Annotated in this window: 66 protein-coding genes and 1 pseudogene (2 of these 67 only partly in view); 21 read left to right on the top strand and 46 right to left on the bottom strand. The window is 52.9% G+C overall.

Annotation, left to right across the window (positions count from 1 at the left end; translation table 11 throughout):
• The 4 genes from WC7_RS01055 to fpr form a co-directional block, all read left to right on the top strand.
• Window positions 1–622, top strand: the 3' portion of a protein-coding gene (locus WC7_RS01055) for an MIP/aquaporin family protein (protein ID WP_016155255.1). 224 nt of this gene lie to the left of the window's left edge; the window shows 622 of its 846 coding nt (coding positions 225–846); its start codon lies beyond the left edge, outside the window; its stop codon occupies window positions 620–622.
• A gap of 22 nt (window positions 623–644) precedes the next feature.
• The gene (gene glpK, locus WC7_RS01060) at window positions 645–2153 is read left to right on the top strand and encodes a glycerol kinase GlpK (protein ID WP_016155254.1); all 1509 of its coding nucleotides are present in this window, start codon (window positions 645–647) and stop codon (window positions 2151–2153) included.
• 135 nt (window positions 2154–2288) lie between these two features.
• Window positions 2289–3299 carry a class II fructose-bisphosphatase gene (gene glpX / locus WC7_RS01065; RefSeq protein ID WP_016155253.1) on the top strand — a complete coding sequence of 337 codons (1011 nt, stop codon included), beginning with the start codon at window positions 2289–2291 and terminating at the stop codon, window positions 3297–3299.
• Between the two features lie 95 nt (window positions 3300–3394).
• Entirely contained in the window at window positions 3395–4141 is a 747-nt protein-coding gene (gene fpr / locus WC7_RS01070) for a ferredoxin--NADP(+) reductase (RefSeq protein WP_016155252.1), read from the top strand.
• Between the two features lie 38 nt (window positions 4142–4179).
• Here the strand turns inward: fpr and WC7_RS01075 are convergent, their stop codons facing one another.
• Window positions 4180–4611, bottom strand: coding sequence for a DUF805 domain-containing protein (locus WC7_RS01075; protein ID WP_016155251.1), 432 nt, complete (start codon window positions 4609–4611; stop codon window positions 4180–4182).
• A 100-nt stretch (window positions 4612–4711) separates the two neighbouring features.
• Between WC7_RS01075 and WC7_RS01080 the strand changes: the two genes are divergently transcribed.
• Together WC7_RS01080 and tpiA are read left to right on the top strand one after the other, a co-directional pair.
• Window positions 4712–5308, top strand: coding sequence for a YiiQ family protein (locus WC7_RS01080; protein WP_016155250.1), 597 nt, complete (start codon window positions 4712–4714; stop codon window positions 5306–5308).
• A 111-nt stretch (window positions 5309–5419) separates the two neighbouring features.
• Complete coding sequence (gene tpiA / locus WC7_RS01085) at window positions 5420–6187, top strand: triose-phosphate isomerase (protein WP_003028783.1); 768 nt, start codon at window positions 5420–5422, stop codon at window positions 6185–6187.
• 82 nt (window positions 6188–6269) lie between these two features.
• Here tpiA and WC7_RS01090 read toward each other — a convergent pair whose 3' ends face one another.
• The 9 genes from WC7_RS01090 to WC7_RS01125 form a co-directional block, all read right to left on the bottom strand.
• Window positions 6270–7574 (bottom strand): SLC13 family permease, encoded by a 1305-nt coding sequence (locus tag WC7_RS01090; protein WP_016155249.1) that lies wholly within the window; start codon window positions 7572–7574, stop codon window positions 6270–6272.
• 73 nt (window positions 7575–7647) lie between these two features.
• The gene (locus WC7_RS01095; protein ID WP_016155248.1) at window positions 7648–8397 is read right to left on the bottom strand and encodes a CDP-diacylglycerol diphosphatase; all 750 of its coding nucleotides are present in this window, start codon (window positions 8395–8397) and stop codon (window positions 7648–7650) included.
• 104 nt (window positions 8398–8501) lie between these two features.
• Complete coding sequence (sbp, locus tag WC7_RS01100; RefSeq protein WP_016155247.1) at window positions 8502–9491, bottom strand: sulfate/thiosulfate ABC transporter substrate-binding protein Sbp; 990 nt, start codon at window positions 9489–9491, stop codon at window positions 8502–8504.
• Window positions 9492–9697: 206 nt separating this feature from the next.
• Complete coding sequence (gene pfkA / locus WC7_RS01105; RefSeq protein ID WP_003028778.1) at window positions 9698–10660, bottom strand: 6-phosphofructokinase; 963 nt, start codon at window positions 10658–10660, stop codon at window positions 9698–9700.
• Window positions 10661–10845: 185 nt separating this feature from the next.
• Window positions 10846–11748 (bottom strand): CDF family cation-efflux transporter FieF, encoded by a 903-nt coding sequence (gene fieF / locus WC7_RS01110; RefSeq protein ID WP_016155246.1) that lies wholly within the window; start codon window positions 11746–11748, stop codon window positions 10846–10848.
• A 236-nt stretch (window positions 11749–11984) separates the two neighbouring features.
• On the bottom strand, window positions 11985–12617 hold the full coding sequence (locus WC7_RS01115) for a type VI secretion system-associated protein TagO (RefSeq protein WP_016155245.1): 633 nt from the start codon (window positions 12615–12617) through the stop codon (window positions 11985–11987).
• An 8-nt stretch (window positions 12618–12625) separates the two neighbouring features.
• Window positions 12626–12958, bottom strand: a complete 333-nt coding sequence (locus WC7_RS01120) for a TFIIB-type zinc ribbon-containing protein (RefSeq protein ID WP_016155244.1) — start codon at window positions 12956–12958, stop codon at window positions 12626–12628.
• Window positions 12959–13059: 101 nt separating this feature from the next.
• The gene (locus WC7_RS26210) at window positions 13060–13296 is read right to left on the bottom strand and encodes an Ogr/Delta-like zinc finger protein (protein ID WP_369708037.1); all 237 of its coding nucleotides are present in this window, start codon (window positions 13294–13296) and stop codon (window positions 13060–13062) included.
• A 52-nt stretch (window positions 13297–13348) separates the two neighbouring features.
• Window positions 13349–14476 (bottom strand): phage late control D family protein, encoded by a 1128-nt coding sequence (locus WC7_RS01125; RefSeq protein WP_032947286.1) that lies wholly within the window; start codon window positions 14474–14476, stop codon window positions 13349–13351.
• Between the two features lie 161 nt (window positions 14477–14637).
• Here WC7_RS01125 and WC7_RS01130 point away from each other — a divergent pair, with 161 nt between their 5' ends.
• From WC7_RS01130 to WC7_RS01155, 7 genes are all read left to right on the top strand, one after another.
• On the top strand, window positions 14638–15834 hold the full coding sequence (locus WC7_RS01130) for a phage tail sheath subtilisin-like domain-containing protein (RefSeq protein ID WP_016155241.1): 1197 nt from the start codon (window positions 14638–14640) through the stop codon (window positions 15832–15834).
• Window positions 15835–15846: 12 nt separating this feature from the next.
• Window positions 15847–16362 (top strand): phage major tail tube protein, encoded by a 516-nt coding sequence (locus WC7_RS01135; RefSeq protein WP_001514744.1) that lies wholly within the window; start codon window positions 15847–15849, stop codon window positions 16360–16362.
• A 14-nt stretch (window positions 16363–16376) separates the two neighbouring features.
• Window positions 16377–16715, top strand: a complete 339-nt coding sequence (locus tag WC7_RS01140) for a phage tail assembly protein (protein ID WP_001514743.1) — start codon at window positions 16377–16379, stop codon at window positions 16713–16715.
• A gap of 8 nt (window positions 16716–16723) precedes the next feature.
• Window positions 16724–16840: a GpE family phage tail protein gene (locus tag WC7_RS27390; protein WP_015698216.1), complete on the top strand. Its 117-nt coding sequence runs from the start codon at window positions 16724–16726 to the stop codon at window positions 16838–16840.
• Window positions 16841–19996: a phage tail tape measure protein gene (locus tag WC7_RS01145; protein ID WP_016155240.1), complete on the top strand. Its 3156-nt coding sequence runs from the start codon at window positions 16841–16843 to the stop codon at window positions 19994–19996.
• Window positions 19997–20007: 11 nt separating this feature from the next.
• On the top strand, window positions 20008–20457 hold the full coding sequence (locus WC7_RS01150) for a phage tail protein (protein WP_001514741.1): 450 nt from the start codon (window positions 20008–20010) through the stop codon (window positions 20455–20457).
• Window positions 20458–20882: 425 nt separating this feature from the next.
• Complete coding sequence (locus WC7_RS01155; protein WP_016155239.1) at window positions 20883–21296, top strand: tail fiber assembly protein; 414 nt, start codon at window positions 20883–20885, stop codon at window positions 21294–21296.
• Between the two features lie 11 nt (window positions 21297–21307).
• Here WC7_RS01155 and WC7_RS26890 read toward each other — a convergent pair whose 3' ends face one another.
• From WC7_RS26890 to WC7_RS01225, 16 genes and pseudogenes are all read right to left on the bottom strand, one after another.
• On the bottom strand, window positions 21308–21472 hold the full coding sequence (locus WC7_RS26890; RefSeq protein WP_016155238.1) for a hypothetical protein: 165 nt from the start codon (window positions 21470–21472) through the stop codon (window positions 21308–21310).
• A gap of 757 nt (window positions 21473–22229) precedes the next feature.
• A pseudogene (locus tag WC7_RS27385) lies at window positions 22230–23292 on the bottom strand (phage tail protein); the annotation flags it as partial.
• Entirely contained in the window at window positions 23282–23899 is a 618-nt protein-coding gene (locus tag WC7_RS01160; protein WP_016155236.1) for a phage tail protein I, read from the bottom strand. The gene WC7_RS01160 and the pseudogene WC7_RS27385, both read right to left, overlap by 11 nt.
• Entirely contained in the window at window positions 23892–24803 is a 912-nt protein-coding gene (locus WC7_RS01165) for a baseplate assembly protein (RefSeq protein ID WP_016155235.1), read from the bottom strand. The genes WC7_RS01160 and WC7_RS01165 overlap by 8 nt, the downstream gene beginning before the upstream one ends.
• Window positions 24800–25165: a GPW/gp25 family protein gene (locus WC7_RS01170; protein ID WP_016155234.1), complete on the bottom strand. Its 366-nt coding sequence runs from the start codon at window positions 25163–25165 to the stop codon at window positions 24800–24802. Before WC7_RS01170 ends, WC7_RS01165 begins: the two co-directional genes overlap by 4 nt.
• The gene (locus tag WC7_RS01175) at window positions 25162–25797 is read right to left on the bottom strand and encodes a phage baseplate assembly protein V (RefSeq protein WP_016155233.1); all 636 of its coding nucleotides are present in this window, start codon (window positions 25795–25797) and stop codon (window positions 25162–25164) included. The genes WC7_RS01170 and WC7_RS01175 overlap by 4 nt, the downstream gene beginning before the upstream one ends.
• 181 nt (window positions 25798–25978) lie before the next feature.
• On the bottom strand, window positions 25979–26611 hold the full coding sequence (locus WC7_RS01180) for a phage virion morphogenesis protein (protein ID WP_016155232.1): 633 nt from the start codon (window positions 26609–26611) through the stop codon (window positions 25979–25981).
• A complete protein-coding gene (locus tag WC7_RS01185; protein ID WP_016155231.1) occupies window positions 26612–27079 on the bottom strand; it encodes a phage tail protein in 468 nt (155 codons plus the stop codon).
• Between the two features lie 2 nt (window positions 27080–27081).
• Window positions 27082–27618, bottom strand: a complete 537-nt coding sequence (locus tag WC7_RS01190) for a DUF2514 family protein (RefSeq protein WP_016155230.1) — start codon at window positions 27616–27618, stop codon at window positions 27082–27084.
• The gene (locus WC7_RS01195; RefSeq protein WP_016155229.1) at window positions 27615–28004 is read right to left on the bottom strand and encodes a M15 family metallopeptidase; all 390 of its coding nucleotides are present in this window, start codon (window positions 28002–28004) and stop codon (window positions 27615–27617) included. The genes WC7_RS01190 and WC7_RS01195 overlap by 4 nt, the downstream gene beginning before the upstream one ends.
• Window positions 27997–28326, bottom strand: a complete 330-nt coding sequence (locus tag WC7_RS01200) for a phage holin, lambda family (RefSeq protein WP_001514729.1) — start codon at window positions 28324–28326, stop codon at window positions 27997–27999. The genes WC7_RS01195 and WC7_RS01200 overlap by 8 nt, the downstream gene beginning before the upstream one ends.
• A gap of 9 nt (window positions 28327–28335) precedes the next feature.
• Window positions 28336–28539 carry a tail protein X gene (locus WC7_RS01205; RefSeq protein ID WP_001514728.1) on the bottom strand — a complete coding sequence of 68 codons (204 nt, stop codon included), beginning with the start codon at window positions 28537–28539 and terminating at the stop codon, window positions 28336–28338.
• Window positions 28539–29027 (bottom strand): head completion/stabilization protein, encoded by a 489-nt coding sequence (locus tag WC7_RS01210; RefSeq protein ID WP_001514727.1) that lies wholly within the window; start codon window positions 29025–29027, stop codon window positions 28539–28541. The genes WC7_RS01205 and WC7_RS01210 overlap by 1 nt, the downstream gene beginning before the upstream one ends.
• Window positions 29028–29126: 99 nt before the next feature.
• Window positions 29127–29972 (bottom strand): phage terminase small subunit, encoded by an 846-nt coding sequence (gpM, locus tag WC7_RS01215; protein ID WP_016155228.1) that lies wholly within the window; start codon window positions 29970–29972, stop codon window positions 29127–29129.
• A 44-nt stretch (window positions 29973–30016) separates the two neighbouring features.
• Complete coding sequence (locus tag WC7_RS01220) at window positions 30017–31063, bottom strand: phage major capsid protein, P2 family (RefSeq protein WP_001514725.1); 1047 nt, start codon at window positions 31061–31063, stop codon at window positions 30017–30019.
• A 38-nt stretch (window positions 31064–31101) separates the two neighbouring features.
• On the bottom strand, window positions 31102–31941 hold the full coding sequence (locus WC7_RS01225; RefSeq protein ID WP_016155227.1) for a GPO family capsid scaffolding protein: 840 nt from the start codon (window positions 31939–31941) through the stop codon (window positions 31102–31104).
• A 146-nt stretch (window positions 31942–32087) separates the two neighbouring features.
• Here WC7_RS01225 and WC7_RS01230 point away from each other — a divergent pair, with 146 nt between their 5' ends.
• Both WC7_RS01230 and WC7_RS01235 read left to right on the top strand, forming a co-directional pair.
• Window positions 32088–33803, top strand: coding sequence for a terminase large subunit domain-containing protein (locus tag WC7_RS01230; RefSeq protein WP_032947278.1), 1716 nt, complete (start codon window positions 32088–32090; stop codon window positions 33801–33803).
• A 2-nt stretch (window positions 33804–33805) separates the two neighbouring features.
• Window positions 33806–34852, top strand: a complete 1047-nt coding sequence (locus WC7_RS01235; RefSeq protein WP_016155225.1) for a phage portal protein — start codon at window positions 33806–33808, stop codon at window positions 34850–34852.
• Window positions 34853–35234: 382 nt separating this feature from the next.
• On the opposite strand, the gene WC7_RS01240 is transcribed toward WC7_RS01235, so the two are convergent.
• The 13 genes from WC7_RS01240 to WC7_RS01295 form a co-directional block, all read right to left on the bottom strand.
• Window positions 35235–35915 carry a DNA adenine methylase gene (locus WC7_RS01240; RefSeq protein ID WP_016155224.1) on the bottom strand — a complete coding sequence of 227 codons (681 nt, stop codon included), beginning with the start codon at window positions 35913–35915 and terminating at the stop codon, window positions 35235–35237.
• A gap of 104 nt (window positions 35916–36019) precedes the next feature.
• Window positions 36020–36235 (bottom strand): hypothetical protein, encoded by a 216-nt coding sequence (locus tag WC7_RS01245; RefSeq protein WP_016155223.1) that lies wholly within the window; start codon window positions 36233–36235, stop codon window positions 36020–36022.
• A 15-nt stretch (window positions 36236–36250) separates the two neighbouring features.
• Complete coding sequence (locus tag WC7_RS01250; RefSeq protein WP_016155222.1) at window positions 36251–38890, bottom strand: replication endonuclease; 2640 nt, start codon at window positions 38888–38890, stop codon at window positions 36251–36253.
• Between the two features lie 74 nt (window positions 38891–38964).
• Entirely contained in the window at window positions 38965–39138 is a 174-nt protein-coding gene (locus WC7_RS27035; RefSeq protein WP_016155221.1) for a hypothetical protein, read from the bottom strand.
• Window positions 39135–39341: a hypothetical protein gene (locus WC7_RS01255; RefSeq protein WP_003835835.1), complete on the bottom strand. Its 207-nt coding sequence runs from the start codon at window positions 39339–39341 to the stop codon at window positions 39135–39137. The genes WC7_RS27035 and WC7_RS01255 overlap by 4 nt, the downstream gene beginning before the upstream one ends.
• A complete protein-coding gene (locus WC7_RS01260) occupies window positions 39341–40306 on the bottom strand; it encodes a DNA adenine methylase (RefSeq protein ID WP_016155220.1) in 966 nt (321 codons plus the stop codon). Before WC7_RS01260 ends, WC7_RS01255 begins: the two co-directional genes overlap by 1 nt.
• A gap of 10 nt (window positions 40307–40316) precedes the next feature.
• Complete coding sequence (locus tag WC7_RS01265; RefSeq protein ID WP_003835831.1) at window positions 40317–40868, bottom strand: 3'-5' exonuclease; 552 nt, start codon at window positions 40866–40868, stop codon at window positions 40317–40319.
• Entirely contained in the window at window positions 40865–41089 is a 225-nt protein-coding gene (locus tag WC7_RS01270) for a hypothetical protein (RefSeq protein WP_003835830.1), read from the bottom strand. Before WC7_RS01270 ends, WC7_RS01265 begins: the two co-directional genes overlap by 4 nt.
• A gap of 67 nt (window positions 41090–41156) precedes the next feature.
• Window positions 41157–41429, bottom strand: a complete 273-nt coding sequence (locus WC7_RS01275) for a hypothetical protein (protein WP_016155219.1) — start codon at window positions 41427–41429, stop codon at window positions 41157–41159.
• A 213-nt stretch (window positions 41430–41642) separates the two neighbouring features.
• Window positions 41643–41876: a phage filamentation protein Fil family protein gene (locus WC7_RS01285; protein ID WP_016155217.1), complete on the bottom strand. Its 234-nt coding sequence runs from the start codon at window positions 41874–41876 to the stop codon at window positions 41643–41645.
• Between the two features lie 12 nt (window positions 41877–41888).
• On the bottom strand, window positions 41889–42062 hold the full coding sequence (locus WC7_RS27030; RefSeq protein ID WP_016155216.1) for a hypothetical protein: 174 nt from the start codon (window positions 42060–42062) through the stop codon (window positions 41889–41891).
• Window positions 42052–42255, bottom strand: coding sequence for a DUF4761 family protein (locus tag WC7_RS01290; RefSeq protein WP_016155215.1), 204 nt, complete (start codon window positions 42253–42255; stop codon window positions 42052–42054). The genes WC7_RS27030 and WC7_RS01290 overlap by 11 nt, the downstream gene beginning before the upstream one ends.
• A 12-nt stretch (window positions 42256–42267) precedes the next feature.
• Entirely contained in the window at window positions 42268–42549 is a 282-nt protein-coding gene (locus WC7_RS01295) for a Cox family DNA-binding protein (protein ID WP_016155214.1), read from the bottom strand.
• A 110-nt stretch (window positions 42550–42659) separates the two neighbouring features.
• On the opposite strand from WC7_RS01295, the gene WC7_RS01300 reads away from it, so the two are divergent.
• Together WC7_RS01300 and WC7_RS01305 are read left to right on the top strand one after the other, a co-directional pair.
• Window positions 42660–42965 (top strand): helix-turn-helix domain-containing protein, encoded by a 306-nt coding sequence (locus WC7_RS01300; protein WP_016155213.1) that lies wholly within the window; start codon window positions 42660–42662, stop codon window positions 42963–42965.
• A 69-nt stretch (window positions 42966–43034) separates the two neighbouring features.
• The gene (locus WC7_RS01305; protein ID WP_016155212.1) at window positions 43035–44015 is read left to right on the top strand and encodes a phage integrase; all 981 of its coding nucleotides are present in this window, start codon (window positions 43035–43037) and stop codon (window positions 44013–44015) included.
• Between the two features lie 167 nt (window positions 44016–44182).
• Here WC7_RS01305 and cpxP read toward each other — a convergent pair whose 3' ends face one another.
• A complete protein-coding gene (gene cpxP, locus WC7_RS01310; protein WP_016155211.1) occupies window positions 44183–44683 on the bottom strand; it encodes a cell-envelope stress modulator CpxP in 501 nt (166 codons plus the stop codon).
• A gap of 150 nt (window positions 44684–44833) precedes the next feature.
• On the opposite strand from cpxP, the gene cpxR reads away from it, so the two are divergent.
• Complete coding sequence (gene cpxR / locus WC7_RS01315) at window positions 44834–45532, top strand: envelope stress response regulator transcription factor CpxR (RefSeq protein WP_006686193.1); 699 nt, start codon at window positions 44834–44836, stop codon at window positions 45530–45532.
• Entirely contained in the window at window positions 45529–46902 is a 1374-nt protein-coding gene (gene cpxA / locus WC7_RS01320) for an envelope stress sensor histidine kinase CpxA (protein ID WP_016155210.1), read from the top strand. The genes cpxR and cpxA overlap by 4 nt, the downstream gene beginning before the upstream one ends.
• Before the next feature lie 40 nt (window positions 46903–46942).
• On the opposite strand, the gene WC7_RS01325 is transcribed toward cpxA, so the two are convergent.
• The 4 genes from WC7_RS01325 to yiiM form a co-directional block, all read right to left on the bottom strand.
• On the bottom strand, window positions 46943–48193 hold the full coding sequence (locus tag WC7_RS01325) for an MFS transporter (RefSeq protein ID WP_029139693.1): 1251 nt from the start codon (window positions 48191–48193) through the stop codon (window positions 46943–46945).
• Window positions 48194–48311: 118 nt separating this feature from the next.
• Window positions 48312–49268: a sugar phosphate isomerase/epimerase family protein gene (locus WC7_RS01330; RefSeq protein ID WP_016155208.1), complete on the bottom strand. Its 957-nt coding sequence runs from the start codon at window positions 49266–49268 to the stop codon at window positions 48312–48314.
• 8 nt (window positions 49269–49276) lie between these two features.
• On the bottom strand, window positions 49277–49981 hold the full coding sequence (locus WC7_RS01335) for a GntR family transcriptional regulator (RefSeq protein ID WP_019077919.1): 705 nt from the start codon (window positions 49979–49981) through the stop codon (window positions 49277–49279).
• A 227-nt stretch (window positions 49982–50208) separates the two neighbouring features.
• The gene (gene yiiM / locus WC7_RS01340; RefSeq protein WP_016155206.1) at window positions 50209–50883 is read right to left on the bottom strand and encodes a 6-hydroxyaminopurine reductase; all 675 of its coding nucleotides are present in this window, start codon (window positions 50881–50883) and stop codon (window positions 50209–50211) included.
• A 152-nt stretch (window positions 50884–51035) separates the two neighbouring features.
• On the opposite strand from yiiM, the gene WC7_RS01345 reads away from it, so the two are divergent.
• A complete protein-coding gene (locus WC7_RS01345) occupies window positions 51036–51932 on the top strand; it encodes a dihydrodipicolinate synthase family protein (protein ID WP_016155205.1) in 897 nt (298 codons plus the stop codon).
• Window positions 51933–51973: 41 nt separating this feature from the next.
• On the opposite strand, the gene kdgT is transcribed toward WC7_RS01345, so the two are convergent.
• Together kdgT and sodA are read right to left on the bottom strand one after the other, a co-directional pair.
• On the bottom strand, window positions 51974–52957 hold the full coding sequence (kdgT, locus tag WC7_RS01350; protein WP_016155204.1) for a 2-keto-3-deoxygluconate transporter: 984 nt from the start codon (window positions 52955–52957) through the stop codon (window positions 51974–51976).
• 235 nt (window positions 52958–53192) lie between these two features.
• Window positions 53193–53813 (bottom strand): superoxide dismutase [Mn], encoded by a 621-nt coding sequence (gene sodA, locus WC7_RS01355; RefSeq protein ID WP_016155203.1) that lies wholly within the window; start codon window positions 53811–53813, stop codon window positions 53193–53195.
• Window positions 53814–54102: 289 nt separating this feature from the next.
• Here sodA and rhaT point away from each other — a divergent pair, with 289 nt between their 5' ends.
• Window positions 54103–55126, top strand: the 5' portion of a protein-coding gene (rhaT, locus tag WC7_RS01360; RefSeq protein ID WP_016155202.1) for an L-rhamnose/proton symporter RhaT. It continues 11 nt past the right edge of the window; the window shows 1024 of its 1035 coding nt (coding positions 1–1024); the start codon lies at window positions 54103–54105; its stop codon lies off the right edge, out of view.

The following is a 55126-nucleotide window of genomic DNA, read 5'->3' as shown; positions in this document are numbered from 1 at the left end:
CTGGCTGTTCGCCTGTTTTGATAAACGCAAAGTTGCTCCTTTTATTATTTCGCAAATTGCCGGCGCCTTTTGCGCAGCGGCACTGGTTTACGGGCTTTATTACAATCTTTTCATCGATTTCGAACAAACTAACCATATCGTGCGCGGCAGTACCGAGAGTCTGGGTCTGGCAGGTACTTTCTCGACCTATCCGAACCCGCATATCAATTTTGTGCAGGCCTTCGCGGTTGAAATGGTCATTACCGCTATTCTAATGGGGCTGATTCTGGCTCTGACCGACGATGGTAACGGTGTACCTCGTGGTCCGCTGGCACCACTGCTGATCGGCTTGTTGATCGCCGTTATTGGTGCTTCCATGGGTCCGCTAACAGGTTTTGCGATGAACCCGGCACGTGACTTCGGACCGAAACTCTTCGCCTGGATGGCCGGATGGGGTGAGATTGCCTTCACGGGTGGTCGTGATATCCCTTACTTCCTGGTCCCGGTGTTTGGCCCGATTACTGGCGCGATTTTAGGCGCATGGGCATATCGCAAACTGATTGGTCGCCATTTACCGTGCGATGTCTGCGCGATTGAAGAGAAAGACGTTGCGACCAACACTCAACAAAAAGCTTCGCAGTAATGTGACTACGGGACAAATAATCATGACTGAAAAAAAATATATCGTTGCGCTCGACCAGGGCACCACCAGCTCCCGCGCGGTCGTAATGGACCACGATGCGAATATCGTTAGCGTTTCACAGCGCGAATTCGAGCAAATCTACCCGAAAGCAGGTTGGGTAGAACATGACCCAATGGAAATTTGGGCGACCCAAAGCTCCACGCTGGTAGAAGTTCTGGCGAAAGCCGATATCAGTTCCGATGAAATTGCAGCGATCGGTATTACCAACCAGCGTGAAACCACCATCGTCTGGGAGCGTGAGACCGGTAAGCCTATCTATAACGCAATTGTGTGGCAGTGTCGTCGTACCGCGGATATCTGCGAAAAGCTCAAGCGCGACGGAATGGAAGAGTACATCCGTAATAACACGGGTCTGGTAATTGACCCGTACTTTTCCGGTACTAAAGTGAAGTGGATCCTCGACCACGTGGAAGGCTCACGTGAGCGCGCTCGTCGCGGCGAACTGCTGTTCGGTACGGTAGACACCTGGCTTATCTGGAAAATGACGCAGGGACGCGTACACGTAACGGATTACACCAACGCCTCTCGTACCATGCTGTTCAACATCCACTCCCTGGACTGGGATGACACGATGCTGGATGCGCTGGATATTCCGCGTGCAATGCTGCCAGAAGTGCGTCGTTCTTCTGAAGTGTACGGCCAGACCAACATCGGTGGTAAAGGCGGCATTCGTATTCCTATCTCCGGTATTGCCGGTGACCAGCAGGCCGCTCTGTTTGGCCAGCTGTGCGTGAAGGAAGGGATGGCGAAAAACACCTACGGTACCGGCTGCTTCATGCTGATGAACACTGGCGAGAAAGCCGTTAAGTCCGAAAATGGACTACTGACCACCATCGCCTGCGGACCGACCGGGGAAGTGAACTACGCGCTGGAAGGTGCGGTATTTATGGCTGGCGCATCCATCCAGTGGCTGCGCGATGAAATGAAACTCATCAGCGATGCATTCGACTCTGAATATTTCGCCACCAAAGTGAAAGATACCAACGGCGTATACGTCGTTCCGGCATTCACAGGCCTTGGCGCACCGTACTGGGACCCGTATGCACGCGGAGCCATCTTCGGCCTGACCCGTGGCGTAAACTCCAACCACATCATCCGCGCAACGCTTGAGTCTATCGCTTACCAGACCCGCGACGTACTGGAAGCGATGCAGGCTGACTCCGGTATTCGCCTGCACGCCCTGCGCGTCGATGGCGGTGCGGTCGCCAACAACTTCCTGATGCAGTTCCAGTCCGATATTCTCGGCACGCGCGTTGAGCGCCCGGAAGTCCGCGAAGTCACCGCATTGGGTGCTGCGTACCTTGCCGGTCTGGCAGTAGGTTTCTGGCAGAATCTGGATGAACTGCAGGAGAAAGCGGTCATCGAGCGTGAATTCCGCCCTGGCATCGAAACCACCGAGCGTAATTTCCGTTACAGCGGCTGGAAAAAAGCGGTCAAACGCGCCATGGCGTGGGAAGATCACGACGAGTAATTCGTCATTGCCGGATGGCGACGTTACCTTGTCCGGCAATATCTTCGTGCGGGGGCAACCCCGCACACACATCAATAATCTAGTCCCCTCCCCTGTGCTACACTTCGCGCCATTCCTTTCAGCTACGAGTTTGCAATGAGACGAGAACTTGCCATTGAATTTTCACGCGTGACCGAAGCGGCCGCGCTGGCTGGCTATAAATGGCTGGGCCGCGGCGATAAAAATACCGCTGATGGCGCGGCGGTGAACGCCATGCGTATTATGCTCAACCAGGTCAACATCGACGGCACCATCGTGATTGGCGAGGGTGAGATTGATGAAGCGCCGATGCTGTTTATCGGCGAGAAAGTCGGAACCGGCCACGGTGATGCGGTCGACATCGCCGTCGATCCTATCGAAGGCACGCGTATGACAGCAATGGGCCAGGCGAATGCGCTGGCGGTGCTGGCTGTAGGCGATAAAGGCTGTTTCCTGAACGCGCCAGACATGTACATGGAAAAGCTGATTGTCGGCCCTGGCGCAAAAGGGTCCATCGACCTGAACCTGTCACTGGAAACCAACCTACGAAACATTGCAGCCGCGCTGAACAAACCACTGAGTGACCTGACCGTCACCATCCTGGCAAAACCACGCCATGACGAGGTTATTGCAGAGATGGCGAAACTGGGCGTGCGCGTCTTCGCCATTCCTGACGGCGACGTTGCGGCCTCGATTCTGACCTGTATGCCTGACAGCGAAGTGGACGTGCTGTACGGTATTGGCGGCGCTCCGGAAGGCGTGGTTTCCGCGGCCGTCATCCGCGCGCTGGACGGCGACATGCAGGGCCGCCTGCTGGCGCGCCATGACGTCAAAGGCGACAGCGAAGAGAACCGTCGTATTGGCGAACAGGAACTGGCCCGCTGCACCGCGATGGGCATTGAAGCGGGCAAAGCGCTGCGTCTGGATGAAATGGCGCGCAGCGACAACGTCATTTTCTCCGCTACCGGCATCACCAAAGGCGATCTGCTGGAAGGGATTAGCCGTAAAGGCAATATCGCAACCACCGAAACGTTGTTGATCCGCGGCAAATCACGCACGATCCGCCGCATTCAGTCGATTCACTACCTCGATCGCAAAGATCCCGATGTGCAGGCGCACATCCTGTAATTGATTTGATCAATAGAGCCTTCCAGCCCATCCGGGCTGGAAATCTTTCGTCCAACGAACGAAGATAAGGCAATCAAAGCAGACAGGAGAAAACCATGGCAGATTGGGTAACAGGCAAAGTCACAAAGGTGCAGAACTGGACCGATGCCCTGTTTAGTTTGACCGTGCGAGCTCCGGTTCTTCCCTTCACTGCAGGTCAGTTCACCAAGCTTGGCCTTGAGATCGACGGTGAGCGCGTCCAGCGCGCCTATTCCTACGTGAATGCGCCCGATAACCCCGACTTAGAATTTTATCTGGTGACGGTTCCCGACGGCAAACTCAGCCCTCAACTGGCGGCGCTAAAGCCTGGCGATGAAGTTCAGGTGGTGAGTGAGGCCGCTGGATTCTTCGTGCTGGATGAAGTCCCTGATTGCGAAACGCTATGGATGCTGGCAACCGGCACGGCTATCGGCCCGTATTTGTCGATTCTGCAACTAGGCAAAGATCTGGGTCGCTTTAAACATCTGGTGCTGGTCCACGCCGCACGCTATGCCGCCGATTTGAGCTACCTGCCATTGATGCAGGCGCTGGAAAAGCGCTACGAAGGTAAATTACGCATCCAGACGGTTGTTAGCCGTGAGACAGCCGTAGATTCGCTGACCGGGCGTGTACCGGCGCTGATTGAAAGCGGTGAACTGGAAAAGGCGGTAGGGCTGTCAATGGATAAAGAAACCAGCCATGTGATGTTGTGCGGAAATCCACAAATGGTACGCGACACGCAGCAACTGCTGAAAGAGACCCGGCAGATGACCAAACACCTGCGCCGTCGACCGGGCCATATGACTGCTGAGCACTACTGGTGAGGGTTGCCGGGCGGCGCTTGCGCTTCTCCGGTCGACAACTACTGGCGCTCGGCTTTGTACTTTACGTCCTGCGTATCCTTACCATATTTATTTTCGTCCTGGGTGCCAACGAACGCGCCCAGATCGATAAGCATACCGACCAGAATGAGCGTCGGAACAAAGCGACCAACCGCCCATTGCCAGACGCCGGGTAACATCGTCCAATTTCCGGCCAGCAGCATCCACGCCAAAATCATCAGCAGCGCCCACGCTCCAGAACGTCCCCGATCGTGCAGGCGTTTTACCGTCACTGCCGCCGTCGGCCATAGCAGACAAACCAGACAAAATGCAGCAGTCTGAATATCGAGTAATTGCTTGCTCGCCAGCGAGAACAGAACCAGCATTCCGACGATCCACAGACCTATCCAAATCCAGAAATCACGGCGCCCGATGCGCCCTTTAAATGAGAATAACCACTGCTGTATGGTCATGTAAGTTCCTTTATTATTACCTTCCAGAACAGTTTACCCTTTTGACAAGCCCGACAGTTACCGTTTTAATCGTGAGCAGTCATAACGAAAGGTACGATTGATGAAGCAAGGATTTACACTGTTTTTATTATTGTTTTCAGCCTTCACCGCGAGCGTTGCGGCACGGGCGGAAGAGCCATCGACGGCAACCACGGCCCCCTATTTACTGGCGGGTGCGCCGACCTTTGACCTGTCGATTAGCCAGTTTCGCGAAAACTTTAATACGCAGAATCCGAAGCTTATCCTGAATGAGTTCCGCGCCATCGACAGCAGCCGCGATCGGGCAAACCTCACCCGCGCGGCCAGTAAAATCAATGAAAACCTGTATGCGTCCTCCGCCCTTGAGCGCGGCACGCTAAAAATCAAAAGTATGCAGATAACCTGGTTGCCGATTCAGGGACCAGAACAAAAGGCGGCCAAAGCGAAAGCGCTGGAATACATGACCGCCGTCATTCGTACCGTCGCCCCGCTACTGACGAAAGAGCAGAGCCAGAAAAAGCTGCAAAAACTGCTCGCTGCCGGCAAAGGTAAACACTATTACGCCGAAACAGAAGGCGCAATTCGCTATGTTGTGGCAGATAACGGTGAAAAAGGGCTGACCTTCGCTGTTGAACCGATTAAGCTGGCACTATCAGAAAGTCTTGAGAAGGCGAATTGATGACAAAAAGCAAAGCCTTTCCGCAGACGAATCTCTATACTGTTTCACAGACCATGCTGCCCTGACGGGCGGCCATATTCCTTAATTCGCTGACAAGCGTGGAGAAATGAAATGCGACATCCTTTAGTGATGGGTAACTGGAAACTGAACGGCAGCCGCCACATGGTAAACGAACTGGTTGCTAATCTGCGTAAAGAACTGGCTGGCGTTGCTGGCTGTGCAGTAGCAATCGCTCCGCCGGAAATGTATATCGACCTGGCGAAACACGCCGCTGCCGGTAGCCACATTATCCTGGGCGCGCAGAACGTTGACCTGAACCTGTCTGGCGCATTTACCGGTGAAACAAGTGCTGAAATGCTGAAAGATATCGGCGCGCAGTACATCATTATCGGTCACTCTGAGCGTCGTACTTACCACAAAGAGTCTGACGAGCTGATCGCTAAAAAATTCGCCGTGCTGAAAGAACAAGGTCTGACTCCGGTTCTGTGCATCGGTGAAACCGAAGCAGAAAACGAAGCGGGCAAAACTGAAGAAGTCTGTGCACGTCAGATCGACGCCGTTTTGAAAACTCAGGGCGCGGCAGCATTCGAAGGCGTCGTTATCGCTTACGAACCAGTATGGGCTATCGGTACCGGTAAATCTGCAACTCCTGCTCAGGCTCAGGCTGTTCACAAATTCATTCGTGACCACATTGCTAAAGCTGACGCGAAAATCGCTGAACAAGTTATCATCCAGTACGGCGGTTCCGTAAACGCAGCGAACGCAGCAGAACTGTTCGCTCAGCCGGACATCGATGGCGCGCTGGTTGGCGGTGCTTCTCTGAAAGCAGATGCCTTCGCGGTCATCGTTAAAGCAGCAGAAGCGGCTAAACAGGCGTAATGCTGTTGAGGCGGGTAGCGCTTCGCTGACCCGTCCTCCAAGACTGTAGGCCCGGTAAGCGTTAGCGCTACCGGGCTTTTTTTTACAACTTACCCAACACGCTAAACCACAGATAATCCAGCGGCAGAAGAAGCAGATATGTTGCCGTCGCCAGCGCGATACACAGCAGCATCCCCGCCCTCGCAGGCACTTTCCCAAGCGCCATCGCCACCACAATCGGCGAAGCCTGATACGGCAGTAGCGGTGTGGAATACCCCAATACCTGAATCATAATTACCGACAGCAGCGGGAACCCAGTCGCATCGGCAAAACTTTGCGCCAGAGTGGTATACAGCGCCGGAACGCCGTTCGCCGTCATAATAAAATTGAGTGCGGTGGTAATGCCGGTCAGCGCGAGAAAGCTGGTAAATGGTTTTTCCGCATCCAGCGGCATCACCTGTAACAGCGCCTCGCCCACTGCACTGCCAATGCCGGTCTGGGTAACGGTGATTGCCAACCCCAGAATCCCCGCCACGTAAATGCAGGTCCTGATATTTACCCCGGAGGAAAACTCGTCGCCATTGATAAAACCAACCCGTGGTAGCAGCGTGATAACCGCCGCCGCCAACCCGGTCCACGCAGGCCCTATACCGTGCCAGCTTTCACTTACCCACAGCAGCAGCACCACTGCTAACATCCAGGCCAGACGTTTTTCATCCCGGCTCATTGGTTCCGCTGGCGTGAGATCGCGCGGTGCGTGGGGCTTGCCAGGGAACAGCCAGCAGATAAGCATGATGAGCACCGCGCCTTTCAGCCAACCCAGAACCGGCGTATGCAGCAGCAAATAGGGAAGATAATTGAGGTGGATGCCGTAAGAGCCTTCCGCCGCGCCGCTCATTACCAGATTTGGCACGTTCGCGGGTAAAATGGTCGCGGAAAGCTGGAACGTCCCAAACCCGACGGCCAGCGCCAGACCATACCAGGCGCGCGTACCCTCGTTAATTCCGGCACGCTTCGCCATTGCGGCAACAATCGGCATCAGCAGCGCAATACGCCCCATATTCGACGGCATCACAAACGCCAGCGCGTAACTGAGCAGCACCACGCTCGCTACCATTAAAGGCCAGGAATCGGTCAATCGCGATGACAGCGCTCTCGCCGCCCTGTCCGCCAGCCCCGTTTTGCGAATCGCGATACCCAGCACAAAACCACTAAAGACCAGCCAGAATGCCGAAGACGCAAATCCGCCAAAGATCACATCCGCAGGTGCGATTTTGGCAACCATTGCCACGGCAAAGAACAGCAGCGCCGTTATAAACTCCGGCAGTAGCGACGTCGCCCAGAGCAGGATAGTAATGCCAACCACCAGAGAGGGGATAAACAGAGGGTGTGTAAGCCAGAGCGACATGCCTGTCTCCTGTTGTTTTTTTCAACAAGAATACGGGGACAGACATGCGGAGTAAATGCCAGATTAGGTGGGGTTAACGCAGAATATCACATTGATGATCCTGAATTTCCTCAGCGGAGGCGAGATTGAGCGACAACAGATTGCGCTGGGTCGCCAGCAGGACAAAGGACTCATCGCTCTGACGCACCATCGCCAGCGCATAGCTGCCCATGTGCTCACGCGCATCCGGCACCTCTTCTGCCAGCATCATAAACGGGCTGCGTTGCGCCAGTTCATTTTCCGTGACGCGACGCGCCAGATATTCATGACCGCGCAGCCCACCCGGTAATGGCAGCCAGCGGGTGCTGATTTTCGCCAGATTGTCATCCAGTTGTTTTCTGACATCGGTTCGCAGGCAGGAGATATGAATATGCAGATGATTTTGCGTACGCCCGCTACGCGAGTTAATGGTCAGCGATACCGCTTTGTCAGGGATTTCCTGACCGTATTTTTGGCTCATAAAGCTGCGCGCCTGCCAGGCCAGCCAGAAAAAGTTCGGCGTCCCTGATTTCAGCAGCAACGGGCTTTCCGTTCCGTTGATACGCCAGGTCGGCATCAACAGGTATTGCAGTGGGCCGTTACGATCTTTGAACACCACATATCCGGCATCCGGTTTCACTTCGGCGCACGGCGCGGGATCCTGCTGCTGCAACTGGTGCGGCAGGCATTGCTGAAGAACAATCTGGCGTAATGCGTCCGGGTTACCGGTGAATTTCCAGTACCCGATACCTGCAGCAGCGGCGACTACAATCACCGCCAGTAAAAGATAGCCTGCTTTTTTCATTACGCGTTCCCTGTATCTCATTGAGGGGCAAGAGTAACGCAAAACCATGACAAATAAAAAACCCGGTCGCGTTATGCCACCGGGTCGGTAAATCACAGACTTATTTAGCGCTTGCTGATCTGGTCAAACGTACCACCGTTAGAGAAGTGCTCTTTCTGCGCTTTCGTCCAGCCGCCAAACTCTTCGTCGATGGTGAACAGTTTCAGCTTCGGAAATGCATTTTCGTATTTCTTCGCAACGTCTGCATCACGCGGACGATAGTAGTTTTTCGCTGCAATTTCCTGACCTTCCGGTGAGTAGAGATATTTCAGGTAGGCTTCCGCCACCGTTTTGGTGTCTTTCTTTTCCACGACTTTATCGACCACAGAAACGGTCGGTTCCGCGAGGATAGATTCACTCGGCGTCACTATCTCGAATTTGTCTTTGCCCAGCTCGTTTGTCGCCAGCAGGGCTTCGTTTTCCCAGGCGATCAGCACATCACCGATACCGCGTTCAACGAAGGTATTGGTTGAGCCACGCGCACCGGAGTCCAGCACTTCAACATTCTTATACAGGGCCTTCACGAAGTCTTGTGCCTTGGCCTGATCGTTGTTGTTGTGGTGCAAGGCGTAGCCCCATGCCGCCAGATAGTTCCAGCGTGCGCCGCCTGAGCTTTTCGGGTTTGGTGTAATGACCGACACGCCTGGTTTGATCAGATCGTTCCAGTCATGAATTTGCTTGGGGTTGCCTTTGCGGACCAGGAAAACGATGGTGGAGGTGTATGGCGCGGAGTTATCCGGCAGACGCTTAATCCAGTTTTTATCGATACGACCACGTTCAGCAATGGCATCCACATCGTAAGCCAGCGCCAGCGTCACGACATCGGCTTCAATGCCGTTAATGACGGAGGTCGCTTGTTTACCCGAACCGCCGTGCGACTGGCGGATCACGACGTTGTCGCCCGTTTCCTGCTTCCAGTGCGCGCTAAAGGCCTTATTGTACTGCTCGTACAATTCACGCGTTGGATCGTACGATACGTTAAGTAACTGAATATCCTTTGCCAGAACGCTGGTCGATGCCAGCAATAATGTTAACCCTACGCCCCATTTGTTCATCGCCCAGCTCTCTTATGTGGTGTTGTGATGAGCAAAGCGTGCCAGAAAGGTATCCAAACATTAAAGAATAAAAAAAGATTTGCTATAACTTGGGGGAATAAATACGGGGAATTGTGCCGAATGGTGGTTAGCGGCTCATCAGGCCTACAAGTCTTTACAACCTGTAGGCCTGATGCGCTTAGCGCCATCAGGCGCGGAAAAAACAATCAGTACAGTTTTTTCGCGCAGTCCAGCCAGTCACCTTTGAACGGACGCTTCATGTTTTCAATCGCGTCGATGATGTCGTGGTGAACCAGTTGCTCGTTCTGAATACCTACACAGCGACCGCCGTGACCTGCCAACAGCAGTTCAATGGCATATGCGCCCATACGGGACGCCAGGATACGGTCGTAAGGCACCGGAGAACCACCACGCTGGATGTGACCCAGTACGGTTGAGCGCGTTTCACGACCCGTTTCTTTCTCGATGTAATGCGCCAGTTCGTCAACGTCACACATGTGCTCAGTGATCGCCACAATCGCGTGTTTTTTACCTTTCGCGATGCCGGCTTTGATTTCAGCAACCAGATCGTCACGGCTGAATTCCACTTCCGGAACCACCACAAACTCACAGCCGCCAGCAATGGCAGCCGCCAGGGTCAGATCGCCACAGTAGCGGCCCATCACTTCAACGATGGAAATACGCTGGTGAGAAGAAGAGGTATCACGCAGACGGTCAATCGCTTCGACTACGGTACCCAGAGCGGTGAAATAACCGATGGTGTAGTCGGTGCCTTTGATATCGTTGTCGATAGTGCCCGGCAGACCGATGCATGGGAAGCCCATTTCAGTCAGGCGTTTTGCCCCCATGTATGAACCGTCACCACCGATAACAACCAGCGCGTCAATGCCACGCTTTTTCAGGTTTTCGATAGCCACGGCACGCACGTTTTCGTCGCGGAATTCCGGAAAGCGGGCAGAACCGAGGAATGTACCGCCACGGTTGATCATGTCGGACACGCTGTAGCGGTCAAGTTGAACCATACGGTCTTCATACAAACCCAGGTAGCCATCATGGATCCCCATGACTTCCAGCCCTTCCGTCAACGCTGCACGTACAACACCACGGATTGCTGCGTTCATGCCCGGCGCATCACCGCCGCTTGTCAACACACCGATTTTCTTAATCATGACTACCTCTGAACTTTGGAATGCAAAATGAAATCTGCTGCCGGAAGTCGATTCCGCATATCGAAACGATCCAACGAATATGCAGATAGTATAACAATCACTTCCTGCTGAATTGATTCAGGTCAGGCCAAATGGTGGTAATTTATACACAAAATGCTGGCCCGGTTCACTTTTTTTACAACGAATTATAAAAGCTCAAACATCTTGCCTTCCTTGGGTACGACCGAACAGGGATCCTGATGAATGATGACATCCGATCCCGGGAAACGCCGTAAAATTGCCTGCTCTACCTGTTCAGCCACTAAATGCGCCTGAACGAGCGGCAGATTATCTTCCATTTCCAAATGAATCTGAATAAAGCGGGTCGGCCCTGACTGCCGCGTGCGAAGATCGTGAGCGCCGCTGACTCCAGGCCATGACGTCACAATATCAATAATTTCCTGACGTTCTTCATCGGGTAACGCGCGATCCAGCAAAGACTGTACCGCCTCATAACCCATGCGTAATGCACTATATAAAATATAGATGCCAATCCCGAGCGCAAACAAGGCATCTGCGCGATGCCAGCCGTACCATGCCAGCCCAAGCGCCACGAGAATTGCACCGTTCATCATAACATCAGACTGATAATGAAGCATATCCGCCCTAACGGCCTGACTTTGCGTGCGCTTCACCACCCAGCGCTGAAACGAGACCAGAATGATTGTACACACTAACGCAATGATGGTGACAACCACCCCGACGCCAGGATCTTTCATTGGCGTGGGTTGGATGAGATGCTGAATCCCGGTCAGGAATAAAAACAGCGCCGAACCGGAAATAAACATGCTTTGCGCCAGCGCCGCCAGCGATTCCGCTTTTCCGTGTCCGAACGTATGTTCATCATCGGCCGGTTGCAAAGAATAGCGCACCACCAACAGGTTGGTTAACGACGCGGCGATGTCCACCAAAGAATCCACCAGCGCTGCCAGAATACTGACCGATCCGGTGTACCACCACGCAAAAATTTTGATCAAAAGTAACAGCGATGCCATCACGGTCGCCGCGATTGCCGCCCGGCTAACCAGCCGCCCATAGGTTTGATTCATAAACACTCCTGCCAGGATATGCCGCTAGTATAACGGATGAAGTAAAACAGTCAGGCAATAACCGAGTGACAAATTTTGGGCAAAAAAAACCCCCACATCATGTGGGGGAAGACAGGGATGGTGAAGAAATCCGGCCAGTAACAAAATGGAATAAAAGGATTTATTCTAATCTTCGTCTACATTTTGACTACACTTCGACAAAAAAAGCCCCGAGCATTTCGGGGCTGCACACCGCTTTACTTCCATCCGCACGCTTTTTGAAGTGGCTTCAATGCCTCTGACAGACCCGCCAGATCAAACGTCGCACTTACAGGGCTTTCGTTGTATGGCGTGATCTGAGTGAACATTACGTTAGCCTGGCTTAAAGACTTAACGAACTCGATCACATTCCCACGATAAAAGACCGCTTTGGTATCGCTAGATATATTCCAAGTTTTCGTTTTTGCCTTTTGCTTGTCCAGGCGGTATAGCATTTGCGTTTCATTAAGGCCCAGATATGTATCCCAATTGATATACAGCTCTGTTTTCTTCTCTCTGCAAGTGATGTACAGATCAGGAGTTATTGACTCACCGAATTGAGAGCGAAAAGACTCATTAGCAGAAAGGCTAACGAAAACATTCTCCGAATCATCTACCGGAGAGGATTTTGTTGATACCTGCCACTTTCCAACACCAACAGCAGGCTTAGCTTCTTCGGATGCCTTCGGCGGTAAAACTTTATCGTAACAGGCTAAACGGGAATCATTTTTCGCCTCAGACTGACATTTCAGCAAAGCATCTTTATCGAAATCACCCTTAGCCTCTTCCGCTGCATATGCCGTTGAAACAGCCGTAAAGCAGAGCGCCATAGAAATTATTATTTTTTTCATAAACACCTCTATGCTTTTGGGCGGGTCAAAAAAACAAACATCCCGATAATGATATCGCCAATAACCCAGATAGTTCCCAGCATCATCACTCCCAGCCCCGTACCGATTGCAGCCCCGGCCCGTTCAGCGTCTGAGGCTGCGTTATTGATCACATCACTACTGCCGCCAACCCCAGCAAAAATGCAATAAATCATGAAGATGTTGAACAGGATAAATACCCACTTCACTATCTTGCCAAAAAAAGAGCGCTTCGGTTTTCTTACTTGGTGCCCACATGACGGACACTTAAACGCTGAATCACTAATTTCTTTACTGCATTCCGGGCAGCTTACTAATGCCATTTTTCTATTCTCCATAGACATGGTTACATAACCGTCATAAAGCCTATCAGTTGATTTTGTTTGAATAAATAAAAATTAACCCGCCACATAGGCGGGTTATTTCATAGTGTGAGAGATAACTGATCTTCGCCGTGATGACTTCGCGGGAAAACATCTTGAGGAACCACCGCGCCGGGGACTGGTTGAGTCTGGTTTAATGATTCGTCTATTTGCGTCATGCTGGTAAAGCAGTAGCCGCACAACATGTTTTGACACTGGTGATAACTGCGTCGCACTAAATCACTCAACTCTACACTGGTACGAGTTTTCGCAACTGCACGGCAGCGAGGACAGCGCATTGCCATACGCGGGCCTCCTCTGGGCTGGTTAATATCACGTCAAGTATAACGCTTAACCCGTTGATTCGTCACCCGCCTCAGCCGTCCATTCATCGATCTTAACTTCCAGCTCCAGCGAAGTGGTGAAGCCGCCGCTGCCGATATCATGCACACATCGGGTAATAGTCCAGTAACCGTTATCAATTGTGGACTTAAAGCCCGATACGCTTGCCGGTTGCTCCGGGTACAAATCTGCCCTGCCCCGCGCCAGCGTGATGGAGAATGACGCCGCGCCACGCTGCAACTGGCTCCACTTCGCCGCTGCTGCCCGCTTCGCTGCCTTCTCAGTTTTAAACGTCTTGCGGATCACGAATACGTTACCTTCCGCGCCTGCCATGTAATCCCCTTCCTTGCTGCTTGAGGCGGGTTCTTTCGGCTTCTTCGGTTGGGTTGTTCTGCGGCGTCTGCTGGTGTTGGTTTGTACTGTGGTGGCAGGCTTTTTCCCGAAATTCAGATCCAGCCAGTAGGCCGTAACGCCGGTATAAGCGTCACGATCGGCAATACTAAAGCTATGCTTGTCGCCGCTGGCCCGCACAATGCTGATCGCCGGTAAAGGTTTACCGCTCTGGGTTACGCCCTGCCCCGGCGTGATGAACAGCAACATGCCGTTTTTGACGGTGGCAACGGCACCCAGCATATCCGCCATTCTGGTGAGAAAACTGATATCTGACTCACTGGTTTGGTCAGCGTGATCGATCTCAATCTTCGCCAGTTCCTCACTCACCCCGGCGCGCAGGTCGTACCGGCTGGCAATACTGGCAACCACATCGCCAACGGTAATATCGTGCCAGGAGTATTCACGCTTCACGTTGAACGTGTCGCGAAAGTCTGCGCTGCGGGCGCTGATGGTGAGCTGATCAGGCGGGCCACGGTGCGCAACCTCATCAACGGTGTACAGCCCTTTAAATATCAGCGGGTCATTATCCCAGCCCAGCGAAACGGAAATCTTCGCTCCACGCGATGGCATAACGATCTGTCCGTCTGAATCATCCAGCGTGAGATCAAGCGTATCCGCTTCAAATCCCCGGTTGTCCGTCAGCGACAACGAGATCAAACGATCATCCAGCGCGGTGAGCTGCTTGCCCTCAATCTTAATACTGAACGCCGGGCGGGGCGAATAACGCGCATCATCATCCAACATCTTATTGGTTCCCTCATTGGTGAGGGTACCATCGTCGCCACGCGCGCGCGTACAGACAACGCGGGGCTGTTGTTGCGGTCTGCTGACAACGCCCACCTCTCGCACCGGCTGGCAATTGTCGCAATGATAAGTGGCAATCATTGACCTGGCGAGGCAACTACATGGCCACAAATTACCATCACGGTGTAACCGTCACGGAAACCACCGATCTGAGCACGATGATCACCGATATTGATTCGGCGGTTATCGGCGTCGTTTGTATCGCTGACGATGCAGACGAAGAAGCGTTCCCGCTGGATACCCCTGTACTCATTACCCGCGTGGCTAACATGCTGGGCAAAGCAGGCAAAACCGGCACCCTGTTCACCACCCTGAAAGCCATTTCAGACCAGACCAGCCCACAGACCATTGTGATCCGCGTGGCTGATGCGTCAAAAATTCCACCACCGGAAACCGGCACCGCTCCGACTCAGGATCAACTGGTCATTGGTGGCACCGACCCGGTAACAGGACTTTTCACCGGCATGTATGCGCTGTTATCGGCGGAGATGCGTGTTGGCGTCCGTCCGCGTGTGCTTGCCGTTCCCGGCCTTGATACTCAGCCAGTAGCGGCGCAACTCGGCGTGATGGCGGAGAAGCTGCGCGCCTTTGCTTATGTTTCAGCGAACGGCTGCAACACCATTGCAGAGGCAAAGGAATACCGCGAGCAGTTTGCCCAGCGTGAAATGATGGTCATCTGGCCTAACTTCATTTGCTACGACACCAACGCGGGAGCAAACGCCACCGTGCCGGTGGGTGCTCATGCGGTAGGGATGCGCGCCAAAATCGACGCAACGCAGGGCTGGCACAAAACCATTTCCAACGTTCCGGTTAACAACGTGCTGGGGATGGATCGCGATATCTATTTCACCCTACAGGGCACCGATACCGATGCGGACGAGCTGAACGCAGCAGGCGTCACCACCCTGATCAAACAGGACGGCTATCGCATCTGGGGATCACGTACCTGCGACGAAGAAACCTACATCTTTGAGAGCTACACCCGTACCGCTCAGATTGTGGCTGATACCGTGGCAGAGGCTCACTTCTCCTATGTTGATAAGCCGCTCACCCCGTCGCTGGTAAAAGATATCGTTGACGGTATCAACCGCAAGCTGACGTCCTATGTGACGGCGGGCAAGCTGCTGGGTGCGCGCTGCTGGTATGACCCTGAACCGAATACCAGCGAAACGCTGCGCAACGGGCAGCTCACCATCAAATACAACTACACGCCTGTCCCGCCGCTGGAAAATCTCAGCCTGGTGCAGGAGTTCACTGATGAATACTTCGCTACGTTTTCCAGCGCAGTGAATAACTAACCGGGGGCGCGTATGGCTCTGCCTAAAAAACTTAAATACTTCAACATGTTCTTTGACGGGGATAACTATTTCGGCATGGTGCCGGAAATCACCCCGGCGAAGTTAACCCGCAAAACAGAGGATTATCAGGCCGGTGGTATGCCGGGTTCTGTCGCGGTCGATCTCGGCTTTGATGCCGGGGCGCTGGATATGGATATCACCCTTGGCGGCATGGATGCGGGGCTGCTGAAAAAATGGGGCATCGCCACCGCCGATGGTATGCAAACGCGCTATGCCGGGTCTTACCAGGATGATTCAACCGGCGAAGCGGTACCCGTTGAAATCCAGACGCGCGGACGCTTTACGGAGATGGATCCGGGCACGTCCAAAACCGGGGATGATACTTCCCATAAGTACACCCTGAAAAATACCTATTACAAGCTGACCATCAACGGCGAAGAAATCATTGAAGTTGATGTGCTCAATATGATCTACAAAGTTGGCGGCGTTGACATGATGGAAAAACACCGCGCCAACATTGGCTTATAAGGAATTAACACACCATGACCAAAGTAACCGGTAAAGAAGTTGTAACGCTCAATGCGCCTATCGTTCGCGGTAAGACGGCAATCAGCGAAATCACGATCACGCCAGTCTTAAAGCAGGCCGGATCGCTGCGTGGCTTAAAAGTCTATGACGTTCTGACGTCGAATTATGATGCGCTGGTTGTTCTGCTGCCGCGCGTTACAGCCCCGGCGCTGACCGCTGACGAAATCGCCCGCATGGATACGTGGGACTTCTGCCAGCTCGCCAATGCGGTGGTTGATTTTTTGCAGCCACCTTCGGATCAGAGCGGGACGGATACGGGCAGCGCGTCATCCGATGCCCCTGCGAACGCATAGAAAACTTAATGGCGGATATCGCCGTCATTTTCCACTGGCGACCAGCGGAGATGGACGCCATGACGGTAGAGGAACTTCTGTTATGGCGTGATCAAGCCGCTGCGCGCAGTGGCGGAGATCAATAAATGGCAGACCGCAAATTAAATATTCAGGTTGCTTTCAGTGCCCTGAATAATATGTCCCGCCCTGTCAGTGCGGCGCGCCAGAGTGCCGCCGCGCTGGCCTCTCAAATCAAGCAGACGCAAAGCAGCATCAAAGGGCTTGAGCGTCATGCTTCCAGCTTTGACCGACTGACCGCAGCCAATAAGAAGACCACCGATCAACTGGCTCAGGCAAAGACGCAGGCGCGTGAAATGGCGGCGGCATTCGGCCCGCTACGCCAGCGCAGCGCTGAGCAAGTTACCGCCCTCAATCAGCAGCGGGCAGCGATCCGCAACCTGACAGCCCAGCAGAAAACGGAACAGGCCCAGCTCAACCAATTGCGCGCCAGCTTCTACAGTGAAGGGATTGCGATCAGCAGTACCAGCCGGGCAACGGAACAAATCAGCCAGCGCACCGCGCAGTACAATCGCCAGCTTACTGAGCAGCAGCGTCGGCTTGAGTCTGTCACTCAGGCGCAGGCCCGCTATGCCCGCGCCAAAGAAACCGGCGAGAAGCTGCAAAGTTCAGGCATGAAGACCGCAGCGACCGGCGCGGCGGTACTTGCCCCCGTAGCAGCCGCCATCAAGAGTTACAGCAGCCTGGAAGATGCCATGAAGGGCGTATCCAAACAGGTGAATGGCCTGCGCGATGATGACGGCAACCGCACCGCTCAGTTTGCTGAGATGCAAAACGCTATCAAAGACGCCGCCGAAAACCTGCCAATGCCCAACGGGGCCGTTGACTATGCCGCACTGGTAGAGGGCGGCGCGCGTATGGGTGTGGCTAACAGCGATGATCCATGGCAGAAGCAGAAGAAGGATCTACTGGATTTTGCCAACACCGCCGCCATGGCCTCAAAGGCGTTTGAGCTGCCTGCCGATCAGCTGTCGGAAAGCCTGGGCAAAATCGCCGGTCTGTATAAAATCCCCATTCAGGATATTGGCAAGCTTGGCGACGTCATCAACTATCTGGACGATAACGCCAAATCAAAAGGCTCTGACATTATCGACGTGTTGCAGCGCGTGGGTGGTGCTGCCGATCAGCTCGGCTATCAGAATGCGGCGGCACTTGGCTCCACGTTCCTGAGCCTTGGTGAACAATCCGAAACAGCGGGCACCGCAGTTAAAGCGATGGTGCGCGAGCTGGGCAACGCAATGGTGCAACCGGATCGGTTTATGGAAGGTCTGGACGCGCTGGGGCTAAGCGCTGAGAAGGTGCAGAAGAACATGGCAAAAGACGCCATGGGCACCATTATGGCGGTGATGGAAGCCACCAAAAAGCTGGAACCAGATAAGCAAATGAACGTGCTTACTCAGCTCTTTGGAGACGAATACGCAATGGCGGTTTCCAAAGTCGCTAACAACCTGCCAGAGCTGCGCAGGCAGCTCGAATTAACCCACGGCACCGCGTCTAAAGGCTCCATGAAGCGGGAATCCGATATTGATAAAGATTCACTCTCATCACAGTGGCAGATAACCAAAGCGGAGTTTGGCAACAATTTCAGTGCGCTGGGTGAGTCCATGCGCGGGCCAATGATGGCGATCATGAAATCAGTCGGCGGCGTCCTGCAATCAATCCGGGGCTGGATTGAAGCCAACCCGGCGCTGGTTGCCGCCATCATGAAGACCGTAGCCGCGATCGGTGCCATTCTCACGGTACTGGGTTCGCTTATGCTGGCGCTGGGCGCAATACTCGGCCCGATGGCGCTTGTGCGCCTGAGCTTCACCACACTGGCTGGCCCTGGTGGAGCAGGGGCACTGACAGGCTCAATAACTAAGCTGACCGGCTCACTGCGTGGGCTTATCCCGTCACTATCTGGGGTTGGGCGCAGCATTAAAGACTGGCCCTCTATCTTCCGCGCAGCTGCATCCGGTTTAGGGCAATTGGGTAAACAAGCATTCAGCGGTGTAAGCTCGGCATTAACAACCCTCTCCCGTGCAGCGGTTGTCACCGGACAGCGTTTATTTACTTTATTCACGCAACCTATGACCGCGCTTACCTGGCTTGGTAATGGGTTAAGAACTCTCGCCACATCTGGATTTGGGACGCTTCTCAATGTGGGGCGCACCGTATTCATGGCGCTAGGTGGTGGCTTATCACTTTTGCTAAGCCCGATCGGTGTACTGGTTATGGCTTTGGCTGCTGCTGCCATCGCCGTTATTAAATTCTGGGAGCCAATAAAAGCATTTTTCACTGGCTTTTACACTGGCCTGATGAGTGGATTGCAACCATTAACCACGGCATTTAGTACCGCTTTTGCTCCATTAGCTCCAATCTTCGACTCAATCGGCACCGCTATCAGCGGGGTTTGGGATTGGTTCACCAAACTTTTAGAGCCAATTCAGTTTTCCACAGAAGCACTGGAATCATGCACCAGCATGGGCGAAACGTTCGGCAAGGTTGTTGGTAGCGCTTTATCTGCGTTAACCCCGATAATTCAAGGTATCGCCGACGGGATAAGTAACATACTCGAAACGCTGGGTTTAATTCCCGATGCCGCTGAGCGAGCAAGAGCCGCCACTGAGAAAGCCAACACGCAGAAGAAGCTCACCGGGCTGGCGGATACGCTTGCCGGAGATCTGAAAGCCGTCACCGCGCAATCGAAGAAGGAAGAGGAGAAGAAGGAGCAGAAGCGGAAAACGGAACAGAGCCAGCAACAGCAGGCGTTTGCCAATAACCTGAAAGGCCCGGCGAACCTCGCACCGAAGATCAGCGGTAGCCTGGATAAAATCGCCAGCAACACGGCAGAGAAGAAAGACGGCCCCGGTGAAATCGTCTTCAAAAATAAACAGCCGTACATTCCTATCCGTGGCGGGTACGCCGAACCGGTGCAACAGGTTCAGCGGCAGGTGCCATCACTCACCGCATGGATGCAACAGCAGGCTGGCGCGCTCGTTTCTTCGGTGCTGCCGTACAGCGTTCAGCAGCCTGCCGCTCGTTCGCCAGTGTCGGCGGTTCCGTCTGCGGCTTCCGTCGCGGCGCTGATGCCTGGCGGCGACGTGTTTAACTTTGAAATCAACATCAACGACGCGGGCCAGATGGATGAACAAAAACTTGTCCAGCGCATCCGCGAAGAGTTCACCGTTGCCCAGCAGCAGGCCGCACGGCGCAAACGCTCGCAACTGACCGACCACGAATAAGGGGCAAAGCCATGATGATGATATTGGGCATGTTTCCGTTTGCGCTGCAAACGACGCCCTACCAGACGTCGAACCAGTCGAATACATGGCGGCACGTCAAAAACGATCGCGTGGGGAAATCCCCGCGCTACCAGTACATAGGCCCGGATGAAGAGCCGATCACGCTCTCCGGTACGCTGTACCCCGAAATCAGCGGCGGCGATGTGTCGCTCACCACGCTGGAGACAATGGCATACACCGGCAGAGCCTGGCCCCTGATTGAGGGCACCGGCAAGATTTACGGGATGTACGTGATCGACGGGTTAACCCAGAATCGCACTGAGTTCTTTCAGGACGGGAAAGCGCGGAAGATTGATTTTACTCTCACCCTGAAAAAGGTCAGCGAGGATATCAGGGAGAAGCTGGCGGAAATTACCAACGATGATGTGCTGTCTATGGTGAAAGCGGGGGTGAATTTCTAACTTTATTTTTTATGGCCAACACGTTCATTGTTGGCAGTGTGGTACCGAAATCATCGGGCACCGTCACTTTTAACCGTGCTGCAGCACGGTCATTTATGGCGGTGCTGTAGCTTCTATCAAAGGTTGGTTTTGTAAGTTTTCCTCAATACCAGGACATGGGGGAGGGACAGCACCTCTTTCAGCATGGTTCAGGGGCAACTAACAGCTCAGGAATTGTCGATATCGTTTTCCCGAAAGCGTACACAACTACAAGTAATCTTAATGTTATTGCAACCGCGACGTCTGACACTCCAGCAAACTATATCGTTACAATCGGGGTCATAACGTTAACCGGTGTGCGTATTTTTATAACTGGTGAGAGCGCAGGAAACATACCGGTACCAACGGAAATCGGATTTAACTGGTTCGCAACCGGGAGATAATTGATGAAAGTTTTTTACAGTGCCAGTCAGAACGGTTTTTATGATGATAACCAGACCCGTCCCGCAGATGCGGTAGAAATTGCTGAATCGCTCAGAGCAGAGTTAATTACCGCCCAGAACGCGGGCGGCGTAATCAGACCGGGAAGTGATGGAATGCCGGTGATCATCCCATCCGCAGATTACGTCCCGGAATTAACTGAAGAAGAGCAGCGGTGGTTTGCTGAATCCAAAAAACAGTCAATGTTGTCAGAGGCAACCAATCGAATTGGACCTCTACAGTACGCGGTCGATGCAGGAAAAGCGACGGAAGAAGAAGCCGCCGCTTTGATTGTATGGCAGGATTACAGGCTAGATTTGATGCGCGTTGATACAGTCAACCCTGTCTGGCCTACCCCGCCGGGAGAACAGGCCAGTTAGTAGCATGTTTCTTATCCCGCTGGGGCTGGCAGTATTTGCTGCATAACCTCAGGTTGCGCGTTATAAAACTCAATATAACGCGCATCATTCTTATCAATCTGTGTGGAATTTTCTTGCTCGCATGAGAACAATGCCACAACAGACTTTCCATCTGGTGTTAATTCAGCGTAAATCATATCGTATATCCACTGATGAATAATGATGCAGAAAAACCCGTGATTGATGTGCCGTTTGGGTTCACGTCATAAAAAATTGATTGTGGGGTAGATAGCAATAATTCCGCAAACTGACCATAAACCCCTATACCATAATTCCCAACATAACCCCCGATTGATACGTACCCGACACCGCTATTTGTGGATGCAACATCAATAATTAAACCGCCTGATTGCGCACCACCACCTGCTGTTGCATAGATGGAACCATAGCCACTCACTTTCCTTGCATTTTTGGGAACAATAGCAGCAATAGATAACTCAGTTAGCGTATTAACTGTTGCGGTTGTTGTTATTGCTGTCTGACGGTCAATATTAATAACTCGCCCGTTCTGCGTTCCTGCTTTAAATTTTGATTCTGAAATACCCCAAACACTCACCAGTGCACTGGCGGTATAGTCAGGAGGTAACGATGAACCACCATAAATCTCTGGTGCTTCAGCGGAGGTTGCATTTACCGCAAGCAATGACGACATATCAGTAGTCGGATTATAAATCGCATACAAAGCAACAAATCCTGTTGTCGGAACTGTGCCCGTATCCATCCCGCCAGCCCCTGTTTTCATCAGGTCTACAGATTTATTGAAATTACTCAATCGATACTGGCGTCCATCGCCATCTTCCACAATCAATTCATCTGCTGAGAATGTTGCCGATGCTGACGTAGAGGCGACACTTACTCTTCCATTTCGTACCGCCCCAACCACCCCAGAAAACGATTCTCTCAATTGAAGGTATTGGAGAATGCCGTTAACTGTCTTTCCCGATAAATCAGTTAAAGTGCTATCAAGCGGCTGCTTACCCGCCAGCGCATTCGTTACAGTGGTGGCAAAGTTTGGATCATTTCCCAGCGCTGCCGCCAATTCATTCAGCGTGTCCAGTGCAGCCGGGGATGATGCTACCAGTGCAGCAATTGCTGATTTCACAAATTCCGTTGTGGCAATCTGCGTATTATTCACTGTCTGCGCCGCAGTAGGTGCGGTGGGTGTTCCGGTCATAGCTGGGCTTGCCAGCGGAGCTTTCAACGCAAGAGCGTTGTTAATGGTTGCACTGAAATTAGGATCATTGTTGATTGCAGTAGCAATTTCTTTCAGTGTATCCAACGTGGTGGGCGCACCTCCAATCACAGCAACCAACGCCGCCTGAACAAATGCGGTATTCGCCAGCTGTGTGGAGTTATTACCAGCCGTAGCAGTCGGCGCTGTAGGCGTTCCCGTCAGGGCCGGGCTTGCCTTGGGTGCATATTGTTTATGAGGGTCTGCCGCTGCGATGTGCGCCGCCAGTTGCTGATCTACGAAGGCTTTAACCTGGATTATCTGGTCATCAACATACTGCCGGGTTGCCAGCACCACAGACGGATCAATTTTGAGCGTTACCGCCTGGGTACTGCTGACGATCAGAATGACGCGAATAACCTGCATACGTCCGCTACCTTCCTGCAATAACGGCTTATAGGTTTCAGCGCAGTTCGCCACGGCTATCATGTCGCCGTCGCTGTCATACAGGCCAATCTCACGGATCCACCACCCGCCCACGTCTTCCGGGATCACCTGCTCAGCAATAATCTGGTTGGTGTTTACCGGGTCAATGGTCAGCGTATTGAGCGGCGCGCGGCGCAGCTCATGCACAAGCGCAGTCTGCGCAGGGTTTGGCGTCGGCAGTGCGCCGTTGCCATCCCCTACCGCCATCTGAGTAATTTCAACCTGTTCACCCAATGCCGTAGCGTTCGCCAGCTTCGCGGCCCCGACATTGGTTAGCAGGGCATAATATTTAGTTGCCACTTGGTGAGATCTCCACGGTATCGATCAAATGAATTGCGCTCCCCACATACTCCGCACCGCCAACTGAAATGGTTTCGGGGAAATAGGGATATACGGTCAGCGTGTCGCCCAGATAGGCAGACGCACCAACATAAAGGGGGCCGGTAGTCTGTAAGTGCAGGCTCATGCCCAGCATGTGACGGCTACACGGTTTAACGTCAGCGATCAGCCGCTCAAGCTCCTGATAGGTTTCTTCGCTGATGCCTTCCTCTTCAACGCCAATATCCAGCGTAAACGTGCCTGGGTCGGTGTCGATGTTCCACCACTCGTTAACCCGGATGAAATAGCCGAACGGCTCCACAACGCGGCGCATTGCTCCGGTGGTGCCTTTGTAACGGTGCAGGTAAAACGCATCAGCTATCGCCTTACGCTTCGTTGTCTGGGGCCAGTTCTCATCCCATCTGTCAACGGAGAAAGCCCACGCCAGATAGGGCAGCAGGTCAACCGGGCAGGTATACGGATCCCAGAGCTGGCGCAACGGTACCCGCACTTCCCCCAGAGAGGCGCATGCACGGGCGGCAACACGCTCAAGGCGCGTTGAGCTTGGCGGCGTGAGGGTTTTACTCATCGTAACCCCCAACGGTTATGGTGTAGCCGGTACAATGGGAAGCCTGAGTATCATCAAGCACCATATCCGCAACCGGCTGCGCCAGCTCCACCCGCTGGACACCTTCAACGTGCAGCGCGGCATAAATGGCAGACAGCCGGATATCACGCCCCAGACGACGCTGATCGGCAATGTACGCCTGTAATTTCTGCTCAGATGCCTGACGGATGGGTTCCGACTCCGGCCCCGGATAGATATACAACGTGGCATCAATCTCATAAGGCACGATCTCCGCCGCCTGCACGGTCACGCGATCGGCAACCGGGCGCACCTCTTCGCCATTCAGCGCGCTGGCAACGATATCGATCAGCTCCTTGCTGGCGGTACCGTCACCCTCGCGGGATAGCACAGAGATGGTAACGCAGGCGGGCGTTGGGCTTACGGCAGACACATCAGCAACGCGCCCATCAGCAGACAGGCCGAAAAATTCATATGCCGCCGTTGGCCCGGCGACGCTCAGCCCTTCAAATGCCTGCGGGGTACGGACGCGCAGATCGGCATCCGATTCCATCACCGCAGGCACAGGCGGTACAACGCTGTCATCTTCCGGCGTGATGGTCAGGCGCTCCACGTTGAAATTTGCCGCCAGCTGATCCAGATCGCTGCCCACGGAGTACGCCACCATTACCGCGCGCGCCGCTTCGTTCACGCGCTGGCGTAGCAACAATTCGCGATAACAGTTTTCTTCCAGCAGCATGGTGATCGGCTCAGATTCCAGTGAGAGAGTGCGCCTGATAACGTCCTGCTCATCTTCCGGGTAAAGCGCGATAAACGCCTCTTTACGCTCATTGAACAGCGTTTCAAAGTCCAACGGCTCCACCACTACCGGAGGCGGTAATTGTGAAAGGTCAATTGTTCCGCTCATGCCTGCACCTGCCTGCCGATCGTTATGTCCGTGGTAAAGGGTGATTGGGTATCCGTTCGGCTGGCCTTGATGGTGGCAACCATCTGCCCCGCCCCTGTTTCCGTCAGCACAATATTGGTCAGCGAGATACGCGGCTCCCAGAGGAAAAGCGCGCTGTAAATCGCGGACATAATGCGAAGGCGCGTTACGGCGTTGCCTGGCTGATCAATCAGGTTATTGAGCTGCGAGCCGTAGGCGCGGCGCATAACGCGAGAGCCAACCGGCGTTAGCAAAATGTCATTGATGGACTGAGAAATATGCTCGTTATCGGTGAGCGCTTCGCCGGTTTCGGCGTTCATCCCGCGATATCTTGCGCTGGTCATTGCGGGCCGTCCGTCTGGCTTCCGCCACGTTCTACGCCGCCATGTTTGTGGGTATGCACCACAACGCCATTTGATGTAATGCTGCCGCCGCTATGCTCAACATTGCCGGTCATCTTGCCGCCCTGTTTCATCTCAAACGTGGAGCATGAGAGCTTTTTAGTGCAGATCACTTCCGGCGTATCAAGGGTGATTGAGGTTGTTGCGGTACAGGTCATTTTGGGGGCAGTCGCGGCGATAGAGTCAGAAGCCTCTACGGTTGCACTCTTAATACCAGTAGCAGCCAGTGCGCCGGTTGCCGGGTCATACAGAACCTTCGCCCCGTCAGGGTGCAAAGTAACATTTGACGTTTCACCGTTATCCGGTGGCTTCACACTATCGCTGTACAAGCTGCCCATGATGACGGCATTTTCCAGATCACCGCATGGGGCAAAAAGTAACACCTGCTCGCCCGGTGATGGTGCCCACCATGTAACAGCCGTTCCGGCGCGCAAAGCCGCCCAGCGAATCCAGTCCGTTGTATTCTCTCCCGTTGAGACTCGCGCAACTGGCGGCTCAGCAGCAAGATCAACATCCGTCACCGTACCAATACGGACAAGGTTACAGATCAGGCGATAGAGTTCATTCAGGTTCATAAGCTGGCTTGCGTTATTAAATTTACAGCCAGTTTCATGATCCACGCGCGCGCAAGCAACGCGCTGGCGTTGTCAGGAGTTGGTAACAATGGATGGCGGTACCGGCAGACAATGCCAGCTATGACAGTGGCGGGAAAACGCATCGAGCACCGTCACTTTTAACAGTGCTGCAGGAATGGGGTCAGGGTTGCAGAAAACTGACGATGGTATCCGCCAGCCAGTCAAGATCGCTTTCCGTAAAGCCCAACAATTCACGCGCGGGGTAACGGGTGCGGGCACCGGGAGCCACGGTATCAACCTCACCATACTGGTGAACGCTGGCGATCTCGGCGGTATGCCCGGAGTAACCGACCACGGCGGCGCTGGCGGTACCGTATGCCTTGAGAAAGCGAGCGGTGCGCAGGCGGCGGAACATCTTTTCTTTGCGGGTGGTGGTGCGCTTGGTCTGGTTAAGATGGATCTCAATATAGCGCTGAATATCGCGCTTATAGAACGTGCGCAACGCCCCTTTATCAACATCATAACCGGTGATAGCGCGCTGCTCGCCGCGCCCGGTGGTGCGCCAGTTGCTCAGCTCACGCGTTTCATCTTTCCACAGGAATTTAACCCCGCCCTGAGTACGCAAAATCTTACGGCGGCGCGGCGTATAGCTTTCTCCGCTGGGGTTTTTCTGGCTGTTGATGCGCTGCTGCTGGCGCTTGCGCAGGCCAATAGCCACCTCGCGCGTGAGCTTACGGCGCTGGCCCGGTGCGAGCTGCGCCGCCACGGTTGCCAGATAATCATCAAGGGCATGGAACAGCGGATCAGCGTTCATTTAGTCCGTCCACGTCTCGCCGCTTACCGTATCTTCAAAGACCAGTGACCAGGCACCCAGCTCCGGCCCCGGCATAGGATCAGCGCGATGATGAATAACCGGCTTGCCATCTTCAACTTTGACAACAACCGCCTCACTGGCCTGGATTTTGATGAGCACGTCCATGGTGGAATTGCTCAGGATATCCGCTTCAAAGGTGATACCATCGCGGGCGCGGTCAGGGTTGAATAGCAACTCAGGCTGATACAGGCGCGCCCATGCCAGAATGGGCAGGCTGAGGGAATCCAGCGACTCAGGGTAATCCATCGCCAGCACCTCAATAGTGTACTCGTATTCAAACGAGGCAGAGCGCTGCCCGGTGCTCACCATGCGCCCCTTCTGGACATACACCGCCAGATTATCAGGGTTGTCACGCAACCACGGCACCGCGTGGCTGATGTGTTTACGCAGTAGATCGGGTTTTAACATCGCTATTTCTCCACCGCCTTGCCCCCTGTCAGCGCATCATAAGCCGCTTCACAGGTCAGCCCTCGGATCCTTGCCTGATCAGCAATTGCCGCCAGTTCTCCCGCTCGTTGGTCAGCGCGGCGGAACAGCTCGGCAAGCAGCTCGCTGCCGGTGGTGCCTGTCGCGCTTTCGCTGGCAGTTGCGGCACAGCGGGCGCGTTCACTTGCTGCCAGTCTGGCGGCGAGTTTTGCGGCTTCGTCATGCAGCCCGTCAGAAACAGCGCGGGCATGGTCAGCATCAGCAGCGGCCTGAGCAATCTGCCCCTCAGCCCTTTTCTCAATCGCATCTATTTCACCCTGTCGGCGCTGTTCTTCGGCTCTGGCTTCTGCCTGCCGCTTTGCCAGCGCGGTAGCATCGTCAGCATCCCGCTGTTTCCATTTCAGTGTCCAGGCTGTATTAGCCTTGCTGGCACCAAACCACGAACCAGAAATGAAGGCAGCACCCAGAACTAACGCGACCAGAAGGCCGCGCCAGTGTTGCCTGAGCCAGTTAAGAATCATGCAGGATAAGCCGCATAAGGTAGCTGGAAGTGCGGGCCATCTTTCAGGGTTTTCCAGTCGCCACCCCATTCAACGGGGATATTTAGCTCTTTTCCCGCCTGTTTGAAGGCTTCGGAAATCTGCTGATAATATTTCCAGTCCCATGAACCTGCCGGAGTCGGATACGCAAACACATCAACCGCATGGCCTGAAATATGCCTGCTGTTCATCGTCTGGCTTTTCCCCTCAGCAACAAGCTTTTTTTGCCGCTCTACAGTGCGAAGCCCTTCGGTGATACCAAAATCAACGGCAGAAAGTTGAAGGGCGCGGCGGACGACTTTCACAAGGTCAGCGTTAACACCTTTCAGGTTATTTTCACTTCTCTGACTGAATTTAAATTCACTCATTTCCTTTCGCTCCCCCGATACGGGTTTCAATAAAGCCGGTCACTTTGTTGCGTACCTTGTCAGCCCCCATAAAACCTATGGATGCACCCACGAAGGTAACGGCATTAGACGGCAAGCCCAGATATTCCAGCGAACCGGCAACCGCCAGCGTAACGATCCCGCAGACCAGTGAACCGGTGGCGGTTTTCAGCATTGACTGACCGTCATACAGACTCATAAGCGCCGAAATGCTCAGCGCAGCGCCTGCCGCGTAAAGCGTCGGCAGATAAGTAGCAATCCATTTCATTGTTTGTTCCAGCATCCCCGTAGGTACGTCGCTCATGGCAACCTCTCAATCCCATAGCTGCACGGTTTCCCGCTGGGTGGGTGGTGGTAATTCTGGAAGATAAACAACCTGCCCGGCACTCAGCAGCGGGCCGCTGTCGCACAGCCCCGGATTGGCTTCATGCACGGCTTCGGTTACTCCCGCCGTCCTGCCGTAATACCTCCAGCAGAGTTCATCAACGGTGTCATCCTGCTGCGCCTGCACGTTCATTAGCACAGCTCCGCAAGGCCGCGATCTTCATTCTGGATATCGCGAATAGACCAGCGAACATCACGCCAAAGCGTATCTATCTGGGTGCTGAGCGCCTGCGCGTGGTCATCCCCTTTACTGGTGGTATCAATATCGCGATACCCCTCAATCAGCAGGGCTTTGGTCAGTGACCAGACGGCATTTTTATAGCGCCAGACCTTCACCGATTCACCATTCACCGGATCGGCGGGGATCTCCGCCAGAGTCAGATAACCGGCATCAACCTGAACCTGACGCCACAGAAGAAGCTGATCGTTGACGTGGGCCACTGCCTCAATGGTGCGTGACATAAGGCGATCGGTCGTTACCTGCCCATCAAGGCGCATCGCCCGGCGCAAATCAGCCAGCACAATGACAGGCCAGAAAGGCAGGCTCTCAACCTTTGCGCCGCCATCATCCGGCGCTGGATCTGATGGCGGTCTTACCGGTTCAGTGGCGACCAGGCTCATACAGGACTCTCCATAAGGCAGGCGGTGGACGGTGTGACGCAGTAGAGGCCGGGCCTTACTACGTCACACCGTGCCGCCTGGTGCGCGGGGGCACATTCGTTATGACTTCGCGGTTTTGCGCGTCGTCTTGTTCTTTGCTGCCGTTTTTGCCTGGCTGTTTTTCTGGTTCCTGGCTGCGGTAGTGCGCGGCGCTTTCTCCGGCGCTGCTTTCGCGGCCTCTGGCTTCGCTTCCGGCTGTACCGGTGGCGCATCGCCCTCACCTTCTCCGCCGTTGGCGGCGGTCAGCTTTTTGATATTGCGATCAAGCAGTTCGATATCACGCGCCACGCCAATTTTTGCGTTGAGCCTGATAGCTTCCTGCAAATGCGAGCGGGCAAGCTGCTGGGATTCAACATCCTGATTAAGGCGCACGGTGTACCCCATGGCCTTAAACAACTTGGCCCTTACCTGATCGGGCATATCTTCATGGGTGGTGATGCCGTTCAGTGCGTTGAGGTTGTCAATGCTCACGCTTGCCTTTGCCGGGTTCGCTTTGAAGGCGGCAAGGATGGGATCGCAAATTTCTTCAACCAGTACCGTGGCGGTGGTGCGCTTGTACTGGTCAGGCATCGGGATTTTATGGCGCAGCACGTACTGACCTATCCGCAGCGCCTGCGCAATATCACCGGCATCCGCTGCCCAGATCATCACAGTGGTGATCACTTCATCCGCCTGGCCCGTATCCGCTGCCAGTACGCCATCAATCCACGGCTGGTAATCCGGCAGGCGCTCGCTTTTCAGCTTCGCCTTACCGGCATTCGACTGGATGCGGCTGAGGTCGGCTTTATCCATGCGCAGGCGAAAAAGTATCTGCTCGTATGCAGTTCTTTCGGCGGTGGTTGTCCCGCGATTACTGCGGCGCTCAGCCATCACCCGATCAAAATGTTTTTGTGCTGGTGTTAACATTTATGCCCCCTGAGCAGGCCAGCGCACTGCTGGCCTGCGGCGTCTTATGGTGCTGGTGCTGGCTCGGCGGCGGTGATGCCTTCAATCAGACAGCCATAGCCGTAGTCTTCAATGACGTAGGCATCATTCGAAGAGCTGTACGTTGAGACGCGGTTATACTCCGGCTCTTCAACGATGCGGCGACGGTGCCCGCCTTCCTGCCAGTAGATGGACAGGTTTTCCCAGGAGGTAATGAACATGCTGCCATCAGGGAAGAATGGCGCGATAAATGACGGCAGGTTGCCGATCGTTTTGCGCGATGCAATCAACTGCCCGGCAAGTGCTTCGGAGTTAGGGTTATTGGTGCTTACAGCGTTGATGATCGGGAAGGAACGGTTAACCGTCAGATTACGCCCGGTAATCACCACCAGATCAGGCGAATCCTTGTACCACTCATCCATAAGCGAGTTGACCGCATCAAATACGATGGAGTCATAGTTACCGTAATCACCTTTCGCGATCACCTGGTTGGTGTCGTCACGGCTGGTCACGGTGACATCTTTCATCACGCGCTGGGCCGCGTTAGTGCGGTACTGCTGGAGCCAGCCGATACCACAATCCTGTAACAGCGGGTTGGCGGCGCGGTCTGATTTCTCCGCGTAGCTGGTACCGTTGAAGCCGATCATGATGCGATCGAGAGCAATACGCTTGATGATCTGATTGCTGAGGCGCTGCTGAAAGTCCGGGAATTTTGCCCAGGCATCAAGCTGCGTGTACGGCGTAAAGGTATCGGCGTTCACCTTGTTACAGGTGTATTTATTCGAATCCAGCGCCGCCACAGAGGTAGGCTGACGGCGATCCGTGGTGGAATTGTTGGTACTGGATACCGGGCCACTCACGCCCAGGCCGATTTTTTCACCAGTCTGATCGTTGACGCCGTAAATGTTAATTTTTTTCAGCATCTCAGACGACTGCTGGATCTTATCCTCAAGCGTCTGCTCAACGCTTGGATCAATGCTGTACGCCTTGGTGACGTGGGCAGCGCTGATATGGTTGAGTTCAGCCTGTCGCTGAATGTACTTATCAAACAAATCGCGGGTTGTATTACGCATCTTATTTTCCTTTCCTGAGCCTGACGCACTGAGCCTTATCAGCAATCAGCCAGATGTTGAGTTGATTGACCATCGCCGCCAGTGGCAGGCGGGCGCTGGTTGTACTGCTCGGCGTCCTGGCCTTTCAGTTTCTCTTCCAGCGCTTTGAAGTCCTTACGCAGGCTTTCCAGCTCGGTGGCGTCAGCCTTACCTTTCACCGCAGCAGAAAGCTGGGTTGTACTGTCCAGCAGCTTGCCCTGGCTCTCGGCAATCGCCTCGATAGCCTCACGGTTTTCACCGTTTTGCTGGCTAAACTGCTGCTGCGTACCGCCCAACAGCGCCTTAATACGGGCAAAGAAGTTTTTGCCTTCATCCTGCGGCGGCTGTTCATCTTCAAATTCCATCGTGGATTCAACGGCAGCGGTGAAGAAACAAGCCTGATCGTGCTTACGGGAGGCCAGCGGGTTAACGGTGTTTTTGGCACAAAACTCCATCATTTCCGTGCCCAGGCTGGCAGGGCTATCGGTGCAGGCCAGCCCCATCAAATAGGCTTCGCCGGTATCAGCAAAAGAGGGATGCACTTCAATGCTGTGATAAATCTTCTGGCGGCTCTTTTTCAGGGCAACCAGATCATCAGTGGCATCAACCTGCACATACAGGCCCATTTTGCCTTTCAGCGGCTCCTCGGTGATCTCCTCTGCCTTGACGGCAATAACATCGCCATAAGCACGGAAATCACTGTTTGGTGAGTAGCCCCGGAGGTGCTCCAGATTGACGCGAGCACCGTATACGGTTGGGTTAAAGCGTTGAGCCATCTGCACAATGTGCTGACGCTCCAGCGTCCGACCGTCACAGGTGGCACCCTCGACAGCAACGCGAAATGGTTTTGACTTTGGCATGTCGAAATCCCGAATGAGTGAGTGATATTAACCAGTGCCCCTATCATTCCCGCCGCAGCCGAAACGCGCAAAGCGTTGCCGTTGTTGCCGTTTTCCGACAATGACAACCCGAAGCGACGCGCGCGCGGGCGCGGTACTCTGCCACCATGAAACAGACTTCCCACGATGAGCCACGGATTGCCGCTAAGGTCATGTACTGGCAGGCATACAGCATCACGCAGATCGCCAAATCGATCGGCGTGAGTACCAACACCCTGTATTCATGGCGTCGCCGCGATAAGTGGGACGAGTCCACCGCGCTGGAGCGTGTACAGGATCGGATGCAGGTGCGGCTGTTACGCCTGACGGAAAAGCCAGACCTGACGGCGCATGACTTCAAAACCATTGACCTGTTAACCCGTCAACTGGTGCGGATGGAGCGCGAAGAGCACCGCAGCGAAGAGAAAAGCCGTGAGAAGAAGCCGAAAAACCACTTTACGGAAGAGCAGATCGGGGATCTGCGTGCTCTGGTGCTGGATTCGCTCTACGAGCATCAAAAACGGTGGTACAAGCAGCGCGAACGCCGCAACCGCTTTATCCTCAAATCGCGCCAGATTGGTGCCACCTGGTACTTTGCCCGCGAAGCACTTTTACGGGCGCTGGAAACCGGCAACAACCAAATCTTTTTGTCAGCCAGCCGCGCCCAGGCGTTCCAGTTCAAGAAGTTCATCCAGCTACTGGCGGCGCAAGTTGGCGTTGAGCTGAAAGGCGGCGACGCCATCACCCTGAGCAACGGCGCAACGTTCTACTTTCTCGGCACCTCAGCAGCGACGGCACAGAGCTACACTGGCGATCTATATCTGGATGAAGCATTCTGGATTAACAATTTCCTTGAGCTGCGCAGAGTCGCCGCAGGTATGGCAACCCATGAAGGGCTGCGCCGTACCTACTTTTCCACACCATCCACGGAGGAGCATGAGGCTTATGCCTTCTGGACTGGCGACCTGTTCAACAAGGCAAGGCCCAGAGGTGAACGGGTAGAAATAGACGTCAGCCACAAGGCGCTGAAAAACGGCAAGCTGGGCGGTGATGGGATCTGGCGGCAGATTGTCACCATTGAAGACGCGGTAAAACTCGGCTTCAACCTGGTGAAAATTGAAACCATCAAGATGGAGAACTCCCCGGAAGAATACGACAACCTCTATCGTTGCCGCTTCGTTACTGCGGGAGAGCGCGCCTTTAACTACAACGCCATGATCGGCTGCTGCGTTGATGGCTTCAACGATGATGTATGGCCCGACTGGAACCCCTTCGCCCCCAGACCGATAGGCGATCGCGGGGTATGGGTAGGCTATGACCCCAACGGGGGAAGCGGTAACGGTGATTCTGCCGGGCTGGTCGTCATCGTTCCGCCAGCGGTACCGGGCGGCAAGTTCCGCATCATTGAACGCATCCAGCTTCGTGGGATGGAGTTTGAGGAGCAGGCAAAGGCCATTCAGGGGTTGACGGAGCGTTACAACGTCCAGCACATCGCGATTGATGCCACCGGTATTGGTGATGCCGTCTGGCAACTGGTGATCAAGTTCTTCCCGCTGGCGGTGAAATACCAGTATTCCGCCCCACTCAAGCGCGCCATGGTACTGAAAGCGCTCATGCTGATCCGTGCCGGTCGTCTGGAGGTGGATGCGGGAATGCTGGATCTCGTTCAGTCATTTATGACGGTTCGCAAGGTGCAGAAAGGCGGGGTAATGACCTACGTTTCCGACCGCAAACGCGGCAGCAATCACGGCGATCTTGCCTGGGCATCTATGACAGCCTTGTATAACGAGCCGATCGGCAGCGAAAGCGGCGGCGGTAATGATAGTTTTGTAGAGGAGTTTTAAACGTGAGCCGCAAAAAGCAAAAGTTTCAGGCCAGACCGCAGCAGCAAGCCAGCGGCGAAACCGCAGGCATTGAGTCATTCAGCTTTGGCGACCCGGTAGCCATCACCGATCGCAGTATGTTGCTGGATTGCATGGAGTGTGCTGATAACGGCGTGTATTTTGAACCACCGATCAGCCCCTACGGCATCGCCCGGATGTTTGATTCAACGGCCTATCATCAGTCGCCGCTGGTCTTTAAGCGCAATGTGATCACATCCTGCTACATCCCTCACCCGCTACTGAGCAGGCAGGAAATGAGCGCGTGGGTGCTGGATTATCTGGTATTCGGCAACAACTACATGGAGGTGCGCCGTAACATGCTGGGCGAACCTATCGCGTTGAAACATGCCCAGGCTAAATATACCCGGCGCGGCAGCGACCTGAAAAAAGATCAATACTGGTTTATCACCCGTCGCGATGCAGACTACCCATTCAAGCCGGGCAGCATCTGCCAGATAAAAAACCCCAGCATTCACCAGGAGATCTACGGCGCACCTGAATACATGGCCTCGTTACAAAGTGCCATGCTCAACAGTGAAGCGACCATGTTCCGCCGTAACTACTACATCAACGGCAGTCACGCCGGGGTAATCGTCTACCTGACCGACCCGATCGCCAACAACAAAGATGTTGAGAGCCTGAAGAAGTCATTGAAGGATGCACGCGGCGGCGGCGCTTTTAAAAACCTGTTCGTATACGCAGCAGGCGGGAAGAAAGACGGCTTGCAAATCCTGCCATTCAGCCAGATAGCGGCAAAGGATGAGTTTACCGGCATCAAGGACGCAACGCGGGATGATATGCTTGCCGCGCACCGCGTCCCGCCTCAACTGATGGGGGTGATGCCAGGCAACGCCGGGGGGTTTGGTGACGTGGAGAAAGCCGCCCGCGTCTTCTCCATCAACGAGCTGACGCCGATACAAGAAAGCCTGAAAGAGCTGAATGACTGGCTGGGCTTTGAGGTGATCCGCTTTAACCCTTACGCCCTCGCAACCCCATCAACAGCCGCCTGACCATTCAAAAAGATTGATGCCCCACCCTGCCAGAAGGTGGACGCAGCCAGCCCGAAGGCCAAACGCCATACAAGCCCCTCAGCGCCACGCTGGCAGGGGCTTTTCTTTTCCATCCCCTCACCCGACCACAACGCAACCGCATCAAAACAGGGCCGCACAGACGCGAAAAACGGTATGAACAGGTATACCCTCCTTACCCCCTCAGCGCGCGATGGTTCCCCCGCCTCGCCCGCACACAAAACCCCCGTCTTTTTGTGCAAACTTGCAGATCACGGCAGGCCGCGCCGCGTCTGGGCTTGTCTGGCAAAAGTACTATCAAAAAAATTGTGCAAACGTGCGCGTAATTTTGCACCCAAAACGCGCACTTTCTGAAAGCGAGGGCTTAACCGGCATCAACCTCATTGAGCGCCGCCATAATTGCCAGCCTCTCAGCAGGCGGTAAAGCCGCATATTTCGCGCGCCAGCGCTCAACTTTCCGCTTAATGCGGCTGCGATCGTTGTAATCTTTGCCAGCAAAAGCATGGGAATATGCCCGCCCTTCGCCGTAGTTCATCCAGATTTTTTCTGTTCTCACCCCGCCGCGCGTCATGGCCTGAAATTCCATACTGCGCCAGCCCGCTAACGTTTCGTCATAAAGCTGCGACGGATAGCCAGACAGGATCACGCTGACGTTTTCCGGCAGGCTCATGAGGCAGGCTAACAGACGCTCATGATCGGCAACGGTATATTCATGACGGTAGCGGGCGCGACTGGTGCGCGTTTCAGGCATGTAAGGCGGATCAGCATAGATAAGAACGCGACCGGCGCGATAAAAATCATAATCGTTCAGATAGTCCACCGCATCACGGCACACCAGATCTATGTAAAGCCTGTTATGCCTATGTGCGAACTCTTTTAACGGTTCCGCATCAATATCAATACCAACATTGTGCATAGCTGGCGGCTTGCGTAGCATCACCGCCCCACTGCCCAGGTGGGTTTCAATGTAAGTATCATGCGGCGGCATCTCGGCAATAATCTTTTGATAAACCCCACTCGCCGCTTTACTTCCCAGATAGCTCATAACTTTCTTGCTCCAAAAAAAACAAACCTGCAGCACCGCCAAAAATGACGGCGCTCGATAGAATGGCCAGCACAGCCAAAAGTGACCATGGCAGACCAGCGCTCTCACAGCTTCATCAGGTTTTTGATCACAATCCTGGTGACAAGGCTGTTGGTCTGCTTAGCTTTTTCCAGGATATAAGCGCAATGCTGGTCTTTAAGCTCCTCTGGGTTGACACATTGCCCCGCCCCATGCTCAACGGTTACTGATCCATTGCCGTTATAAACAATGTGCCCTTCTGCGTCGTACCCTTCGAAGTAGCTGATATAACTTGATTTCATTTTCGCTCCTTAGCATCAATCCCGGCTTTTTCGTTTAGCCGCCTTCTTCCAGCGCGTGACCAGGTCACACACCGCCATGTATTCAGACGTCGGTTTATCTTTCTCACCGGCACGCCATGCCTTCACTTCCTGCAACCGGCCATTGCTCATGGCGATCAGTCCGCCGCCATGGCGAACGCGGGCGCCGCCAGCAACCGACCTCACAACGTCATCGCTGACGAAAATCCTGCAACTACGCAGCTGAGCGCCGATGCTGGCGATGGTTTCCTGGCTAACGCCGTCTTGTTTCGCAGCATCCCTTTGCTGTACCTGTCGCAGTGCCGCTTCGGCTTTTTTCTTCTGGTATTCCGCAACTGCGGCGGCATAGTTATCCGCACGCCGCTCCGCTTCGACCCGCAGTTGTTCGCGCCAACGCTGTTCTGCCTCTTCCGGTGTCAGGCTCATATCTTTCGCAGCGGCCACTTTTGGCCCCCACGTCAACGCAGTTTCATCATCAACAGACGTGCGCAGGCCGCGCGCGGTACGATCGAAGGCTTGATCTGAGCTTTCGCGGCCAAAGTTTTTCAGTCTGCTGGTGATTTCCTGCCGCTGCTGGCGTGAATATCGGCGCAAATCTTCGATATTCAGCGGAAGTTCTGTCATTTGACTGTCCGGGTGATCAATACCGGCATGCATCGCCGGTTTTGACGGTGTGGTACCAGCTGGCACCGCCACTTTTAACGGTGGTTTTTCGTCCGTTCCGGAGCGCTCCGTACAGTTATTGACAGAACTCCGAGGGGCCGCTGCGCGGCCTTCTAAGGTCAAAATCTCGACCGGCGACGGCTTACGCTTCGGCACAATCTTGTAATCGGTGGTGCGGGTGAAAATGACTGATTCGCTGCCCGTATAAGGGCAATAAACGCCAGTAATTTTGGCGACCGTGTCACCATAATCATTGCCGTTTTCGGTGAATTCATAGTTAAGGCGAACGCGCAGGCAATCGCGCGCGACAAAGGGGCCACCCTGAGCGTTGGTGTATCCCGGCCAGTCTGGCGCATCGGCTGCTGCACGCGCTGCCTCAAGTTCCGGATGTAATACAAGCTCGCGACTACCTATCCGGCGCAATTCGCGCCAGGTGGTAACGGGAGCACCGCCAATCTGCTGAAACTGGCGGATGTTCCAGCGTGAAGCCCAGGCACGTACACGCTTTGCCATCTCCCTGACCGGCTGGCCTGACTCAAGATCCACTTCACCATCCATGCCGTAGCCATCGATGTTTTTCGAAATGTATTTCGCGATATAGCCTGTTGCAGACCCAAATTGCTCATCCATCGGCGTAACGGTAAAACGGTGCTCTGAAGCACCTTTCTCGTTACCGTCCTCTTTCATGGCGTGTTTGCGGAAAATGGCTGTTGCATACTCTACTTCCTCAGGACGGAGGAAAAGCAACAGATGCCAGTGAGGGGTTCCATCGTGGTGAGGCTCTGCAACACGAAAACCAAACGTGCGAATACCTTCGCGACTCCATTTGGCTCTGACGCGCGCCCAGACATTGCAAAGGTATTTTTGCGTCTGACGCGGGCTGGCGTGCTGGTACTTATCGTTTCGTCTGCCTGACTGGACATGCGTTGAGTGGTAACGCGACGGCGCTGTCAGCGTGTAGAACATGCCAACCAGCCCCATTTCATTCGCCATATCCTCAAACCCGCGCATGCGCACCATCAGCTCATGCCGCGCGATCTTCGGGTTGGAAACGCTACCCATCACCTTATCCAGTAATGAGCTGCGCTCGCCGGTGTCCTGGTCTTCCAGTTCCATCGCCTGAAGGAATTCGAAGTTCGCTTTTTTCTGCGCCACCCATTCCCTGAAGCAGGGATCAGAGCAATATGGTGAAGCCACTTTGCTGACGTAGCCGGTCGCGATCATTAGATGTTCGCGCCAGCAGTCATGGATGCGGCGGATTTTGTTAAGCCACCATTTTTCGGAATGAAGTCTGCCAGCGGCACGCAGGGCCTCGTCGGCGTCCAACTCTTCATCGCAATAACGCGCCCATCCGGGGATCGCGATATTGAGCGTCGCCGCTTTGCTCGCTATAGCCCCATACGCGTAAATCGACGAAAAATCGAGATCGGATGTTTGCTCATACTGAAAATCAAACTCGCGCATAAACTCGCTTTTCATCAGATTCGCAAGCTTATACGCCAGTCTTTTCAGGCGTTTTTTGTCTGCCCATGGCAACAGGTGGAAGTCATCGCGCAGTGGGAGAAGGATCGCCGGGAGCGTACTTTGTGGGAGGTATTGCGCGTTAACCGCATCAACACGGCGTAAAACATGCCGCTCAAACGTACCGAACAGCCAGCGCACAACGTCTTTTGGCTTGCTGCGTTCGAGGTTTTCAAGGTGCTGCGAGAAGCGCTTACGGATAAACGCCGGGAGCGCCTGCACCCGGCGGCGGAGGTAGTTAGCGCGGCCATTGCGATCAAATGCCTCACGCGCCTCGCCCTCGCGCGGGCGCAATGGTGCGCGGTAGACCGTATCAACCAGATCGCCATAAGCGAGCGCTCTGCGCTCGCCTTTCGGTGTCAGATACTCAATGGCTGAACTTTCGGTTTTATGGGGGTTGATGGCCTGCCGTTTGGTATTCCATTCCCATGCTAGCGCGGCTAGATCAGACATAACTCACCGTCGCCATATAAGCACTTATGAATGCCGCCGCCGCTTCGTTGTAATAAGCCGTCATCGCGCACCACCTACACCGTCACGGTGTCGCCGGGCTTAACCTGCCGGGCGTCTTTTTCGGTATCACGGATAATGGTCGTGCTGCTGTACCTGCCCCAGCTCAACACCTCCACCTCAACGATCCAGAAATGGCGGTATGGGCGAACGTCGAGCACGCGAGTGATCACTGCATCAACTGTGTTCATCGGGTGGCGACCTCCCGAATCTCTTCGATTGAATCAAGCAGCAGTCGACGGCGGGTACGTTCGGCAAAGTGACGTTTGCCAGTGTCTTTCCGGTAGCACTCTGTTTTACCGACTACCCACATGGATTCCGTCTGGTGCAACTTCTTGCGCTGCGGCCCGTCTTTGGTAATAACTATGCCCGTATGAGTCTTTTTGATGGTCATCAGAAAGGCTCCTGTGTTTCACAGCCTTTGGCAGGGTCGAATCCTAAAAACATCTCGTCGTAAGTCGCATTCCCCATTACCGGGCCACAATCCGGGCAGAAACCACCGCCAGCACGGCCGCAACCATCACACACGCGAAGAACGCCAATAACTTCGCCAGCCATATCGCGACTTTTGGCGCTAACAGAGCGACGAACGCTGAGGGCGTGGAGATTGAAAGCGGAATAGATCTCGCGGGTTTCCGGGGTATCGCTGTTGGAGATCACCGATCGCGTGTCGTGCTGGCGATTAACATCAAGCAGGATTGAAACAAGCGCGCGGTGGTCATCTAACGTGAACGGCTTGCCGTAGGCGGTGAAATTGGCTGTTTTGCTGGTCGGGATGTACGGCGGATCGCAGTAAATTACAGAATCAGTGCTGTTCTTCGCGATGTATGGAATGGAGGTGCGAAAGTCATTACAAAGAAAGATTGCGTGAGTGTCCCGCGCCTTTTCGGCAAACATGCGCATTTCAACTTCTGGAAAATAGGGTGCCTTGAAGCTGCCAAACGGGACATTGAAGCCGCCCTTTTTATTCGTACGATACAGGCCGTTGTAGCAATGACGATTCAGGTACAAGAAAGACGCCGCCCACAACGTCGCGTAACAATCCCTTTCCGAGTCATCCCATGACAGAGTATTGAACTGGTCACGCTCGCCGTAATACCAGCTTTTACTGTTGCCGTGCTTGAACATGTCCCTAGCAACAGCGATCAGGCGCTCTGTGTCATCCCTCAACTGAAGAAAGAAGTTAATCAGCGCGCGATTGCTATCGCAGAGAACATAACGGCGGTAATCCGTATTCATAAATACGGTACCGCTGCCAACGAATGGCTCAATCAGACAATCGGCCTTCGGCAAGTGCTCCAGCAGCTGCGGCATAACGCGAGTTTTACCGCCCGCCCATTTGATTGGTGATCTGATCATTATCTTGCCCTCACAACGATTCGAGGTGTGGGGAAGTCAGGCGTTGCCAGACCTCGCAAACCTGCTCCGCCCGATATACGGCATCGGTCAGCATGTAGGTTGCCGTTGAGCGACGCGGATGCGGCGTATATCCGGTGACACCGGCGATATGGATTAACGTTGAGAGATGGCGAATTTCGAAAGGAGGTATAACCTGCTCTGGGATGCCATAACGGTGGAGAGCATGAGCCAGCGTAGCCACATCAGCTGAATTGCCCGCAGACCAGCAATAGAGTTTTTCGTGTTTTGATGCGGTGGTATTAATAAACCGGCAGGCGGACCGTATGGCGTCAATCTCGCTGCAAGTTGCACTGATAACTTCAGCGCGCTGCGCGTTATCTCCCTTCATGAGCTGCAAAACAGCCTCAGGATAAATGCCCCCTACCGTCCTGATATTTATGGCGCGATAGAACTGCGGACCAATCTGACCTGTCGAGGGCTCGAAGAAAACGCACTCAATAGCAAAGATCGGCGAATCAGGCGCTTTCCCCAGCGCGCGAATATCTAACATGAAGTTATTCATTGTTTGTTACCCTCGTTAATGGTTAATTCGCGGCTGACGATCCACCGCTCGACTGATGAATAAATCTCTTCTGGTGTGGCGCTTTCCTTTTTCAGCTGGCCGACAAAAATACGAAGCAACCCCAAAAGGTGAGCGCGTTCGTGTTTTCGTGCATTGGTGCTTATCTCTACAAACTCCGGATCACTTATTTCGCTATCCAGCTTTATTGACTTAATCGACATGCAACCTCCTGAAAAAGGCAAAACGAATCCCCGGCAAAATGAATGCCGTTAATTTAAGCCTTCTTAATTAGTGGTTAGGGCGAGGTTTTCTTTTAACTTGTTTAAACAACCTTTCGTGCCAGTAATAAAGAAAATCAATAAAAGTCATTCGCGCCCGCGCATGATTCCCGCGAATTGTTTTTTCAAGACCATAAATGATTAAATCAATTGATGGGCTGTCAGGAGTTACAACAATGCGCGCACCATTTTTTAAATTAACAGTAAAGCCTTTCTCCGCGTTTTCTACCGCTTCGCGAATAAGCATTTCCCGTTCCCACGATGTTTTCTCTTCTGTAAACATATAAACCTCATGGTTTGTTTGGTGGCATATATGGTTCAGCAACTACATCCAGTTCTGCCACTCTTTTAGCGGCATAGACCAGCTCGTTATCACTCAGGCCAAGAAGCGATTGAATCCGCAGTAGCGCAAGTTCCGCCTTTGCCACTCTAACTCTTCGAGCTTTCCGCATTGCTTGCTGGGTAGCTTGCGAAAGCTGGTGCGCTCCGATCAGACTCATTTGCAGCCACACTTTTTAAAAAGGTGGATTACAGCACTCAATAAACCCTTATTTATTTTTGCCGTATAAACAAACGGTTTATTCATTTCTTTAATAAAACGAACCTTATTAGGTTCTGGCTTAAAGAAACGTCCGTCAGGAGTTTCAATCCATCCGCGAGTGTTACTGTAATGCGTAACCTGACAACCATGCTTTAACAGGCTGGCAAGTGACGGCGTGTTATCGTTCATAAAATGCCCCTATTACAATTGTCTTCGCGCCTTGCGCTCCACTTCTTCACGTCGAGACCTAAATTCAGATAATGCTTTATCTTTTTTCTGGTTTATCTTTTTACAGTGCATTCTTATCAGGAACTGAATCAGGCTCAAAACAAACACAGCAAAAATAAAAATCCCGATAGCCATTTCAAGTTTCATTTCTCCCACCATTTTTTAGCTTATCAATTGTTTTCATTGCTTCGGCTAAAGCAAAATCACGCCCTAAATAATTCCCATCATTTAAAACGCTATATGCCGTTTTCATCGTAATGGCATTGCGCGGGCATTTATGAATGGTGAAGCCACGATAAATATAACTATGGCGGCTTAATTGTATTAACTGGCCCGTCATCTCATCGACTCCTTACAGACCAATCCACAGCAGCCAGGCATCACGCTGCTCTTTTGGGCGGTTGAAAAATGCTTCACGCATGGCGCGGTTAAATTCTGGGATGAAGATCCAATTTTCAGATCGACCATTCAGGGCTTCCGGGTTCTTCATCGGAACCACTGGCAACTTACCATCTCGCACCATATCACCCACTGCGCTGGCTGATTTACCGATCATTTCGGCAAATTTCGGAGTTGGCACCGCGTCCACAGGGTGGCGCAATTCAATGTAGCCCTCTGGGTATTTGTCTTTCATGTGTAATAATCCTCTTCGATGTTCAGCCGCTTATAGCTGACTGTAGCCGCCTTAGGCGGTGTCTTAAATGGATTACATGTAATCCCAACATTGAGGAGTTTAGATCACTTATGATCCAAAAAACAAGCATCGGTGAAAAAATCATGCTTATGAGAAAAGCCGAAGGACTATCCCGTAGAGAAATGTCTGAGATAACAGGCATTTCAGCTAACAACCTGAAAAACTACGAAGCTATAGGGAGGCAAATACCCGGCGACTACTTAGCATTGATTCTCGAAAATCCGCGATTTGAGAAATACACCCTATGGCTCATGACCGATAAAACCGCACCAGCAGCGGGGCAGGTTTCCCCGGCTCTCTCCCCTGATGGGCAAGGCAAAACAACATCGCGCCAATCAAGGCCGAAGGCTGGTTAAAAATCTGGTTTTTCTTTGCGCTAGAACACACGGCGCAAAACGACAATCGCACTACTGGAGGGCTTCGCTATGTCGATTAAGAAGCTCGAAGGTGGTCAATACGAAGTAGACGTGTACCCGCGCGGGCGTAACGGAAAACGCATCCGTAGGCGGTTTGATAAGAAACAAGAAGCTGTACTTTTTGAGCGTTATGTATTGGTCAACGCCGACAAAAAAGAATGGCTTGGCGCGAGCGTAGATCGCCGCACCTTAAGCGAATTGTTAGAAGCCTGGTGGTTGCTATACGGGCAGACGTTGGAAAATGGCGAAATTGAGAAACGGCACCTGAACAAAACGATCAGGGCGTTGGGAGATCCGGCCGTTAACCGGTTAAGCAAACGCACGATAGCGCAGCACCGAAGCCAACGGCTGGAGGACGGGATCAGCGCAGCCACGATTAATCGTGATATCTATCGGCTTTCCGGCATGTTCAGCGCGTTGATCAAGATGGAAGAGTTCAGGAAGGAAAACCCTTGCAAGGGTCTGGAACCGCTGAAAGAAACACCGCCCGCCATGACCTATCTAACGAAGTCAGAGATCGGCAGGCTGCTGGAAACTTTGACCGGTGACGATCGGCGCGTAGCTCTGGTATGTCTCAGCACTGGCGCACGATGGGGAGAGGGCAGCACGCTGCGAGGTGAACAGGTTAACCACGGGCGCGTGACCTTCCTTAAGACCAAAAATGGGAAAAATAGAACGGTTCCGATATCGGAAGCGCTGGAGGAAGAGATCAAGACCAGCGACACGGGGCCGCTGTTCAAAGTTGACTATGAAAACTTCTGCGAACGGCTCAGAAAGGTAAAGCCCGATCTACCACGTGGTCAGGCCACGCATGTGCTTCGGCACACGTTCGCAAGCTGGTTCATGATGAACGGGGGGAACATTATTGCGTTACAGCAGATTCTGGGGCACGCAAGCATACAGCAGACGATGGTTTATGCTCACCTTGCCCCCGATTATCTCAAGCACGCAGTAACGTTAAACCCGCTGGGTGGAGGGCTGGCGATTTGACTACACGTTGTCTACGCCCATAAACACTATAACCCGTTGTAGCAGCTTCTGGCGGTTACACGGTGACTTGATTTAAAAGGGATTTTTTCTAAGTACCTGATAAAAAAAACCCCCTCATCATGAGGGGGAAGACAGGGATGGTGTCTATGGCAAGGAAAACAGGGTTACTACTGGGAACGTGAGTTGCTACTACTCAATAAATTCAACGATGAGCTTTTTTTCCAGTGCGCTACGTCGCGCAGTTGCTCCATTCGTTGTTCATGTCTCTCATTTAAAACCGCTTGCTGCTCGGGCGTTAACAGGCGATACATCTGGTTGCGAACCTTGGCTATTTCAACCTGGCGGGCAACCTGTTCTTGCGCCATTCTTTCTGCCTGAGCGCGCACAGCGCGTTCATCAAATTTCTCTGCGGTGACAAGGCGATGCATTGTCTCCATTTCGCTAACATTAACAGGAGGCTGTTCGTGTCTTGCCTGCTGCATTAAATCTCGCATCTGTTGACGTTGATGTTCGGTTAAACTGATACCGTCGAACATGTGGCTCTGAACGCTGCGTTGCGCGGAGCCTTCACCCAGGTGCCAGTGATCGCCTGTGACGACTTCAGCTGCATGGCTTAAAGTACTCAGTGCCAGCGTTGAGGCCATGACGGCAGCGGTAACTTTGCCCATCACTTGCTCCCAAAATCTTTTCTGTCGCGATTCAACGAGAGACAGTTTACGATTCGGGCTGCAAACATGCGTCAGGGGGTGTAAAACAACGTAAAGTCATAGATTAGCGACGCCTGATGACGTAATTTCTGCCTCGGAGGTACGTAAACAATGAATAAAATCCTGTTAGTTGATGATGACCGAGAGCTGACTTCCCTGTTAAAGGAGTTGCTCGAAATGGAAGGTTTCGATGTGCTGGTTGCCTATGATGGGGAACAGGCGCTTGAGCTTCTGGATGACAGCATCGATTTACTTTTGCTCGACGTCATGATGCCGAAGAAAAATGGCATTGATACGCTGAAAGCACTTCGTCAGACACACCAGACACCCGTAATCATGCTGACCGCTCGCGGCAGCGAATTGGATCGCGTACTTGGCCTTGAGCTGGGCGCGGACGACTATTTACCCAAACCGTTTAACGACCGTGAACTGGTCGCGCGCATCCGCGCTATTTTGCGTCGCTCACACTGGAGCGAACAGCAGCAGAACAGCGACAACGGTTCGCCGACTCTGGAAGTGGATGCGTTAAGCCTTAATCCGGGTCGCCAGGAAGCCAGCTTTGACGGGCAAACCCTGGAATTAACCGGCACCGAATTCACCCTGCTCTATTTGCTGGCACAGCATCTCGGTCAGGTGGTTTCGCGTGAACACCTGAGCCAGGAAGTGCTGGGCAAACGCCTGACGCCTTTTGATCGCGCGATCGACATGCATATCTCGAACCTGCGTCGTAAGCTGCCAGAACGTAAAGACGGACACCCGTGGTTTAAAACCCTGCGCGGTCGCGGCTACCTGATGGTCTCCGCTTCATGATAGGGAGCTTAACCGCACGCATCTTTGCCATCTTCTGGTTGACGCTGGCACTGGTGTTGATGTTGGTACTGATGTTACCCAAGCTTGATTCACGCCAGATGACCGAGCTACTGGATAGCGAGCAGCGCCAGGGGTTGATGATTGAGCAACACGTTGAAGCTGAACTGGCGAACGATCCACCCAACGATTTGATGTGGTGGCGTCGCTTGTTTCGGGCGATAGACAAGTGGGCGCCGCCAGGACAGCGGTTATTGCTTGTTACGACGGAAGGACGCGTGATCGGCGCAGAACGCAACGAAATGCAGATCATTCGTAACTTTATTGGTCAGGCCGATAACGCCGACCATCCGCAAAAGAAAAAATACGGTCGCGTTGAGATGGTCGGGCCTTTCTCCGTCAGAGACGGCGAAGATAACTACCAGCTGTATCTCATTCGACCTGCCAGCAGCTCACAATCTGACTTTATCAATCTGCTGTTCGACCGACCGCTGTTGTTGCTGATTGTCACCATGTTAGTCAGCTCTCCGCTATTGCTCTGGCTTGCCTGGAGTCTGGCGAAACCGGCGCGTAAGTTGAAAAACGCGGCGGATGAGGTGGCCCAGGGCAACCTGCGTCAGCATCCGGAACTGGAAGCCGGTCCGCAGGAATTTCTGGCGGCAGGTGCCAGCTTTAACCAGATGGTGACGGCGCTGGAGCGAATGATGACCTCGCAGCAACGCCTGCTGTCGGACATCTCTCACGAGTTGAGAACGCCGTTGACGCGTCTGCAGTTGGGCACCGCGCTGCTGCGCCGTCGTAGCGGTGAAAGCAAAGAGCTGGAGCGTATTGAAACAGAAGCGCATCGGCTGGACAGCATGATCAACGACCTGCTGGTGATGTCACGTAATCAGCAGAAAAACGCGCTGGTCAGTGAAACGGTGAAAGCCAATCAGCTGTGGGGCGAAGTGCTGGATAACGCCGCCTTTGAAGCCGAGCAGATGGGTAAATCACTCACGGTGAATTTCCCGCCGGGTCCGTGGCCACTGTACGGCAACCCAAATGCGCTGGAAAGCGCGCTGGAAAACATTGTGCGCAACGCCCTGCGTTATTCACACACGCAGATTGAAGTTGGCTTCGCGGTGGATATCGATGGGATTACCATCACCGTCGACGACGATGGCCCGGGCGTTAGCCCTGAAGACCGAGAACAGATTTTCCGTCCGTTCTATCGTACCGATGAGGCGCGCGATCGCGAGTCTGGCGGAACAGGTCTGGGTCTGGCGATTGTTGAAACCGCAATCCAACAGCATCGTGGCTGGGTGAAGGCCGAAGACAGCCCGCTGGGTGGTTTGCGGCTGGTAATTTGGTTGCCGCTGTATAAACGCGCTTAACAGGCTTCCCCGGTAACATCGTACCGGGGAAGTTCTCACATTATGCTGCCACAGTCGCAGCCGCTAGCTTTTGCTTTTTAATCCGCTTCACCAGAATGGTTGAACAGATAAAGCCCATTAAGCTGAACGCAATCATCACGCTAAAAACATAGTTATAGCCCGTGATGCCGCTATTGGTATCCAGTAAATAGCCGTATAACGTATACGCAAACATGGCGGGCATATAACCGATGATACAGCCAAATGCCATCGCCGAACCGGCATATTCACGCGGGGTACCAATCTCATCCATTGGTGCAAAGAAAATGGCGCGCTGTGAGAAAATAATCGCCCCAAATCCTAGCGTCGCCGCCATACCGATATACACATTCATCGTTTGATGTGGCAACAGCATAAAAACAACCATAGCAGCAGCAGAGATCAGAAACGTCCACTTCAGGTAAACCGTAGGTGATTTAGCAACCTTATCCGCCAGCAGCCCACCAATCGGCCCTCCCACCATTTTCAATGCATACTGGTTGATGATGCCGTACGCGCCGACGAGCGCTACCGGCAGCATGTAGATATCTTTTAAGAATGGGATGAAGTAAGTCAGGCCACAGTACGCGGCATAAACAAAGAAAATCCCTAAAGAAGCCAGCCAGACGTTAGGGCAGGACAACACATGTTTGATACCCTTTAAGACTTCCATGTTGGCACTGGTTTTCTCGCCGCCTTTCACTTTGTCATCATCGACAATAAAGTAAGTGAGAACGCCCGCAGCCAGTGTAATTAGCGTATAAAACAGCAGTCCAGCCTGCATCCCCGCTTTACCTTCACCAAACTGGACGAAAACAAACAGAGCGCCAGAAGCGACGATAACATCCACCACGCCACGTCCGGCTTCTAAAAAGCCAAACATGCGCCCTTGTTCTTCTTGCGTACCTAGCAGACGCACAGCTTTCAGTAACACCGGCCAATAAACCACATCGGCAAAGAACGCCATTGCGGCAAAGCAAATAAGATAACCGGTAAATGACGGTAGCGTCGCCAAATATAAACCGCATAGCCCAACGCCGATCAGACCAAATGGTAATAATATTTTCTTGGAATAACGGTCTGCGATATAGAGCGACAGAAAAAGCCCGGTTGTCTGAACAATCGTATAAACAGTAAAACTTAAACCAATTTGCGTATTGGTTAAACCCCAGTCACTTTGCATTGGCACATAGAAAACATCTTTCATACTTGAAAGTTTGAATATTGTGCCGCCGCCTAAAATTAAAAAACAGAGCCTTGCCCATTTATTCATGAACATAGTTAAACCCTCATTGCTTGTTGAGAGAAATATTTAAATTAAATCATATAACTAATAAATTAAGAGAGTTATTTTCATAACCCTTTTCGCATTTAATAATATTAAAAGAAGTTTATTTATTACTTGTAAACTTGTCGCATAAATCACGGATATACTTTATTTGAGCAAGAGCATGTTCTTTTTCCTGCGCCAGTCGCGCATCAATCATGTTACTGTCGGGCAGCGGCGTATAGCTTGCATCGCGCCATGGGATCCAGGGATTATCACCTTCATCATCAAAACGAAATGCCGGAGCATAATATTCAACTTCCTCTTCCAGACCAAAAGCATTTACTTGCGGCTTGTCCTCACCTAAAAGTAATAATGCCTTAAGCATCTCTTCCATTGGTAAATCACCGTATCCTGAACGACAAGCCTCATGCCCCCAGCCTTTACCTTCTTTAATAATTTTTGCGTCTTTGATATGCACCTGAGTGATTAGAGGGGACATGACTTCTAACGCAGAAAGCGGCTGCTCATTGGCGTTAATCATGTTGCCAAAATCAAACAGAATAGAGAGATTCTTCATTCCACTATTATTAACCAGCGTCACCAGTTCATGGCCTTGCAGATCTTCATGCTGTTCGATAGTAAAGCTTAGTCCGCAATCGTCATACTGAGACAACCACGCAATATCATTGGCAATCTTTGCCATGACATCGTTGAGATGTCCTTCATAGCGCGGGTAGAAACGTACTGAAGTTGCGCCAGTTGCCACAGCAATACGGATCGCATCCGTCAATGTCGCCTTGTCCGATGCGCTCGTTTCAATATGTACATCGAGGTTATATTTTTTGGCCTTTTCTTTAAAATCGTGCAACTGCCGATCGTTTAGTTTCTGCAGCGATTGGGACTCACCATCCTCAACATGTATTTTCACTCCCTTTAATTGTTGCTGATGCGCAATATCCAGAAGATCGCCCGGAAGGACTCTCTCATAGCGCATATTCAGATGAAAGGCATAAGCATGTAGGTACAGTGGTATATTTCTCGCACGTTCAGCGAGAAGTTCTTGGTTGCATTTTCCCATTATTTTTCTCATTCATCACGAATAACAAGTTCCACAGATTCAAGTCGCCAGTATTCAAAATCAACCTGAACCACTTTTTTATCTCGGGTAGCCCGATGTTTTTCTACTAAAATTCCATAAGTATTAGGCGCAACGCCCAACTCTTTGCAGGCCACTTCTGGCATATTGACCGGTTTAAAAATCATTTCTTTGATATTTAAAGCATGACCAAACGCATCTTCCCAGACGCTGGCAAAAGACTGATTGCCCAATTTATTAATGAATCCTGGCGCAACATCAGCATCAATATAGGACTCATGGTAAAACACTTTATGCGAATCAAGACCACACCAACCGGTAACTAAATAGCGATCGCCGGAGGAGAGAAAAACATCATCAACATGGTGCGGAACCGTCGCAATCGTTTCTTTGGTTAAATAACCCCAAAAAGGCTTGCGCCCCTGAGCACAGGCTTCAGCATTAAAGCTGGAAAGTGATTTGGGATTATAAATAAATCGCTTCGATGAAATAAACCAACCACTGCGGTTCTTTCGGAAGATACGCGCATCGATCTCAAGCTCAATCAGAACCTGACGTAAAGTCATGCGCTTCGCATCCAGCAACTCACATAACTCTCTCTCCGAAGGCAATTTAGAGCCCGCTGGCAAATTATTCTCGTTTAACCAGCTTTCAAAGCGCTCTCTAAGCACATCAACATTGTTTTTCTTTTTCATCTTGCTCATCTGGTTTAAACCAATTTGAAGCTAAGATATTTGAGTGCAGGAAATACTCAAGTTTTTTTTCAACGCAGAGTTTCTTTTTGTGGGCCAGGTATCAAGAATGGACTGAAAACATGGCGTGACAGGCAGGTTTTTTACCCGCTTTAGTATGCAGAGATAAGAACCACGAGAGAGGCAAATCAGGTGTTACCACCTGATTTAATTGCATGGCCAGAATGGCTTTATTTTCCCCACAAACGGCGGGAATTGTCTTCGATCTTGCCGCTTAAACGACGCTTTTGCATCGTTCGGGTCCAGCTTTTCGATAACCCGGCAGCCGAGAGTAAACGGTGATATTGTGAGTCATCAAACGGCATATGCCAGGCAATGGCAATCGCCTCCCGCACGCTGACGTCGCTGACGCGTGAAGCCAGGATCAACGGCGCGTCCGCCGACACCTGGCCTGGAGCGATGACGCTGCACAACCAGCCCGTCTTGCCTGCATCCTGCATCTGGCTAGCCATATCGCTGATGCCAAAATGGAAATTCAGCTTAAAGCACGGCGAGCGCGGCTGCGTGACCTGAATCAGCGCATCTCCCCACTGGAAAATGTCGCCAATAAATACATTCTCTTCCGTTAGCCCCTCAGTAGAGAGATTCTCGCCAAACGCGGGCGCGACAAAGCGCTCTGCCTGCTCCGGAAACTCTTGTCTCCAGTGCTGATAGTGTTCACGCGGATAGTGGCACAGCGCGCGATCCGGCCCACCGTGAATTTTCGTTTCCGCCTGTTCATCACCCGTCAGCCCCAGTTCGGTCAGCATCAGCTCGCCGTCAACCTGGACCTTAGCAATCGCGCTGGGACGGCTTCCCATGTAGTCCCGAACCTTGCCTGTAAAAACATCGACCGGATATCGCATCTGTTCCCTCTCCCGATAAATTTCCCCCATTACACCACATTTATTTTACCCCAGTCGCTCAAAATGAGAGCACGGTTCACATGAAACTTAGGGACACATGCTATCAATGTAATCTGGTTTTGAAACATCATTTCAAATAAGGAGTCAACAACGTGACTGGTCAATCGCAATTTGCTGGCGTCTGGTGTCCTTCCATTACGCCAATGGATAATGACGGCAAGATCGATCTTAACGGTCTGAGCCAGCATCTCAAACGCCTTACCGAGGCCAAAATCGACGTGATTTTGCTGATGGGTAGCATCGGGGAATTTGCCTCCTTTACGCTCGAAGAAAAGCTGTTACTGATCCGCGAGGCCCGCGCTATGAGCTCGCTGAAGATGGTCGCCAACGTCTCATCCACCTGCCAGAATGATGTGCTGTTGATGGCTCAGGAAGCGTATCGCGCCGATTACGACGCCGTGATGATCCTGCCGCCTTACTACTATGGGCAAACGGCAAAACAGCTGCTGAGCTACTTCCGTCAGTTGGGGCAGAAGCTCAGCGGTAAATGGTTTGCCTATAACTTTCCGGCGCGCACTGGCTGCGATTTAACGCCTGAACTGGTTGCCACCCTCGCCGCCGAGTTCCCCAACTTCGCAGGCATTAAAGATACCGTCGACTGCCAGTCCCATACTCGCAGTATGATCCAGACCACCCGCGCCGTACGGGAGGATTTTGCCGTGTTGTCCGGCTATGACGAATACTACATTCCTAACCTGCTGGCAGGCGGCGCGGGGGTGATTTCAGGATTAAACAACGTCATGCCTGAACTGTTTGTCAGCGCACGGGAAGCATTTAAACAGGGCGACCTGACAGCACTTCGCGACATTCAGGACCAGATTGGCACCTACATGTCCATCTACGCCATCGGCGAAGATTTCGTCACCACCATCAAAACCGTGGTATCGCGTAAGTTTGGCTATTGCACCGGTGTGTCACGAAATGCCGGCGGAGAGTTGAACGAGGGTGAGTGTCGGACCATCGATGAGGTATTTGTCGTCAAAGCGTAAATCGTTAAGCCGGATGGAACAGACCATCCGGCAAAAGAGACTTACTTCACGGCGCTACGAATATCAATTTCCGCCGCCCTGGCTTTTACTCTTTTCGACCAGATGGAAGTGATAATCGGCACCAGAATGGAGGTCACAATCACCGACGTGGCGACAAGGGAAGTTGCTGCCGGCGCCATCGGTTTAAATGCCGGAACCATTTCAGCAATCAGCACTGGCGTAGCGACCGCCGCACCGGCTGAGCTGGAGGCCGCAATCCCCGCTGTGCCATCGCCGCCGCCAATCAGTTTATCGGCGATAATCAATGGAATACCGGTAATAATAATTACCGCCACGCCCAGCAAAATACCCAGTACACCGGTCTGCGCAATCACGCTCAAATCAATGGTGTTACCAAGCGCGAAGGCAAAGAAAGGAATCAATGTCTGCACCGCTTTGCTGAAGAACTCCCGCAGCTCAGGGTCCAGATTCCCCAGCGCAAAGCCAATCAGGAACGGTAATACGGCCCCCACAAACACGTGTGGTTCAAACGAAGCGATCCCGGCGGTTCCCAGAATCACCATAGTCATCAGCGGGCCAGACTCCAGCGACATCAGGACAAACGCCCCGGCCTCTTCTTTGGTGCCGTACTGCTGCATAATCGAGGCATACAGCCCGCCGTTGGTCATATCCATGGCGGCCACCAGCGCCAGCGTAGACAACCCGGCGAAGAAACCAACTTCTACACCATGTTCTGGCAGAATACGTGAAGCAATCGCCGCGACCACCCACGCTACCAGGATCTTGGTTATGACCAGCGTGCCTGATTTACGCAGTACGGTACCGGTAGCGCTTAGCTTGATCGACGCCCCCATACAAAAGAACCAGACCGCCAGAATAGGCACCGTACCGGTGATCATACCGTTGGTAAAGGAGCCGAAGTATTTCCCGGCGCCGGGGGAAAAGGTGTGACACAACGCGCCCAAAAAAAGCGGCACCAGCATCATGCCACCTGGGATTTTCTCTATCGTTCGTTTGATCTGCATTTCCATCACCTGTAGACATAAAAATGGGGCAATTTTTATGGGCGATTGCATCTTGCTTATGAGATGCGCCCGTCTTGATGAAACGAAGATAGACATTCATAGAGACTATAAAAGTGATCTCACTCGCATAATAAAACCTTGTTTCAATTTAAATGGATCATTGTTTTTATATTGATTTTGATCACAAAAAAACCCCCACAAGCATCGCTTGCAGGGGCTTACTAAAGCGTAGAACTTATTTTTTCGCTGCGAAACGCGCGGCAGCTTCGTCCCAGTTCACCACGTTCCAGAACTCTTTGATGTAGTCCGGGCGACGGTTCTGGAATTTCAGGTAGTAAGCGTGTTCCCAAACGTCCAGGCCCACGATCGGGAAGCCGGAAGCGCCAGAGATAGCTTCACCCATCAGCGGGGAATCCTGGTTAGCAGTGGAAACAACAGCCAGTTTGTCACCTTTCAGAACCAGCCACGCCCAGCCGGAACCAAAACGGGTTGCCGCAGCTTTTTCAAATTCAGCTTTGAAGTTGTCCACGGAGCCGAAGTCACGTTCGATAGCCGCTTTCAGGTCGCCCTGCAGCGTAGTACCGGTTTTCAGACCTTTCCAGAACAGGCTGTGGTTAGCGTGGCCGCCCGCGTTGTTACGCAGTACGGTTTTCTTGTCTGCTGGCAGTTGATCCAGTTTGGTGATCAGCTCTTCAACAGGCAGGCTCGCGAATTCAGGCAAGCTTTCCAGCGCAGCGTTCGCGTTGTTTACGTAAGCCTGGTGGTGTTTGGTATGGTGGATTTCCATCGTCTGCTTATCGAAGTGCGGTTCAAGGGCATCATAAGCGTACGGCAGGGATGGCAGTGTATAACTCATAATCATCTCCAGTATTGTCGGGCGGCCAGTGTTAACGCCGCGTAAGCAGTTGGGTCATTATAGTTAATTAAATGATATTGAAAATGATTATCAATGCCGTACTTTTTACAAGGTTTTGATGACTCAAGTCCATTGCTAAAGATGTGAGCCGAATCACCCACTTAACGTGATGATTGCCAACATGCGCCAAATGGCGGCAATCGTTAAAAGGTTAACTACCTGCATAATTTTTAAACTCGTTTGGTCGGAGGGGTAATTACCGACGATAAAAAATAACGAGGATTAAGTCATGAGTAACGCGATTACGATGGGTATCTTTTGGCATTTGATAGGCGCAGCCAGTGCCGCCTGCTTCTATGCCCCGTTCAAGCAAGTCAAACATTGGTCATGGGAAACGATGTGGTCGGTTGGCGGGATCGTCTCCTGGCTTATCCTCCCATGGACCATCAGCGCCATGTTACTTCCCGATTTCTGGGCCTACTTCAGCTCCTTTAGCCTCTCCACGCTGGCGCCGGTGTTTCTGTTCGGTGCGATGTGGGGGATTGGTAATATCAACTATGGCCTGACCATGCGCTATCTCGGTATGTCGATGGGCATCGGCATTGCGATTGGTATTACGCTGATTGTCGGCACGCTGATGACCCCGATTATTAACGGCAACTTTGATGTACTGATCAACACCTCTGGCGGACGCATGACGCTGCTTGGCGTGCTGGTCGCGCTGATTGGCGTGGGCATTGTTACCCGTGCGGGTCAGTTAAAAGAACGCAAAATGGGCATCAAAGCGGAAGAGTTCAATCTGAAAAAAGGTCTGGTTCTGGCGGTCATGTGCGGCATTTTCTCTGCCGGGATGTCATTTGCGATGAACGCTGCTAAACCAATGCACGATGCCGCCGCCGCGTTGGGCGTTGATCCGCTGTATGTCGCCCTGCCAAGCTATGTGGTTATCATGGGCGGTGGCGCGCTAGTCAACCTGGGTTTCTGCTTCATTCGTCTGGCAAAAGTGAAAAACTTGTCGATAAAAGCTGACTTCTCGTTAGCCAAACAGCTAATTATCACCAACGTGCTGCTCTCCGCACTTGGTGGCTTGATGTGGTATCTGCAATTCTTCTTCTACGCCTGGGGCCACGCTCGTATTCCGCCACAGTATGACTATGTAAGCTGGATGCTGCACATGAGCTTCTATGTTCTGTGCGGCGGAATTGTCGGACTGGTATTGAAAGAGTGGAAAAACGCGGGTCGCCGTCCGGTCAGCGTGCTAAGTCTTGGCTGCGTAGTGATCATTGTCGCGGCAAACATTGTTGGTCTGGGAA

It is taken from the genome of Citrobacter sp. KTE151, from assembly GCF_000398845.1.
Taxonomy (GTDB): domain Bacteria; phylum Pseudomonadota; class Gammaproteobacteria; order Enterobacterales; family Enterobacteriaceae; genus Citrobacter; species Citrobacter braakii.
This window is presented reverse-complemented; position numbering and strand designations above follow the sequence as displayed.

What these genes read in the sequence shown, in the direction of transcription:
- WC7_RS01270 (WP_003835830.1), bottom strand. Translation starts at nt 41,089, where the DNA reads ATGTCGATTAAGTCAATAAAGCTGGATAGCGAAATAAGTGATCCGGAG.
- WC7_RS01225 (WP_016155227.1), bottom strand. Translation starts at nt 31,941, where the DNA reads ATGCCAAAGTCAAAACCATTTCGCGTTGCTGTCGAGGGTGCCACCTGT.
- WC7_RS01325 (WP_029139693.1), bottom strand. Translation starts at nt 48,193, where the DNA reads ATGAATAAATGGGCAAGGCTCTGTTTTTTAATTTTAGGCGGCGGCACA.
- WC7_RS01250 (WP_016155222.1), bottom strand. Translation starts at nt 38,890, where the DNA reads ATGTCTGATCTAGCCGCGCTAGCATGGGAATGGAATACCAAACGGCAG.
- WC7_RS01330 (WP_016155208.1), bottom strand. Translation starts at nt 49,268, where the DNA reads ATGGGAAAATGCAACCAAGAACTTCTCGCTGAACGTGCGAGAAATATA.
- WC7_RS01220 (WP_001514725.1), bottom strand. Translation starts at nt 31,063, where the DNA reads ATGCGTAATACAACCCGCGATTTGTTTGATAAGTACATTCAGCGACAG.
- WC7_RS01080 (WP_016155250.1), top strand. Translation starts at nt 4,712, where the DNA reads ATGAAGCAAGGATTTACACTGTTTTTATTATTGTTTTCAGCCTTCACC.
- WC7_RS01210 (WP_001514727.1), bottom strand. Translation starts at nt 29,027, where the DNA reads ATGAGCCTGGTCGCCACTGAACCGGTAAGACCGCCATCAGATCCAGCG.
- WC7_RS01075 (WP_016155251.1), bottom strand. Translation starts at nt 4,611, where the DNA reads ATGACCATACAGCAGTGGTTATTCTCATTTAAAGGGCGCATCGGGCGC.
- WC7_RS01145 (WP_016155240.1), top strand. Translation starts at nt 16,841, where the DNA reads ATGGCAGACCGCAAATTAAATATTCAGGTTGCTTTCAGTGCCCTGAAT.
- gpM (WP_016155228.1), bottom strand. Translation starts at nt 29,972, where the DNA reads ATGTTAACACCAGCACAAAAACATTTTGATCGGGTGATGGCTGAGCGC.
- WC7_RS27035 (WP_016155221.1), bottom strand. Translation starts at nt 39,138, where the DNA reads ATGAACACAGTTGATGCAGTGATCACTCGCGTGCTCGACGTTCGCCCA.
- WC7_RS01180 (WP_016155232.1), bottom strand. Translation starts at nt 26,611, where the DNA reads ATGAACGCTGATCCGCTGTTCCATGCCCTTGATGATTATCTGGCAACC.
- WC7_RS01200 (WP_001514729.1), bottom strand. Translation starts at nt 28,326, where the DNA reads ATGAGCGACGTACCTACGGGGATGCTGGAACAAACAATGAAATGGATT.
- WC7_RS01195 (WP_016155229.1), bottom strand. Translation starts at nt 28,004, where the DNA reads ATGAGTGAATTTAAATTCAGTCAGAGAAGTGAAAATAACCTGAAAGGT.
- WC7_RS01205 (WP_001514728.1), bottom strand. Translation starts at nt 28,539, where the DNA reads ATGAACGTGCAGGCGCAGCAGGATGACACCGTTGATGAACTCTGCTGG.
- WC7_RS01255 (WP_003835835.1), bottom strand. Translation starts at nt 39,341, where the DNA reads ATGACCATCAAAAAGACTCATACGGGCATAGTTATTACCAAAGACGGG.
- WC7_RS01305 (WP_016155212.1), top strand. Translation starts at nt 43,035, where the DNA reads ATGTCGATTAAGAAGCTCGAAGGTGGTCAATACGAAGTAGACGTGTAC.
- WC7_RS01165 (WP_016155235.1), bottom strand. Translation starts at nt 24,803, where the DNA reads ATGAGCGGAACAATTGACCTTTCACAATTACCGCCTCCGGTAGTGGTG.
- WC7_RS01245 (WP_016155223.1), bottom strand. Translation starts at nt 36,235, where the DNA reads ATGAAATCAAGTTATATCAGCTACTTCGAAGGGTACGACGCAGAAGGG.
- WC7_RS27030 (WP_016155216.1), bottom strand. Translation starts at nt 42,062, where the DNA reads ATGAAACTTGAAATGGCTATCGGGATTTTTATTTTTGCTGTGTTTGTT.
- yiiM (WP_016155206.1), bottom strand. Translation starts at nt 50,883, where the DNA reads ATGCGATATCCGGTCGATGTTTTTACAGGCAAGGTTCGGGACTACATG.
- WC7_RS01140 (WP_001514743.1), top strand. Translation starts at nt 16,377, where the DNA reads ATGACCAAAGTAACCGGTAAAGAAGTTGTAACGCTCAATGCGCCTATC.
- WC7_RS01115 (WP_016155245.1), bottom strand. Translation starts at nt 12,617, where the DNA reads ATGAAAAAAATAATAATTTCTATGGCGCTCTGCTTTACGGCTGTTTCA.
- glpK (WP_016155254.1), top strand. Translation starts at nt 645, where the DNA reads ATGACTGAAAAAAAATATATCGTTGCGCTCGACCAGGGCACCACCAGC.
- WC7_RS26890 (WP_016155238.1), bottom strand. Translation starts at nt 21,472, where the DNA reads ATGATTTACGCTGAATTAACACCAGATGGAAAGTCTGTTGTGGCATTG.
- WC7_RS01155 (WP_016155239.1), top strand. Translation starts at nt 20,883, where the DNA reads ATGAAAGTTTTTTACAGTGCCAGTCAGAACGGTTTTTATGATGATAAC.
- WC7_RS01335 (WP_019077919.1), bottom strand. Translation starts at nt 49,981, where the DNA reads ATGAAAAAGAAAAACAATGTTGATGTGCTTAGAGAGCGCTTTGAAAGC.
- WC7_RS01260 (WP_016155220.1), bottom strand. Translation starts at nt 40,306, where the DNA reads ATGATCAGATCACCAATCAAATGGGCGGGCGGTAAAACTCGCGTTATG.
- WC7_RS01130 (WP_016155241.1), top strand. Translation starts at nt 14,638, where the DNA reads ATGGCCACAAATTACCATCACGGTGTAACCGTCACGGAAACCACCGAT.
- WC7_RS01295 (WP_016155214.1), bottom strand. Translation starts at nt 42,549, where the DNA reads ATGAAAGACAAATACCCAGAGGGCTACATTGAATTGCGCCACCCTGTG.
- WC7_RS01275 (WP_016155219.1), bottom strand. Translation starts at nt 41,429, where the DNA reads ATGTTTACAGAAGAGAAAACATCGTGGGAACGGGAAATGCTTATTCGC.
- glpX (WP_016155253.1), top strand. Translation starts at nt 2,289, where the DNA reads ATGAGACGAGAACTTGCCATTGAATTTTCACGCGTGACCGAAGCGGCC.
- WC7_RS01175 (WP_016155233.1), bottom strand. Translation starts at nt 25,797, where the DNA reads ATGAACCTGAATGAACTCTATCGCCTGATCTGTAACCTTGTCCGTATT.
- kdgT (WP_016155204.1), bottom strand. Translation starts at nt 52,957, where the DNA reads ATGCAGATCAAACGAACGATAGAGAAAATCCCAGGTGGCATGATGCTG.
- cpxP (WP_016155211.1), bottom strand. Translation starts at nt 44,683, where the DNA reads ATGGGCAAAGTTACCGCTGCCGTCATGGCCTCAACGCTGGCACTGAGT.
- WC7_RS01285 (WP_016155217.1), bottom strand. Translation starts at nt 41,876, where the DNA reads ATGAACGATAACACGCCGTCACTTGCCAGCCTGTTAAAGCATGGTTGT.
- WC7_RS01090 (WP_016155249.1), bottom strand. Translation starts at nt 7,574, where the DNA reads ATGTCGCTCTGGCTTACACACCCTCTGTTTATCCCCTCTCTGGTGGTT.
- cpxA (WP_016155210.1), top strand. Translation starts at nt 45,529, where the DNA reads ATGATAGGGAGCTTAACCGCACGCATCTTTGCCATCTTCTGGTTGACG.
- WC7_RS01135 (WP_001514744.1), top strand. Translation starts at nt 15,847, where the DNA reads ATGGCTCTGCCTAAAAAACTTAAATACTTCAACATGTTCTTTGACGGG.
- WC7_RS01185 (WP_016155231.1), bottom strand. Translation starts at nt 27,079, where the DNA reads ATGTTAAAACCCGATCTACTGCGTAAACACATCAGCCACGCGGTGCCG.
- sodA (WP_016155203.1), bottom strand. Translation starts at nt 53,813, where the DNA reads ATGAGTTATACACTGCCATCCCTGCCGTACGCTTATGATGCCCTTGAA.
- WC7_RS01160 (WP_016155236.1), bottom strand. Translation starts at nt 23,899, where the DNA reads ATGAGTAAAACCCTCACGCCGCCAAGCTCAACGCGCCTTGAGCGTGTT.
- fpr (WP_016155252.1), top strand. Translation starts at nt 3,395, where the DNA reads ATGGCAGATTGGGTAACAGGCAAAGTCACAAAGGTGCAGAACTGGACC.
- WC7_RS01190 (WP_016155230.1), bottom strand. Translation starts at nt 27,618, where the DNA reads ATGATTCTTAACTGGCTCAGGCAACACTGGCGCGGCCTTCTGGTCGCG.
- tpiA (WP_003028783.1), top strand. Translation starts at nt 5,420, where the DNA reads ATGCGACATCCTTTAGTGATGGGTAACTGGAAACTGAACGGCAGCCGC.
- WC7_RS01290 (WP_016155215.1), bottom strand. Translation starts at nt 42,255, where the DNA reads ATGACGGGCCAGTTAATACAATTAAGCCGCCATAGTTATATTTATCGT.
- cpxR (WP_006686193.1), top strand. Translation starts at nt 44,834, where the DNA reads ATGAATAAAATCCTGTTAGTTGATGATGACCGAGAGCTGACTTCCCTG.
- pfkA (WP_003028778.1), bottom strand. Translation starts at nt 10,660, where the DNA reads ATGATTAAGAAAATCGGTGTGTTGACAAGCGGCGGTGATGCGCCGGGC.
- WC7_RS01120 (WP_016155244.1), bottom strand. Translation starts at nt 12,958, where the DNA reads ATGGCATTAGTAAGCTGCCCGGAATGCAGTAAAGAAATTAGTGATTCA.
- WC7_RS01265 (WP_003835831.1), bottom strand. Translation starts at nt 40,868, where the DNA reads ATGAATAACTTCATGTTAGATATTCGCGCGCTGGGGAAAGCGCCTGAT.
- fieF (WP_016155246.1), bottom strand. Translation starts at nt 11,748, where the DNA reads ATGAATCAAACCTATGGGCGGCTGGTTAGCCGGGCGGCAATCGCGGCG.
- WC7_RS01125 (WP_032947286.1), bottom strand. Translation starts at nt 14,476, where the DNA reads ATGTTGGATGATGATGCGCGTTATTCGCCCCGCCCGGCGTTCAGTATT.
- WC7_RS01170 (WP_016155234.1), bottom strand. Translation starts at nt 25,165, where the DNA reads ATGACCAGCGCAAGATATCGCGGGATGAACGCCGAAACCGGCGAAGCG.
- WC7_RS26210 (WP_369708037.1), bottom strand. Translation starts at nt 13,296, where the DNA reads ATGCGCTGTCCTCGCTGCCGTGCAGTTGCGAAAACTCGTACCAGTGTA.
- WC7_RS01150 (WP_001514741.1), top strand. Translation starts at nt 20,008, where the DNA reads ATGATGATGATATTGGGCATGTTTCCGTTTGCGCTGCAAACGACGCCC.
- WC7_RS01240 (WP_016155224.1), bottom strand. Translation starts at nt 35,915, where the DNA reads ATGAGCTATCTGGGAAGTAAAGCGGCGAGTGGGGTTTATCAAAAGATT.
- WC7_RS01230 (WP_032947278.1), top strand. Translation starts at nt 32,088, where the DNA reads ATGAAACAGACTTCCCACGATGAGCCACGGATTGCCGCTAAGGTCATG.
- sbp (WP_016155247.1), bottom strand. Translation starts at nt 9,491, where the DNA reads ATGAACAAATGGGGCGTAGGGTTAACATTATTGCTGGCATCGACCAGC.
- WC7_RS01300 (WP_016155213.1), top strand. Translation starts at nt 42,660, where the DNA reads ATGATCCAAAAAACAAGCATCGGTGAAAAAATCATGCTTATGAGAAAA.
- WC7_RS27390 (WP_015698216.1), top strand. Translation starts at nt 16,724, where the DNA reads ATGGCGGATATCGCCGTCATTTTCCACTGGCGACCAGCGGAGATGGAC.
- WC7_RS01095 (WP_016155248.1), bottom strand. Translation starts at nt 8,397, where the DNA reads ATGAAAAAAGCAGGCTATCTTTTACTGGCGGTGATTGTAGTCGCCGCT.